Raw genomic sequence first — 53,944 nt, forward strand, 5'->3', positions numbered from 1 at the left:
TTGGAAAGAGCTTCGCGGAGAATCTCGTTCTCCAACGTCTTGCGCCCGAGGATGCGCTCAAGCTCGCGCACTCGATCTTCCAGCTTCTTCACCTCGGAATTGCCGATCACTGGCTCGTCAGAATCCACGGCCACCGCACCTCCCTCGCTCAGGAGCCTGCGCCAGCGATACAGAAGATTTGGCGCAACTCCATGTCGCCGAGCCGCAGAGGAAACGGTCTCCCCTTGGGCATAGCTTTCCTCGATGATCTGCAGTTTGCGTTCCGTTGTCCAGCGTCGCCGCCGGACGTCGCCAATCATCAGATCAACCTGTCGAAACTCGTTAGACATAAGCTTATCCTCAAGCCTGTGCTTGAGCCTTCCTGCTTATGCTGAGTGTCCGGTCGAAAGTGGGGGCAGTTCACCTTCCGATAATGGATACTGTATCAAACAGCTTCCGCCGACTGCCGCACAAGTCTTGCCAGCGGACCCGCGGCGTGGCATCGAAACCCATTGCGATCGAACGTGATCGTCGGCGCTGCCCCCAAGAGCGAGGCGAGAGCCGAGCGGACATATTTTGTGCCGTAGCCCTGCCGCGTCGGTTGAACGACTTTGGGGCCGCCCGATTCGATCCAGTTCATTGAAAATACTGGCGGATCTTCCTTCGAAACGGACCAGGCAATGTTGATCCTGCCGTCGCCCTGAGACAGTGCGCCGTACTTGATGGCATTCGTCGTCAGTTCGTGGAGGCAAAGGGCGATGGTTGTCGCAGCGATCCGTCCGACAAGGAGGTCCGGGCCGGCAATATTGATCCGAGTCAAGCTCTCACCGTTATAGGGTGCGACGGTTACCGCGATCACGGATAACAGTGAGATTTCGTCTCCGCCTGCTTCGAACACTGCGGTGTGAACGTCGGACAGAGCACGAAGCCGGCCTGTGAAATCTGCCGCAAGCTCATCAACCGTAGACGCGCCGCGTCGCGTCATTTGAAAGATTGAGGTGACGCTGGCAAGAATGTTCTTGATGCGATGATTGAGCTCCAGCCGCAACTCGACTTCGCGCTCAATGGCATCGCGCACCTGCTTCTGGCGCAATCGGACGAGCAGATTGGTCTGAATGCTATTGGCCAGCTCCAGTCGCGCGATTGGGCGTGTATAGAACAAGAGGCGGGCGCTCGGCCAGGCGCTTTGAAGCCGAGTGCGGATCTGTGCAACGGGAGCCGCGCGCTCAAGCAGGACCACGATTGGCACTTCGGACCAATCAGGCTGGCCGGCGAGATGATAGCCGATCGTTGCGACGACGGGCGGGCTTAGCGCCTCATGGGTGATGAGGATGACGCCCGGCAAAAGCGCTAAATTTTCAGCTAGGTCCTCGCCAGCCTGGCCGTGCCGGACCTCGACGTTTTGCTCCTGCAAGGACGCCGCGATGTAGTCGGCGTCTTTGCGAAACGGGGCAAGTATGAGCACCCAATCCAGTTCACTCAGTGTTTCATTCATTTCGGGTCAGGAAGGGGGTTGTAGGAAACGACGCTGACGCTGCCGCTTTCTATCAGCAGTTCCTGGATGTTGAGGTCATGTGGACCGTGGCGCTTTTTGACAACGGTGATGTTGCGGCGCAGCCGACCCTCATGCTCCATGATCCGCAGCAGGAGCACGGTGTCGCCGAGGAAGCTGACATCTACGTCGATGCCGACATTCTGACCGATCAGGCCGTGCTGAGCGACAATCAGCATCGTCAGCACGCCCGAACGAGCCAGGAATTTGAGAAGGGATTGGATGTCGCGGACCGCCTTTTCCCGATGCGGTAGCGAGTTCAGATAGCCGGTCAGGCTATCGATGACGACGACGCGGACTTTGTTCTGCGTCACCGCGTCCTGGACGATTTGACCAAATTCACCCGGTGAGATTTCGTTCGGATTGAAATCCCGCAGAATGAGCGTTCCATCCTTATGGAACTGCCGAAGCTGCATTCCCAGGCCTTCCGACCGGCGGAAGAACGTTTCCAGCCTCTCTTCGAACAAGAATAGCGCGACGCTCTCGCCGCGGTCGAGTGCTGCGGTCGCATAGAGTGACGACATGGTCGACTTGCCAGTGCCCGACTGTCCTATGACCAGCGTCGTGGTTCCAGCCTCCTGGCCGCCGCCAAACATGTCGTCGAGCGCTGCGACACCTGACTTGATCAGTTGCGGCTTGGTGGTCTCCGACGCAGTATTGGGCATAATGCGAGGAAAAACGATGACCCCTTCACCTTCCCGTATCGCCATGTCGTGATAGCCATCGGCAACGGGGACACCGCGCATCTTGGATACTTCCACGCGACGTCGCACAGCGCCGTACTCCTCCAGTGACTTGTCGAAACGGATGACCCCATGAGCAAGACCCTCTACTTCCTCGCCACTGCGGTCATAGCCGGTTGTCTGTGTGTCAAGGAGAAGTGCGACGACGTTGCGCTTGGCCAGAAAGGACTTGAAACCGATCAGTTCGCGACGAAACCTCGGGGAGTCACCGGTGATCAGGCGGATTTCGAGGAGGGAGTCGTAAACAAGGCGCCGCGGCTTGTGTTCGTCGATAGCTGCCTCGATCGCCTTTCGCGTCTCGTCGAGCCTGAGGTCTGCAGTCAGAAATATGCTCTGGTCATCGGCTTCGCTAACCGAGCCGGATGTCGACAGTTCCTCGACCCGGATGCCATCGAGTGTCCAGCCGTGTGAAACAGCAATGGCTTCAAGCTCTGCCGCTGTCTGCGACAGTGTCACGTAGATGCAACTCTCTCCCGCTTCCACCCCGGCGCGAAGGAACTGTAGCGCTGCTGTCGTCTTGCCGGAGCCCGGAGCGCCTTGCAGCATATAGAGATTGGATGCTGGTAGACCACCACGCAGGATTTCGTTCAATCCGTTGATGCCCGTGCTTACAACCGCTGGCGCTTTTCGTTTCGGCATAACTCATCTTTCAAAACTGTTAGCGTGATCCGGGCCGGAGCGCGCGCATCATCGTCGTTGAAAGATGCCTGCTCGTTATATTTAGGTTTCTCGAAACATCAATGACAGGCTGGTTGTGGTGAAGCCGCAGACCTGCCTAAAGGTAGTGTTACGCCTTTACAGCAGGCTCGCTCTCATCGCGGCGGACGAACCTCGTCCTCGCGCTCATCGTTCTCGTCCAACGTCTCCAGCGCCTCAATGGTGTCGTCATAGGAACATCCGCCACAAGATTGCTTTCTTACCTGCCGCGAATCCTCTCACATTCGCCAAATGGTGTGGAGCTTGTCCAGAGCTGCTACCAAACGTTGTTGGACTGCAACATCCTCTCCGCTGACGACCGTTACGATGTCGCGCATCGCGCCGCGCATGCCGTGAAGCTGGTCGACAAGATCCATGACAATATCAACTCCGGCTTCGTTGACGCCCATGCCGTGCGTCAGATCTAGGATCAGCCGGGCGCAAGCTAGATCGGCATCCCGGAAGCGCCGTTGGTGCTCGGCGATCTGCGGCGCCAGCCAACCTTCCCGGATCCACAGTTCGAGCTCGGTTACTTCGATTTTGAGGCGAAGACAGAATTCATGATCGTCCATGGTCAGCCCTCCATGCCCTTTCTCGGATTTTGTGTCGTTCCAGAAGCCCAGCGTTTGATGAAGCTGGTCAGCTCTTCGTCCGGACGGTCGGGCAACACGACCTTCACAGTCACATAGACGTCACCGGCGCTGCCATTTCCGCGCGGCACACCCTTGCCCTTGATACGCAAGACCTTGCCGCTGCTGGAATTGGGGGGGAGGGCTAGGTCGATTGGGCCGGAGGGAGTGGGCACGCGCACCTTGCCGCCAAGCACGGCCTCGCTGAGCGTGACCGGAAGTTCGAGGCGGATGTCGTCACCGTCGCGCGTGAAAAAGCGGTGAGGCCGCACCCTGATAACGATCAGCGCGTCGCCGGCGGCACCGCCCCCGAACCCGGGTTCGCCTTTGCCCCGCAGCCGCAGCGTTTGGCCATCACGTGTCCCGGGGGGAACCTGCACTTCGATAGCCGGACCCTCGGGTAGCTTAACCTGGGTTTTGGTACCCTTCATCGCATCGAGAAAATCGATCTCCATCGAAAAATGGCGGTCACGTCCGGGAGCGCGGAACGGGGACCCGCCGCCAGGGCCGGCGCGGCGCGAGAAGAAGCTCGCGAAAATATCGTCCGAATCGCCAAAATCGGCAAACCCGCCGCTATTGTGGTAGGGCTCACCGGGACCGCTGGCCGAGGCATAGTCGCGATAGAAGTTGCGGGGCGCCTGTTCGGCCCCCGTCATATCGATCTCGCCACGGTCGAAGCGGGCGCGCTTCTGCTCATCGCTCAAAAGCTCGTAGGCCGCGGAAATCTCCTTGAACCTGGCCTCGGCATTTTTATCGCCGGGGTTCAAGTCGGGATGCAGCTTCTTGGCCAGCTTGCGGAATGCACTCTGGATTTCCTTTTGCGGCGCATCCCGTTTCACGCCCAGAAGCTCATATGGATCTCGGCTCATGCATATCTCCTGTCACAGGTAACATACACTGCGATCAATTCTCCTCTCATATAGGCGGCGGCCCGGTTTCCGGTTGGAGGGCAAGACGAAAGGTCGATTGGGTCCCACTTCGCAAGTGAGCGGGACCGTTTAATCATCGCTCCGCTATCGGACGACGAGAAGGAGAGGATCGCCATCTCGGATCAGTTCAAGCGCGAGGATTGCCGGTTTGTCGGCAAGCGCCTTACGCAAATCCGCGACGGAAGAGACCGGCGAGCGATTGGCCGCCACGATTATGTCACCGGCCTGCAGTCCGCTGCGGGCCGCCATGCTACCCGAGCCGAGACCCTCGATCACAACGCCGGGGGCACCGGCCTGGCGAGCCTCTTCGGCAGATGCTTCCCGCATTTTGGCGCCATCGAGGGGCGTGCCGGAGAGGTCGGCGGACGGCCGGTCTTCCGATGTGATCGCGACGGCGATCACCCGCTCGCCATCGCCGCGCTTTACCGTCACATTGATCCTGGTTCCGATCGGGGTGAGGCCGATCCGGTTCCTGAGATCCGTTGCACTGTGGACGGGGCGATTGTCGATCGCGGTAACCACGTCGCCGGTCCTCAATCCGGCCCGCGCGGCCGCTGAGCCAGGTTCGACGCTGCCAATCAGTGCGCCGCGCAGCTCACCCAGCTTGAGTGCCTCGGCCACGTCGGGCGTCAGGTCCTGGATGCCGATGCCGAGTCTGCCGCGGCGCACCTCGCCTTGGGTCGCCAGTTGGTTCATCACCGATAGCAGCATGTCGCTCGGGACTGCGAAGCCGATGCCGACATTGGCGCCGGCCGGGCTGAGGATCGCAGTGTTGATCCCGATCAGCATGCCGTCGAGCGTCACGAGCGCCCCACCGGAATTGCCGGGGTTTATCGAGGCATCGGTCTGGATGAAGTCCTCATAGCCTTCGATATTGAGCCCGCTGCGACCGAGTGCGCTGACGATGCCAGAGGTAACCGTCTGACCAAGTCCGAAGGGATTGCCGATGGCGACGACATAGTCCCCGACCTTAAGGGCATCGGAATCCCCGATCTGAATGGCTGTGAGGTTTTTGGCATTGATCTGGAGCAGGGCAATGTCGGTCTCCTTGTCGCTGCCAATCAGTTTTGCCGGGAGCTGTCGGCCATCCTTCAGCGTGACCGAGATTTTTGATCCGCCGTCGACGACGTGATGGTTGGTCAGCACATATCCTTTGTTGGCGTCGACGATGACACCGGAGCCGGCGCTCATCCGAGCCTGCTGCTGTTGCTCCGGCAGATTGAAGAACCTTCGGAAGTTGGGATCGCTATAGAGCGGGTTGTCTTGCGCCGGCGCTCGGGAGACGACCGCGATATTGACGACGGCGGGTGTGACCTGTTCCAGCATCGGCGCCAGCGTCGGCAGGCCGGTGGACGCAGAAGCCTGTCCTGTCATTTGTGCAGGCAATGGGCTTGTGGTGAAGAAAATGGCTCCGGCGGCGACGGCTGCGGAAATGGCAATCGTGCGAAGCCTCGGGGTGAGATCGAACATCGGTTGCTCCTTGAATCTGATGATGGGTGTGCCTCCTGGCGTGACCGACGGAGGATTGAAAAAAGAGGCGGGTCCGGATGTCCAGATCCGCCTCTCTTGATCGGCTCACGCAGTCGAGAGCGGGCGGCTATGGCTGAACCAGATGTTGCCGGCGGCGAGCACCGCGACGACAAGACCGGCAACAACATGGACCCACGTTGCGGCCGTCACGGCCGAGAAGCCGAGAACCCATGGAGCAGCTACCGCCCAAATGCCGAGCACTAGGTTGACCCATTCCTCCGCCTCATAGAAGGCATAGAGAGCCACAGCGGCGATCACGGCGATGGCCGCGCCGACGAGCCAGGCATTCCAGGCGGCATAGGTTTCAGCGGCGAAGCCAATTAGCCACGGTGAGACAAGAAGACCAAGACCGGCAACGATATTGACGATATCGAAAGCGGTCCGGTTGTTGGAAGACAGGGACTTCAGCATCGTTCATTTCTCCTCATCGGTTGGTTGCATCATCATTGAACCGTCTCCTGCGGACAGAAGGCGGGTGCGGCGGCGGCGCTTGCCGCGCCGTCGCCGCGAAGCTCGGTTGTGGTTGGATTAGGAGCCGGAGGAAGCGTTGTTGCTGCCAATTCGGGCAAGAACGGCGCGAGCTCGTCGTGGCTGAACGCGCCACGGGCGATCTCATGCAGCGCAAGATCGCTTACACTGGCATGCGGCAGATCAAGCCTCGGCCCCGCACCGCGGTTGAGGGCACGGGCACGGGCAGCTGCGGCCATCGTCAGCGTAAACCTGTTCGGCACAATCTCCTGGCAACCGAAAACGACATGCGGGTCCATGGGTGCACCTCATGCAGCTTTCCGATCGGCAGTGGTACGGTCCTGCCTGCGCTCAACGTCTCGTTCGAGCGCAAGCAGCGCCTGCTCGACCTCATTAAGGCGGGACGGACGATTGTTCACCGGCATGCCTTCGTTGGTCGCGTGGTCGATCAGATATTCGGTCCATGCCCAGTTCATCAGGATCGAGCGCTTTGCTTCGAGAGACAGCGTCGGATCACGGATGACGTCTATGGGCGATGACCATGTGGCGGGACCGGAAGCATCGTGCCGTTCCGCCGCCTCGACCATTGCCTGACCGTAGCTCTCCTGAAGCGCGGCGAGGCCGAGCCGCTCCAATGTCGCATCGGAGAAGGCGTGAGATGGCCGGTTCAATCGGCGACGAATTCCTTTCTTTGTCAGGGCCGCAGCTTTGCTTGCCGGACCCTGCACGACATAGGTCAGGCCTTGCCGCTCGGCATAGCGGATGGCGGATCGCAGCGTTGGAAACTCCAGCTCCACCTGCGTCAGCGTATCCGTGGTGCCCGTATAGCCCATCAAAGGCTCAATGAACGGCGCGCTGCGGCGCTCGAAGACAAGCCGCCAGCCGTTCATTTTGCCCGATGTCATCACCGAGTGTGATGGTCTGAAGATGCGGGCGACGACGTCTTCGGGAAACACGGAGCGGCCGAAAGCGAGACGCTTCCGCCGGTTATCATTGGAGGCCTGGCTAACGGAAGCGAGGCTTTTGCTTGGTTTGGTGTGTGTCTCTCTAATAATCTCCATCATTTTATCCCTCCCTATTGGCGAAGGATGCCGGCGGCCCCCAACAAGGCCGGCCGCCGGGCAGGCTGGTTCGGTTAGCTCTTGATGGCGATCCGCTTGACCTGCGTCTGCGCCTTCTCGGTCTTCGGCAGGGTCACGGTCAAAACGCCGTTCCTGAAGCTGGCAGCGACCTTGTCTTCATCGACCTCGACGCCGAGCGGGATGCGGCGCTCGAAACGGCCGTAGTAGCGCTCGGAGAACTGACGATCCTTGTCTTCGTTCTCGGAGCGCTTCTCACCTCTCAGCGTCAGCACACCGTCGTTGAGCAGGACTTCGATGTCCTTTTCTTCAAGGCCGGGCACCTCGGCGGTCACCTTGATCTCCTTGTCGGTATCGGCGATCTCGACGTTCGGCCAGCCGGCGCCGAAGGCAGAAGCGCTGCCGAAGGCCGGCAGGCCGGAGCCGAAGCCGCGGAAGACGTCGTCGAACAGGCGGTTCACCTCACGATGCAGCGACAGGAAGGGATCCCGGTCGTCGTCGCGCAGGACAGTCGGGGCCTGGTTGCCATTGTTTCGGCCCCAGGGAATCAGATCACGAACGCTCATGGTTTTCTCCTTTCCGTTGGTTCGATTGGCAAAGCTTCTCTGGTGGCGCCGGACGATATACCCGGCGCCGTCTTTGCCAACTGTGCTGTTGTTGGAGCTTAAGCCGCCTGCTTCTCGGCGTCGATTTGCTTGATCTCGGCCTTCGGCAGAGCCGTCTCGGTCGCGATCTCGATTCGTCGCGGCTTCATCGCTTCCGGGATTTCGCGCTTGAGATCGATGGTCAGCAGACCGTTGACGAGACCGGCGCCGACGACCTTGACGTGGTCGGCAAGTTCGAACCGGCGCTGGAACGAGCGGCCGGCGATGCCGCGATGCAGATACTGCACATCGTCGGCATTCGCCTTCTGACCCGATACGAAGAGCATGTTCTGCTCCTGGGTGATCGTCAGTTCGTCCTGCGTGAAGCCCGCCACTGCCATGGCAATGCGGTACTCATCCTCACCGGTCTTGACGATGTCGTAAGGCGGCCAGTTGTCGATCGTCTCGATGCGGCTTGCAGCCTCGAGCGCGTTCAGCATTCGGTCGAAGCCGATGCTCGACCGGAACAGGGGAGAAAAATCGAGGTTTGTCCTCATAACCATATCCTCCTTGTAAGCAACATGGATACAAGGAGGCGCCAAGAGCACAATGGCGCCTCCTGGACCTGTCGATCCCCATTGGGCGATCGAACAATATCAATATAATTCAGTGGCTTGCGGTTTCAAGAGCTGTGGAATTGCCTGGTGTAAAAAATTTGATTTTTTTGTTTGGGCCACCAGATTCGTGTGGTGATACAAAAGGAGAAATCGGCATGACAATGACCTCCGAAGACGTCATCGACATCCTCGGACCTGTCGACGAAACTTTGATAGCTGATGTCGTGGCCACTGGTGCCAGTCAGGCTGAACTGGCGGAAGCTTTCGCATGGGTCAACAATGACGAAGCGTTGATGAATGAACGACGGCCGCCACCCACGGGCAAAATCGCCTTGTTGATTGACCTGCTGGTCTCAGACAACGACGAACTGGACTAGGCAAGACGCCTGTCTGGAAGCGGCTTGCCTAAGCGGTGGTCAGTACGCGAACCTCGCCCCGTCGACCGAGGGTGTCTACCACGACACTGCGTCCTGAGCGGCGAACTGCGACGTCGGCCGAGCCGTTTCCGACCCGTAGGTGTTGCAGCATTACCTCATCCATGAACGAGGGCAGTTGCGGCTCGTTGAAGCTGATGATCCGGGCATTCGGCTCGAAGTCAAGGCCGAGACAGGATTGCAGCAGAAGGAGGGGTGCTGCAGCCGCCCACGCCTGTGGAGAGCAGGCGACAGGGTAGAAGGTTGGCCCCTGAGCCCGCTGGCGTGGCAAGCCACAGAAGAGTTCGGGAAGACGGCGCAGGTCGATATATGTCGAAGACGCAAAGAGCCCTTCGAAAATTCTCGCCGTTTCAGCTCGGTAGCCATAGCGGGCGAGGCCGCTAGCGATCATTGCATTGTCATGCGGCCAGACAGAGCCATTGTGATAGCTCATCGGATTGTAGCGTGCCTCGGTGGAGGCGATGGTTCGGATGCCCCAACCGCAGAAGGACGAGGCGCTCATCAGTGTCCTGGCAACCTGGACGGCTCGCTCGGGATAGGCGATACCGGTGAACAGGGCATGACCGGCATTTGAAGAGCGGACCCTGCAAGGCTGCTTGTTCCCATCGAGCGCTAGCACGAAAGTGCCGAGTTCCTCGTCGAAGAAACTCGTATCGAAGGCACGACGCAGGCCTTCGGCCCGTGCCAGGAACTTTGCCGCGCGTTCAGGTCTGCCGAGCCGGCGGAAGATCTCGGCTGCGGACTGCCAGGCACCGTAGACGTAGGCCTGAACCTCGGCAATGGCGATCGGGCCTTTGGCGAGCGTACCATCGGCGTGGAATACCGAGTCGTGGCTGTCTTTCCAGGCCTGATTGATTAAGCCTTCCTGCGTCAGCCGCCCGTATTCCACAAAACCATCGCCGTCGCGATCGCCGTGCGCGTCGATCCAGGTGAGCGCTGCCTCGATATTTGGCAGAAGATGGTTGATCGTGGCAAGGTCGCCTGTTCGCTTCAGGTACTCCCCCGCCAGCAGGACGAACAATGGCGTGGAATCGATGCTGCCGTAATAGCGGCGGAAGGGCACTTCACCCAGTTCAGCCATTTCGCCATAGCGCACTTCGTGGAGGATCTTTCCAGGTTCGGCATCTGCAGCCGGATCGACTTCCGTCGCCTGGTTTGCGGCCAAATGGCCAAGGACACCGCGCGCGATCTGTGGATCGAGCCACAGCGTTTCGAGCGCGGTGATCAGCGCGTCGCGACCGAACACGGTACTAAACCAGGGGATGCCAGCATAAGGGTAAGGACCTTCGGGCTTGTCGGTCATCAGCATGTAGAGGTCAGAGACGCTGCGCCGTGCCGCTTCGTTGAAGATCTCGTTGGACGTGACGATCGATGCGGCGCGCGAGGAAGAGGAGCGCAATGCACGGCGCGCATCCCGCAGGCCCAGAAAAAAAGACTGGTAGCCGAGAGGCCGGTCTTTGGCCTGGTCGCAGCAAATCTGGATGAATAGCGACCGCGTTTCATGTGGCGCCAGATCAAGATCATAAAAGACATGGCCGCTCCCAAGTTCGTCCGGGCGCGGATCGAAGGACAACTGCGTGACGCGCGTCTGATCGTCGAGGCCGATATAGGAGAGGGAAACGCGGTCCTGTTCCACCAAGGACGGAAGATGGCGGCCCTTCCTCGCCCTGATGGTTCCGCGAACCTCGAACAGATCGGCGAAGTCCGCCGCGAACGAAGTTTCGATGCGCACTTGTCGTGGTCGCGCGTCGTAGTTCTTAACGGCCAAGCGCTCGTAACAACCGGCACTCCACAGAAAGCGTGTCCTGCGGATATGAATGAGATCATGCTCAAGTGTGAGCTTCCCCTTTTCATCAAAGAGGTCGGGATTGGTCAGATCGCAGGTCAGCGTCGCGTTGTCGTCTCGCAGCGTCGACGAGAGAAGCATCGGGCGCTTGCCATTGATCGTCAGATGGAGGTGGGAGAGGTACCGCGTGTCCCGATGGAAAATGCCTTCCGGGCTGCCAGGCCCGGAAAATGCGTCACCGTTGTGATCGAAGACGGCGAACGTATCGCCGTGCTTCAGGGTGCGTGGCCGCCGCTCCTGCAGCGACGCGGTCGCGGGGATGAAAAACTGCGCGATTGGCGCCTTGCCACCTGCAGGCGCCGAACCGTCGTGTACAGAAGCGATCGACATGCTGATGGCCTCCGGATTATGCCACGACCTGCAGATCGAGGTCCTGCCCGTTGGCACGGCGCAGCGGCGCGGCCTTGGTACGAACGCCAGGAAGATTCCGGTAGATGTCTAGATAATCCCGTGCCATCCGCGCGGCGCTAAAGCGCTTCTCGAAGGCCGCGCGAACTTTCTTTCGATCCATCTTTAGCGCCCATTCAACGTTCTCGGCCGCGTCGGCCACGCTATCGACGAGGATTCCAGAGACACCGTTGTCGATGACCTCCGGCACGGAGCCGCATCCGAACGCGATGACGGGCGTGCCACAGGCCATCGCTTCGATCATCACCAGTCCGAACGGCTCGGGCCAGTCGATCGGGAAGAGCAGGGCGCCGGCATTGCCGAGGAAGTCGGCCTTCTGACGCTCGTTGATCTCGCCGATGAATTCGACGTTCGGATGGCGCCTCACCATCGGCTCGATCACCGTCTCCCAGTAGGCCCTGTCGGCATTGTCGACCTTGGCGGCCATCTTCAGCGGCATCCCGACCTTGGTTGCGATTTCGATTGCCCGGTCAGGCCGTTTCTCCGGCGATATTCGCCCGAGGAACGCGAGGTAGTTGCTCTTGGGCTTTTCCGTGAATGGCAGCAACTCGCGAGGCAGGCCATGATAGACCGTCCCTGACCAGTTGACCGGCGGCATTGGGCGGCGCTGATCATTGGAGATCGACACCAGCGGGATATCGGGAAAAGCCGCGTAGAAGGGCTTGAGGTCCGGCAGGTCAAGGCGGCCGTGCAGCGTCGTCACCGTCCGGTCGGCGAACTCGCGGATCAGCGGGAAATGTAGTAGATCGATGTGGAAGTGCAGCACATCGAATTCGTGCGCCCGCCGGCGAATTTCCTCCAGCATCACAACCTGATGCGGCAGGTGATCTTTGACGGCAGGATTAAGACGGAGCGCCACATCTGAGCACGATACGAGCTTCGCGGCGGTGATCGAATCTCCGCTGGCAAAAAGTGTGACGTCGTGACCTTGGGCGACGAGTGCGTCGGTGAGATAGGATACAATGCGCTCGGTTCCACCATAGAGCTTGGGCGGAACACTTTCGGCAAGCGGTGCGATCTGAGCGATCTTCATCGGCAAAACCTCCTCTATTGAGCAAAGAGTCGACGGTAAAAATCATGTTCGCGTCCTCAAAGAGGCACGCGGCAGGTGCAAAGTCGTCTATATCTCGAACGGTTGTCGGCGACGGCCTCCTTTCCGATAGCTGCACAGACCAAGGCCGCCAAACCGATGCGATTGAACTCGGCGACGACGGCACCTGTGATTGTCTTGATTACGGGATGCGTCCTGCTTTCCGGGCAGCATATCAGACCGGTCCAACGTCTTCAGCGCTTCGATGATCTCGTCATAGGAGACGGCGTTGTCCGTGCCGGGATAAAGGCGAAGAGCCGGAATGGATTCGATGGCGAAGATGTCGGATGCTCACGACGCAAGAATGGCGCGTTTCTCGTCCCTGCCGATTTCGTCGGCCGCAAGGACGTCGCGCGGATGACCAAAATGTTTGCCTGGATGCAGCAGATGGGCGACGCTGATTGCTGCTGCCGGGTTCACTGGTGTTGAATTTTCGAAGCGTTCCTTTCTCATAGCTTGACCCCATATGATGCCAAGTTGACGTTCATTGTTGTTTGGCTGAGCTCGGTGAAATTTCCTGACGCCCGAAGAGACCTCGCGCGGCTTCGACCATTGTTCTGAGATGGCTAGGCTCGCGAACACCTTGCCTGTATAATTCCACTGTTATCGCCGCCATCCGCTCCGCTTCCTCGGACTCCCTGGGAATTCCAGCGCCCGACCGGATATCATCGAAGACCCTCTGACAGACGGCAAGATCACGGCTGTCGAAGGGAGTTGACGAAGGCTTTGTTATTGCATGAACCATCCTTTCACCTCCTTGTCGAAGGCTCGCCCGAAAACGATGATGACGTTGATCCCTGGCCGGACCGGCTGACCAGTCCGGGCGGGTGCAAAACCTCAATCGAGCCTTTTGCGCGAAATGATCTGGTTTTGCGGATTTTCGATTTCAAGAGATGAAGCAGAAAAAAATTAGCACGCATACCGAGTGGCCTAACATACTGGAAAGGAATAATAAACAGGATCATCGCGTTAGAAATCCGTTGATGACCGTAAAATTTTGCGGCAATTTTCGACTGCCATGAAACGGAGATGAGCACGCAATTTTCATCGGATCTGGAGCGCCAACTCAACGGCTTTACCACGGCGCACATCCTCTACCGCATTCCTGATTTCGAATCCGTGCTGCAGACCTATGTCTGGCAGGACTACGAATCTGGCTCCCGATTTTCCCGAGATGCAGAAGTTCCTTGAATTCTGGGAGGCCAATCTCGACGGGCCGCTGCATTCCGTCCGCTACAGCCATCAGCGTCTGATAGGGCCAAACGAGTGGCGTCGTGTCGAAGGCGAGTTCAGGCTTAACTAAGCTCTTGAAACGGAAATTTTCGCTTCCTAGCGCTTTGCGCGGTCGAGGCTCCGATGAGCTCGGTCACTATCACACGTCTAACCGGAGTGAGATCGAGAATGGAAGAGAAGATCAAAATCATCGAAGACCTCAGCATCGAGGAGCGCGAAGAGGTCTTTGCCGATATCGCGCATGTCCTGGAGGTAGCTGCACGCGAGGCATATGTCGAAGGCAACCGCCATTTTGACGCGCTTTCCGCCAATATGGCACAGGCGATCTTCATCAATGCTGACGAACTGGCGCGTGACGACGTGCGTAAAGCCGAGCGCGTGTTGCAGCAAGCAACCGCCATGATCTCGCAGTTCGAGGCCGTGCATCCCTTATCGTATGGTGAGCCACGCACGCCACTAGAGGTGTGAAACCGCTAGGCTTCTGATGCCGTCTCAATCCTGAATGAAGACCAATGTTGTGACGGCGATATCGGTTTCGGCGCTCAGGGGTGAGGATGGCCGGATCCGACAAGGTTGGGTTCATTGCCATCGACATCTCGGCAAGTAAGAATGCGCAGGAGGCTGAACGCCACCTGCCTGCCATCATCGAGTCCTCGAATGACGCGATCCTTGGCATCGAACTCGACTTGACGATCACCAGCTGGAATGCCGCCGCCGAGAAGCTTTACGGGTATTCGCGTGACGAGGCGGTTGGAAAGTCCGTTTTGATGCTCGTGCCGGAAGAGCGCCGCGACGAAGAGCCGGAGATCCTCCGAAAGGTTAGCGGCGGGAAAGGCGTGGGGCCTTACGAGACGCAACGTCACAGAAGGCAGTCGTCTCGTTTTCTTTGGCTATCCACGAGCTCGCGACGAATGCTGCAAAGTACCGCGCACTGTCGGTTGCCCAGCGCAAGCTCTCGATCTCCTGGCGGCTTGGCGACGGTGATGAGAGGACGAAAGCAAGGCTACATTTGAGGTGGGCTGAACATGGTGGTCCCGCAGTGAAGCCCCCAACGAAGAAGGGTTTCGGATCGCGTCTGGTTGAGAGGCTTCTTGCCGCCGAGCTGAACGGCCGGTCGACAATCAGTTACAATCCCGCCGGGGTCGTCTGCGAAATCGACGTGGTGCTGGATGTAGATGTATGATCAGCAGACGATCCGGCTGAGTGGCGACGACCGGTGCCTCGCGCATCGGCCGCCGCCCCAAGGTCCACCGCGAGCTCAAGGAGCGCTCCTTGGTACGCTTTGGCTTCAGATTTGTGAATCCCTAAAGTCGAGAATTTTTTGGTGAGTTGCCACTCCTGGAAGTCTTATGTTGGTAGTCTACCGGCTGAGCCCCTGCAGGAAACAGTCAAAACGCGCTGCGCCGCGGGACGATGGAACTTTCATTTCCTGCCTCAGTTAGCTTCGATCATAGGAGGAAACGACCATGGCTATGAATTCACCAAAGGACGGGGCTCCGGGCACGACGGATCAGTCACCACGCTGGGAAGGTCCCCAGGAAAATACGCCGAGGGGCTACCTTCGCGCGAAGGACGATCCCGACCGGGACCGGGATGCAAATGGCGAAAGCAACAGCGACCCTGAGTTCAAAAAGGTTTCTGACGCTTTCAAGACGAAAGACGACTGATCTTGGCACACTCGGGAGCTACGCGACCCCGGACTGTGAATGTTGCCAGGGCCACGCTCGGGAAAATGGCTTTCGTCGCCATTCTGTGCGGCGGCACCGCGGTTGCGGTCGGCTGGAATATAAGCGCAGCTCGCCCGCCGTTCTCGCAAGGCGATCCGCAGTTCGAGGGTGCCGCTGACGCGGTGCACGGGCAACTGATCTTCGCGGCCGGCGGTTGTGCGTCCTGCCATGCGACCCCTGGCCAACCCGATCGACTGCGGCTTGGAGGCGGCATGGCGCTCGGCTCACCGTTCGGCACCTTTCGGCCGCCTAACATTTCTCCGGATCCGGTGGACGGAATTGGCAGATGGACCCCCGTCGATCTGGCGAACGCGCTCGTCGGCGGTGTGTCGCCTGAGCGTGAGCATTATTATCCCGCCTTTCCCTATACGAGCTTCACTGGAATGACGGCCGGCGACATCCGGGATCTCTACGCGTATCTCATGACGCTTCCGAAAGTCTCGGGACGGGCACCACCGCATCACCCTTCGATTCTGTTTCGCATTCGCCGGTTCGTCGGATTCTGGAAGCTGCTGTTTTTTCGGGAGGGTCAATCGGAGGCCCGGCTGAGTGGCGAGCCGATCCATGATCGCGGCGCTTATTTTGTCGAGAGCATATCCCACTGCGCCGAATGCCACTCCAGTCGGAACGTCTTCGGTGCCATCAAACCCGACACCCGGTTTGCCGGAGGAGTCGATCCGCAAGGGACGGGGTTCGTGCCCAATATCACGCAGCAAGACCTGGGCAAGTCGAGCGAGCAAGACATTTCAACGATGCTAAAAACAGGCGACACGCCTGACCATGGCCGTGTCGGATCGTCGATGGCCGACGTTGTGACCAACACGGCCATGCTGCCCGACAGCGATCGTGATGCGATTGCGCGCTACATCAAGGCCCTCCCGGCCTTGCCGACGCCCGAACCCTAACCTCAATGTGCGTAGAGGTAGGCGGCAAGGTCCTTGGCTTCCTGTTCTGAGATGCCGGTGTTCGGCATCGCGGTCTGTGGTGAAAAGCTCTGCGGCGAAACGATCCATGCAACAAGGTTGTCGGAGCGGTTTTCCAGCACACCGGCAATATAGACGTGTTTGGATAACCCGGTGAGTGGCGCGCCGGTTTGGCCGTCCGCCCCCGGTATGCCCGGAATGGTATGGCAACCCGAACAACCATAGCGACGAAAGAGTGCGGGAGCGCGCGCCGGATCGCCACCGGTCAGCGCCACAGCTGCGGCCGTCCTTGTCTGACTGTCGCGTATTGTATTGGTAACCACAAAGGCGCTCAGCCCGGCAGCAACAGCGGCGGCAACCCAGACTATGGGGCGAGGGGCCAAGCCGGCAACATCAGGCATTTCGCGCTCCTCTCTCGCTGGAACCGCGGATCCAGAGCGCCAGCATCGTCATCGCCGCAGCTGCATAGATGGTACCGGCCGGCACCCACATGATCATGCCGGCCAGTTGCTGATCCTCCAGGGGTGTCAGCCCCCAGGCAGAAGCGGTTTGCGTCTGGGCGATATAGAGAACGCGCGGTGCCAGCGCCATCAAGGCGCCGAGGATGCTCGTGTGTAACATCGTCAGGAACATGTGCCAGGCAGCGGCGCCGTAGTCGCTTTTCCAAACGACCGCCCACCAGAACAGGACCGCCGTTGCAAAAAAACTGAGGTGCTGGAGGCGATGCATAGCGGTATTGGTCACGGCTGCGTCGAACAGGAAGGGCAGGTGCCAGCCCCAGATGGCGACACCATGGATGGCGGTGGCGCTGGTCGCTCCCGTGCTCCAGTCCCATGACCGCCGGATGAGAGGAGTTCGCATGGCAGCGCCTAAGCCAAGACGCGCTCGTTTTGGCAGACCCCATAGAAGGAGGCCGACCGGGCGCGCAAGCACGATCAACGGTGCCGAGACGGCCATGACGATCTCGTGTTCGATCATATGAAAGGTAAAAAGGTGTTCTCCGAGCCAGTGGAGCGGCGAGATCAGCGCGCCCGCGAGAGTCAGCATACCGCTGTAGAAAAACAAGCTTTGGCGGTGCCTCGCTCCAAGCCGGCGCGCCCGACCTGAAAGCCTCACGATGCCGAACGTGTAGAGTGCGCTGATCACGGTGACTGGTAGCACGATCCACGGATCGAATGTCCAAACCGACGCAGCCGTATGAGGATCGTCTCCATGGGCCAGCGCCGGAGCGGCCATGATCAGTAAGATCAAGGTGCAGATCAGCGCTGACATGGGTCCAGCAGCATCGACGCCGCCCCCTGCAATAGCAGCGCAAAGACAAAGGCGGAGGCGATCACAAATCCCGCATCGATGACAAACCGCTCGGTCCGGCCGACGGGTCTTGGCGCGAGACGAGAGGCAGCAGCCCCTGCAATCGACATCAACAAGAGGGCCGAGCAAAGGGCGGGTGTCCAAACCATCTGTCGCCGGCAATCGAGGTAGGGGGTGATCTGCCCAAGCTGCGTCCCCACGGCCCAGGCCAGCGGCGGCACGACAAGTCCGCCATATCGCATCCAGGTTCTGGTCATAGGCGCGGTACCCAGTAGAGACAGACATACATTGGCAACCAGGTTGCCACCACGAAGTTCCAGTACATGGCGTTGTCGCTGACATCGCCGTAGCGCCGCGGATTGTCGCCATGCCTGGAAAACATCAGGCAGGTCAGCACCAGCGTGTCGATCAGGTCGGTTATGATATGGGTCGTGTGCAGTCCAATCATCACCCAAACGATCGAGCCGTAGGCATTCTGGTCCCACGAGACGTGTATCGCCGGAAATTCGAAGATACGAACGATGAGCGGCGCCACCCCCAGCAGCGACATGATGATCAGGCCGACACGGACCTTCGCCAAATTCTGCTGCCGTGCCCAGCGGGCAATCAGGACGTTGGGAAGCAGGCTGGCAATCAGCAACGCCGTCAAGGCCGTTCCGGGCAGCAGATCGGGGGGCGGTGCATTCGACGGCCAGTGCGGTGCCAGGCTCATGAGGTAGAGGTAGACAACGATCGAAAGCGCAAAGCCTGTTCCCTCGATCAGCATGAAGGCAAGCGTTCCCCACCAGGTCAGGCTTGCGGTGCCAAGCCCATGCGCGGGCAGTTTCGTGAGATCGAGTACGACGGATTGTTTCATGAGTCGTCCTCCGGAGTGCCTTTCGGCCAGAACCATCCGATCAGGGCAATCGACACAGGGATCGATCCCCAGACGACTGCCCAGGGCGTGAAGATCGACCAGATCAACAGCACCGTGGTTGCGAGTGCCGACCAGAGCGGCCAGATCGAGTTGTCAGGTGACGACTCGCGCGCCTCTGGAAGCGCTTCGACGACGCTGCTGACGATCAATTCGCGGCGGTCGACCGACAGGCCGGAGGCAACGGGAAGCGTTTCTGATTTCTCTGACAAGGGCGCGAGACTACTGACCACCGGCAAGCGCGAGAAATTATAGGATGGCGGCGGCGACGAGGTCGACCATTCGAGCGTCGATGCGTCCCAGGGATTGTCAGGCGCGGCCGCACCGGAGACGGCGCTACGGATGGCATCGATAAAGAACAGCAGGAAACCGGCCGCAAGGATGACGGCACTCAGGCTAACGAACATGTTCAAGCCAGACCACGGCATTTCCGGCTGATAGGTATAGATGCGGCGCGGCATGCCCTGCAGCCCGAGGATATGCATGGGAAAGAAGGTCAGGTTGAAGCCGGTAAAGATCAGGCCGAACGCCCAGCGACCGAGCCTCTCGCTCATCATTCGGCCGGTGATCTTTGGGAACCAGTAATAAATCGCCCCGAGCAGTGGAAAGACCGCGCCACCCACAAGAACGTAATGGAAGTGAGCAACCACGAAATAGGTGTCGTGAACCTGCGTGTCGAAGGGCACGGAGGCCACCATGACGCCTGTCATCCCGCCGATGACGAAAATCACCATGAAGCCGATGACGAACAGGAACGGCGTCTTAAACACCGGTCTGCCGGCCCACATCGTCGCCAGCCAGCAGAATATTTGCAGACCAGCAGGAATGGCGATCGCCATGCTCGACGCCGTAAAGAAGCTTTCGCCCAGGCGCGGCAGTCCGGCGACGAACATATGATGCACCCAGAGTCCGAAGGCCAGAACCCCTGTCGCGACCAAAGCCATTACCATGGCAAGATAACCAACCACGGGGCGCCGCGTAAAGGTCGCGACGATCGTCGAGACCATGCCGACGGCCGGCAGGAAGATGATGTAGACCTCCGGGTGGCCGAAGAACCAGAACAGGTGCTGCCACAGCAGTACGTCGCCGCCCTCGGCCGGATTGAAGAAGTGCGTGCCGACAAGCCGGTCGAGGATCAGCGCCGAGCTGGCGATCATGATTGCCGGCATCGCCATGATGATGAGAAACGATGTGACCAGCATCGACCAGACGAACAATGGGATCCGGTCGAGCGACATGCCGGGTGCGCGTTGCTTGAACACGGTGACAACGATCTCGACCGCGACGGCCAGCGCCGAGACTTCGGTAAACGTGATCATCTGCGCCCAAATGTCGGCGCGTTTTCCAGCAGCATATTGCGGTCCAGATAGCGGCACGTAGGCAAACCAGCCGACGTCAGGGCCAGTATCGACCGCAAAGGCGATCCACAGTAGCAGCCCGCCGGCCAGATACATCCAGTAGGAAAACGCGTTGAGGCGCGGGAAGGCGATGTTGCGGGTGCCGACCATCAGGGGCACGAGATAGACCGCCATCGCCTCCATGACTGGCACGGCAAACAGAAACATCATGTTCGTGCCGTGCATGGTAAAAATCTGATTGTAGCGATCGGGACCGATAAACCGCGCTTCGGGCTCGGATAGTTGCAGCCGCATCGCCATCGCCAGGAGCCCACCGAGCGCCAGAAACACGAAGGCCGTCACGATGTATCGGCGGCCGATGATTTTATGGTCGACGGTCGAAAGCGCGCCCCACACCCCCGCAGGTGTCGACCAGGTCTGTGAGAGACGGCGGTCGAGCTCGATCTCGCCCAATCCGGTATCGCGCAGATCCTGGCCGTCCTCCTTGATGGTCATTTAAGGCTCTCCATATAGGCGGAGATATTCCGGAGCTCCACGCTTGTTAGGGGAACCATCGGCATGTTGTTGCCCGGCTTGAGGGTCTGCGGATCGGCAATCCAGGCCGCGAGCGACCCGCGTGTGGTTTCGAGAAGCCCGGCCGCAATCGTCTGACGGCTGCCGACATGGGTCAGGTCGGGGCCGGTGGTGCCGATGGCCGGAGTACCGCGAACCGTATGGCATGCAGCACAAGGTTTTGACAGAAAAGCGAGCTTTCCGGCGGCAGCGTCGTGGTCCGTCGGCATCACGCCGTTTTCGCGTTGGACCGCAATCCACCGCTGATAATCCGCAGGCTCATCGGCAATGACCATCATCGCCATGTGAGTGTGCTGCAGGCCGCAAAATTCGGCGCACTGGCCGCGATAGATGCCGGGCCGTTCCGCTCGCAGAAGAAGACTGTTGCTGCGGCCCGGCACGAGATCCTGTTTGCCCGCAAGGCTCGGCACCCAGAACGAGTGCACAACATCCGCACTTTCGAGCTGGATCCGAACATCCTGACCGACCGGGATATGGATTTCGTTGGCAGTCTGGAAGCTGAGCGCCGGATTGGCGTCGGCATAGATGACCTGCCACCACCACTGCTGCCCCCTGACGGTGATCGTCAGCGCTGCGTTTTCCGGCAAACCGATGCCGCGTGTGGTGTAAAAGCTTGCGATCGTCAGACCTGCGATAATCATGACCGTCGCGGCAACGGCACTGCCAACGCTCATCGTCAAGGGCCGTTCACGGGCCTCGCCGCCGTCGCCGGACCGTTTCCGCAGCAGTGCCCAGCCGAGCACGATCATGACCAGGAGCCAGACGACCGAGCAGATGACGGTTATGCCAATGATCAGGTGCTCGACATGGATCGCCGGAGCGCCCTGAGGATCCAGAGCCGACTGGTTGCCGCTACAGCCAGCGACAGCAGCAATGATCGACAGCGCAAGGATCCGAGCGGTTCTCAAGGGGAGGGCCCCTGGTCTGGGTGGGCGCCGACCGGTCCTTCGTTGAACAGGATCTTCGCCGGCGCCCGGTTTTCGGCCGGCCGCGTGTGGCGGTCGTCCCTGCGACCCGTCGCCGCCATTTTGGCCGAATAGGCGCCGATGGTCTGGACATAACCGGCCAGTTGCCAGATTTGCTCGATCGTCATCCGGTCACGAAAGGCCGGCATGCCGTGCGGGCGACCGTCGCGGATCGACGCGACAATCGACACCATCTCCGGACCATACAGCCACCAACCGTCGAGGAAGGAAGGACCTACGTTTCCGCGCCCATCGCCGTGACACTCTTGGCAGCCGAACCAGCTATAGAGTCGCTGGCCCTGGCTGAGATTATAAGCGTCGCTTTCGTAAGGTTTCCCCTCAGCGAAATAACTCTCGGGCGGCGCACCGCTGATGCCATTGGACATTAGCCGGAACCGGTCGAGGTCGGCGACGACGAGTGGATCGGTCCGGAGTTCCCGCGGCTGCCGAGCCCAGCCGAGAAGCGCGGCCCCGGCGACCAGCAGAAAGGTTGCCAGAAACCACCACTTTGCGTCGTTGATGCTCCCGAACATCATGTGCTCACCCGGTCACTCCCTCAATCATCTGGAACTTCTGAGGATCGACCGAGACGCACCGGAAGGAGCTTGTAGGAGGGCGTTTTCGATTTCGGATCATGGTGAGCCAGCGGAAAGAGCGGGTTCGTCTCAGGATAATACGCGCCGCAACATCCCCTGGGAATATCATAGGCAACGATCCTCAACGCCGTCACCGTCCGAACGTAGTCTGTATCGATAGCAGTGGTCAGATCGACACTGTCGCCGTCCTTGAAACCCAAGCGAAGAATATCCTCCGGGTTCATGAAGACCACCTTGCGAGTGCCTTCGACACCGCGAAATCTGTCGCTGTACCCATAAATCGTGGTGTTGAACTGGTCGTTAGATCGCAGCGTCGCCAGGTGGAGGACGTCGGTGCTCCGCGCCGTCGAAAATTCCGGAAAGAGTTTCTCCGGCGTAAGGAAGTTCGCCTTGCCGCTCTTCGTCACCCACTTGCGTTCGCGCGCCGGCAGCGGCCTGACAAACCCGCCCGGTGTAAACAGGCGTCTGTTGAAATCCTTGAACGTTTCCGGGTAGGTTTGCTCGATCGCATCACGGATCTCCGCGTAATTCCCGACCCAGCTGTCCCAGGGAACCTTGGTTTCGCCGAGGGTCGCCTTGGCCATGCCGGCGACGATTGCCGGCTCCGAAAGGAGCTCCGGGCTTGCTGGTCTCGTCTTGCCGCGCGAGCCGTGGAAATGCGCGATCGAACTCTCCATCGATACGGCCTGCGGACCGGTCGCTTGCTCGTCCAGTTCGATGCGACCGAGACACGGCAGCAGATAGGCAATCTCGCCATGGACGACATGGCTGCGATTGAGCTTGGTGGCGATCTGCACGCTAAGCCGCAGCCTACGCCAACCTTCTTCCATAACAGTCGTGTCGGGGACTGCTCTCAGGAAGTTGCCGCCGAGACTGATGAAGGCTCGGGATTGTCCGCCCATAATCGCCTCGCAGGTCTCAACCGTCGAGCGGCCTGTCCACCGGGGCGGGTTGAAACCATAGAGTTCGGAAAGCTTGTCGAGCGGTGCCAGGCCCGGCTTCTCGGTAATGCCGACGGTTCGTTGTCCCTGGACGTTGGAATGGCCGCGGACGGCGCAGATGTTGGCGCCCGGTTTGCCGATATTCCCACGCAGAAGGGCAAGGTTGCAAACCATGTGGACGTTCTGCACGCCCATAAGCTGTTGCGTCAGGCCCATACCGTAGACCATCATTACCGCATCGGATTTGGCGTATATGGCTGCGGCCTGCGTCATCTGATCCCGGCTGAGGCCCGAAACCTGCTCCAACTCCTCCCACCGATGGCCGCGTGCGGCGTTGGCGAATTCCTCGAAGCCGGTGGTGTGCTCCTTGATGAAGTCATGGTCGAGGACATGCTTCTTGTCGGCCGCCGCAATCGAGGCCGCAAAGGCAACCATTGCAGCGTTATCTGGATCCTTTGGTTTGCCGTCGTCACCGGCGACACGGCTTTGATGGGAGGCTTTCAAGGCATCGTCGGCTTCGATCAGCGCCTTGCAGACGCCAAATAGTGCGGCGATATCGCCACCGTTGTTCACCTGATAATATTCGGAGGAAATCTTCGTTTCGTTGCCGGTGAGCATCTGCGTCGGTGACTGCGGGTTGACGAACCGCTCAAGGCCGCGTTCACGCAACAGATTGAAGGTGACGATCTTGACGCCGCGATCGACGGCATCCTGGAGATCGTGCAGCAAGCGCGGCGACGACGTACCAACGTTCTGCGCGATGTAGAAGATGCAGTCGGTGTTCTGGAAGTCCGAAAGGACGGCTGTTCCAACAGCGGCCCCGATGCTTTCCGGAAGAGCGACCGATGAGCTCTCGTGACACATGTTGGAGCTGTCGGGCATGTTGTTGCTGCCGTACATGCGCGCAAACAGCTGGTACATGTAACTCGTTTCGAGCGATGCCCGACCCGACGTGTAGAAATCGACCTGATGCGGGTCGAGAGCGCGTAGCTCCCGACCGATCTCTTCGAACGCCTCGGCCCAGGCGACCGGAACATATCGATCGGTGGCTGCGTCCCAGCGCATCGGATGCGTCAAACGACCTTGTTCTTCGAGGTCGTGATCGTTCCAAAGCTCCAGTTCTCGAAGAGGATGTTTACGGAAGAATGCCCGGTCAGCACGCCGAGATGTCACCTCCCAGGCTGTGGCTTTGGCCCCATTCTCGCAAAATTCAAGAGGGTGAGTCTTGGCAGGTTTTGCCCAGGCGCAACTCACGCACATATAACCTTCCGGCTTGTTCTGCGTCGACAGCAGCTTCGGCCCACGCAGAGCGACATGCTCTTTCAGGGTGATCTCGGCGACGGATTTTGCAGAACCCCATCCGCCCGCAGGTCCGGAATAGGGCTTGATTTTGGGAAAGGGTGTTTTCGGCGTCATGGATGCCTCAAGAGATACCACGAGGCGAGCCATCTCGGTTGAGGCTCCTCGGTTCTAGTAAACCTTCGATGTCGCACCAAGTTCCGCTGCGCCGGGAAGGCGCAGCTTGCTTCATAGCTCTATCCTCGAAACTCGCCCTCGTTCATGTCGCGCTCGTCATAATTGATGCGCCAGTCCGCGGAGTCTTTGCCCTTGCCCGGCGTTTTCTTGTTAACCGTCGCGTCGTCGGAATGGGTGATCACGCGCGGCTTGGCGCTGCTGACACCGTTGTTGGAGCCACCTGCATGGTTGCTTTCGGACTGCCCTTTGGCGTCCTGTTCAATCTGAGCTTTGGACGATCTGCCATTTTTTGTCATGATTAGGCTCCTGGGCGGTCGGACCGGGGGTTTCTCATATCTTCCTCAGCCTGCGTCTCGCCCACTGCGCGGCGCAGTCCCTTTTCAGCCTCTCGCGCCAGACGCGTGCGACGCCGAGAGGCGGTCGGATTATCCGCAGCGCGAGAAGCATCCGTTTCAGCTGGAACCGTCTCGAGATCTTTATTTCCGAGTGCCCCCCATGACGGATCCCATTCGACGCCTTCTGTCAGCTCCACGAAGATCGGCTTGGCGCAACCTCCATTGTGGGATTGGGCCAGTTTGAAAGCAGCCTCCGGCTCCATCTCCTCACCAGGAAATATCGAATCGTCTTGCCCGGTCTCGGCGATCTTGCGGACATATCCGCGAACTTGATCGCCGGAATGATAGAACTTGATCACCAGTGACCCGGCAGACGCCGCGCCAGCAGAGTAAGGCATGTAGTGAGCGCCTTGACCTGTAGCGCTGGCCTCGCCGTCTGCCGCCTGATACCAGTGCGCAAGATCCCGTCCTTCCGGCCGCCCCTCGCTTTCCCAGATCTGATAGGCGCGCAGTCTTTTTTCCTCTTCGTCGATCATGACTTGCCTCCTGGCTTTTCAAAGCACTACTTATTGAGGTCCTTTGCCATCATCAGATGGTGTTCCAGAGCCGGACGCGTACTGGCGGCCCACGCTTTCAAATCGGCATTGTCGCCTTCATCGCCATACCGCTTGAACAGATCGACCGCATCTTCATGCACGGACTCCTGATCAGAGTGGTATTGCTTGTTGAAGTCGGCGCCCTGAAGGCCGTTCAGCTTGTCGAGCATGCTTTGCTGACTGGATGTCATCGCTGCCGGAAGCGGTGCTTTGACCTTGCCGCTGGTCACCAAGCCCTTGAGTTCATCCGTGGTCTTCTGGTGATCGGTGACCATCTTCTGGGCAAAGGCTTTCGTTGCTTCGTCACCACGCTCCAGGGCAAGCTTGCTCGAGGCGATCTCGAACATATCGCTGGTGGCGGCTTCCTTGACGAAGTCTTCCGTCTTCGGAGCAACGCCCATCAGCGAATTGACGCCGGTTTTCTCGGCGGCAGATTGCGCGAAGGCCGGACCGGCAAGCACGAGGGCAAGCGAAGCGATAACAAAGTGTTTCATAGGGATCTCCTGATTTGTCTTCGCCTAAAAACGAATTTGCCAGCCTGACTGTTCCAAGGAAAATCGACCGAGCGGAGCGCGGTGCCTGCTGCCAAGATATCGACAAGAGACGCGCCCGTTGAAAGGTTTCCAGGTGCGCCTCCAGATCGTTGGATTAATCCACGACTTTCAGAACGACCTCGCCGCGGATATGGTTCTCCTTGAGGGCTGCCTCGCGAAGCTCAAAGGTGCTCGCGATCACCACCTTGACCTTGCCTTGGTCGATCAAGTCCGCGATCTCTTGCAATTGAGCGCCGTTCGGCTACGCGGTGTAGCGGCCGACGCGAATGTCCCGTTCAGCGGCGCGCGCCTTGTCCGGCGCCTCCTGGCTTGACGACATTGAAGCTTCGCTCCTGCGTCTCACCACCCAGATCGAACACCAAGTCTACGGGCTCGATCAGGTTCTCGAACTTTTCGGACTTGTAGTCGATCACCTGATCGGCCCCGAGGTCGCTGACGAACTCCTTGTCGCCCGCAGATACCGTGGTTGCGACCCAGGCGCCCTTTGCCTTGGCAAACTGAATGGCGATATGTCCGACCCCGCCGGGGCCACCGTGGATAAGAACGCGCTGGCCCTGCAGCAGACCGCCCTGGTCGAAGAGACCCTGCCAGGCGGTGATGCCGGCAAGCGGCACGACGGCCGCGCCGACCGCATCCAGTGATTTTGGCTTCGCGGCGACTTCGTCAACTCGTGCTAGGACGAATTCCTCGTAGCCGCCATGTTCTGGCCAGAGAAACGCAAAGACCTCGTCGCCGATGAGGAAGCTTGAGACATCGTCGCCGGCGGCCGCGATTTGTCCGCTGACATCGCGCCCGAGCACATAGGGCAAGTCCTTCTCGGTGACCATATTTTCCTTCGCGCATCTTGGCATCGACCGGATTGGACGCATGCGGCAAAGACTTTGATGAGGACTTCGTTGGCAGACGGGATCGGACGGTCAATTTCCTCGATTGCCATGACCTCCGGTCCGCCGAAGCGATGAATGCGCACAGCCTGCATGATGAAACTCCTTTGATGTTCGGGATTTTTTGTTGTTCAAAACGGAAACCGCATCGCAATGCGATCGTTCCCTTGCAGTCGGCGCGCAGGGAACAACTCGGCTGATGATCGGTTTCGCTTTGCGAGTTGGAGGTACCAACGCTTCCCGAACATCAGGCTGTTGGAACAGCCGGCCCTTTTTCACAACAGGAGCAGCCATGACTTTGAAAGCAGTCGCCTTGAACGGCACCCTGAAGTCCTCGGATTCTTCCGAACCATCCTCCACCGGCAAATTGCTCGAACTCATTGCCGAAGAGTTTAAGAAGCACGGCGTCGAAACCGAGATCATTCGACTTGCCGATTACAACATCAAGCCGGGCGTGACGTCGGACGAAGGCGAAGGCGACGCTTGGCCCGACATCCGCAAAAAAGTTCTGGAAGCCGACATTCTGCTGGTCGGCACGCCGATCTGGCTCGGGCAGCCGGGAAGCGTTTGCAAGCGCGCGCTGGAGCGGATGGACGCATTTCTCGAAGAGACCGACGATCAAGGCCGCATGGTGTCCTACGGCAAGGTCGCAGCAGTTGCGGTGGTTGGCAACGAGGATGGCGCTCACCATGTTTCTGCCGAGGTCTTTCAGGCCCTCAACGATGTCGGCTTCACGATTCCGGCCAATGCGGTTGCCTACTGGGTCGGCGAGGCCATGGGATCGACGAACTTCGTCGATCTGAAAAAAACCCCGGAGGCGGTTCAGACGATGATATCGATGCTGGCGCGCAATACGGTTCATCTCGCCAAGCTTCTGAAGAAATCCCAATATCCTGGCGAGGAGGGGTAGCGCGCAATGCCAACGACCACCCGCAAAGCACAGGTCCCGCCTGCTTTTGCAGAACCCCATCCACCGGCCACAAGTTTGAGCGCATTGCGGGATCAAGCTGAAGCCTGTGAACGCTGCGACCTCTACCGGGATGCCACCCAAACCGTGTTCGGAGAGGGCCCGTCCGAGGCAAAAGTTGTGCTGGTGGGCGAGCAACCGGGAGATCAGGAGGACATAGCTGGCAAGCCCTTCGTCGGCCCCGCGGGCAGGCTGCTCGACGAATGTCTGCAGGAAGCCGGCGTTGATCGATCACTCTGCTACGTGACCAATGCGGTCAAGCACTTCAAATTCGAACGACGCGGCAGACGGCGCCTTCATGCCAAGCCAAACGCCGGTGAGATACAACGTTGCGCCTGGTGGCTGGGCGGCGAACTTGAGCTCCTCCGGCCTGACCTCATCGTGGCGCTCGGGGCGACAGCCCTCTACACTCTGATGGGCCGATCGGTCGGACTGACCAAGGAACGAGGACACGTTCTACCTGCAGCAAGCGGGACGCCTATCCTGGTCACGATCCATCCGTCCTATCTGCTCCGGATCCGCGATCACGATGATCGTGAGAGCGAGCGCCAGCGCTTTATCAGCGACCTCAAGAGCATTGGCGACCATCTGAATGCGTCACTGATGACGGCACGGCAAAATGCTTAAGGATCGAAACTCCCGACGGCCGGGAGTTCCGGCTGCGGTCCGAGCTGTTCCTCATCGGTCCAAAGGTTATCGGCGAGATCGCCGAGCGATTGCAGCACGAGGCGGCGGGGCCAGCCGGCAGCAACGGCTTGCTCGATGATCGACAGAAACGACGGTTCCAAAGCCTGCTGGCATTCGAGATCGTCGTCGCGCGGATTGTCATTCGGCGCTTTTATGACCGGCATAGCCACTCTCCCTTCAGCATCAAACGAGAGGCTCTTTAACGCTTCGGCTGCTTGCCAAAGTCCTTGCGCAGTTCATCCTTGGCGCGTTTGAGGGTCGCCAGACGCGATCGTGACAGCTGCTTGCCGGCACGATTGATATAGAAGGTAAGCATCGACATCGCGGACTGGAAAGGGCTGGCCTTTCGCCGCGGGCTTTCCTCCGCGGAATGCTTGAGCGAATCCGCGATCTTCTTGGCGCTGCGCTGCTTGAACACCCCGCCTTCGAGGTCCATCGCATCGCTGTTGTCGGTCACGTCCTGCGACCATTTCTGCTTGGGTTTCTTTTTCGGCATCGGATCCTCCGCATGTGAAGCGGCGCCCTGGGTCGGGCGCCATATCAGGGGTCAATGATGGGCGTGGTGCTCATTGCGTTTGCGAGTGGCAGCGGCCTTTTTGGCCGAAGCGGAACGCTCTTCCTTGGTCCGCGATGCAGCAGCGGCACCACCCCTGCGCCCGCCTTTTTCGGAGGAGGAATGGTTTTCGGCATGTCCGCGACCAGATCCGGACTTCTTGCCGCCACCGCTTTCTTTATTGACGGTGGCCCAGGCACGGCGCTCGGCTTCCTTTTCGGAGACGCCGCGATCTTCGTAGCCTTCCTCGATGTGCTCGGCCTTGCGCTTCTGTTTGTCGGTATAGGCGGACTTGTCACCTTGGGGCATGGAACATCTCCTTAACTGACATGGGATTTCACGCAGGGAGAACTGTGGTTTTCGACCAAAGTTCCGCTGACTGTGAATTGTGATCGCGTCTCTGCGACCGACGCTCAGGAGGTCCGGATCGAACCGCTCCAGATCGGTTCTTCAGAGCATAAGAGAACTGCCGCAATTGCGGAACCAACACCCGGAAACAGGGGTTTGTTGCAGACCTATTTTGATGTGACCCAAGAGCCTTCGATATGACACAGACCGTCGGCGATTTCGTCGTTTCCCGTCTTTACGCCTGGGGCGTCCGCCGCATGTTCGGCTATCCCGGCGACGGCATCAACGGCGTGTTCGGCGCGCTCAACCATGCCGGCGACAAGATCGAGTTCATCCAGGCACGTCATGAGGAGATGGCCGCGTTCATGGCATCTGCCTACGCGAAATTTTCCGGCGAGCTCGGCGTCTGCATCGCGACCTCTGGCCCAGGGGCGGCACATCTCGTAACCGGCATGTACGATGCGAGAGCGGATCATCAGCCACTTCTGGCGATCGTCGGGCAGCAAGCCCGTGGCGCGCTTGGCGGACATTATCAGCAGGAGGTCGATCTCGCTGCCCTGTTCAAGGATGTCGCCAGAGATTTCGTCCATCAGGCCTCCACGCCGGCGCAAGTCCGACATCTTGTCGATCGTGCGGTGCGGATCGCGCTGGCGAACAGGACGGTGACGGCATTGATATTGCCCAACGACTTGCAGGAAATGGTCTACGAAGAACCGTCGCGGGCTCACGGAACCCTCCATTCCGGCTTTGGCTATCGGGCGCCAAAGATTGTACCTTATCAGGAGGACCTGCAAGCCGCGGCCGACATCCTCAACGCCGGCAAAAAGGTTGCCATCCTGGTCGGTGCCGGCGCTCTTGGCGCGACCGACGAGGTGATCGCCATCGCCGATCGGCTTGGTGCCGGGGCTGCGAAGGCATTACTTGGCAAGGCCGCTCTTCCGGATGCTTTGCCTTGGGTTACCGGGTCGATCGGTCTTCTTGGAACTGAGCCCTCCTGGGAGCTGATGCGCGACTGCGACACGTTGTTGATGATCGGTTCCGGCTTTCCCTATGCGGAGTTTTTGCCGGAGGAAGGACAAGCGAAGGCGGTCCAGATCGATATCCAGCCGGGCATGCTGTCGCTGCGTTACCCTATGGACGTCAATCTTGTCGGCGACGCCAAGGAAACATTGGACGCATTGCTGCCCTTGCTTGAGCAGAAAGATGGAGAATGGCGCAAGCACATAGAAAAGAACGTTGCCGCCTGGTGGAAGCTCCTTGAGAAACGGGCCCACGCCGAAGCCAATCCCGTCAATCCGCAGCTGGTCGCTTGGGAGCTGTCGTCACGCCTGCCGGACAATGTCATCCTGACCAGCGATTCCGGCTCCTGCGCGAACTGGTATGCGCGCGATATCAAGATTAGGCCCGGAATGATGGCGTCGCTTTCGGGCGGACTGGCATCGATGGGTGCTGCAGTTCCCTATGCTATCGCTGCCAAATACGCCCATCCGGACCGACCTGTCATCGGTTTGGTCGGCGATGGCGCCATGCAGATGAACAACATGGCGGAGCTGATCACCGTTTCAAAATACTGGCGAGACTGGGCCGACCACCGCTTCATTATCTGCGTCTTCAATAACGAGGATCTCAATCAGGTGACCTGGGAGCAGCGGGTGATGGAGGGCGATCCGAAGTTCGAGGCCTCACAAGGCATTCCCAACGTGCCGTACCACCGGTTCGCCGAACTCATCGGCCTCAAAGGCCTGTTTGTCGATCGCCCGGAAAATCTGGGGCCGGCCTGGGACGAGGCGCTTGCGTCGGATCGCCCTGTTCTCCTTGAGGTCAAAACCGACCCCGAAGTCCCCCCAATGCCACCGCATATCACGTTTGATCAGGTCAAGAAACTCACAACCACGCTGATAAAGGGTGATCCAAACCAGGAAGGCGTCATCCGCGGCACGGTGCGGCAGGTCTTAAGTTCAGTCCTGCCAGGCAAGTACGAATAGCCGCGCATTACGGCTAGAGGGTTCAGAGCTGTAGCGGCCGACGTCGGAGTCGGGCGCGGGTTGTGTCGGGCGGTTAGCTGCCGAGTTCGTACGATATCTGGTAGCCGAGGCTATTCGGCGGCCTGGCGGAGAGCAGACCGCTTCGCAGGTTCCACCTGCCCAATGATCTCGAATTCGGAGGGCATCGCATGCTGGTCGGTTCCGAGCAGAGCAAGCGACCAGTAATCGGGGTCCCTTCCAAAGACGGTCGAAACCTGGACGACGGTCGTTCGACCCTCGAAGTACCGAGACGACTTCGCCCAGTAGAAACCACCCGGGACCAAACGCGCTGCAACCATCGTACCTACTCCCTTGTAACTCGCGAACGATAGGAGAAAACTCCAAAGTGAGAACGGCCTCCCCTGTGGACGGCGCCGGGCTTCAGAAGGTTTCTTGCGTTTTCTCTTCAGGCAAGCCCCGTCCGCCATCGGCCCAGCCCAATCTGCTTTCGACGTCGTAATATCCCTCTGGCCGGACCCAACCGACTGTCACACGTATCAACTCGTCAACGTCGTACTGGAGGTAAGAGGTGTTCCACACAGATCGCAAAAGCCGCGCGTCGCAATCGGGGAAGAGCGATATGACCGGGGCGACCTTTTGTCCATCCGAACGCCTCTAGGCTTGCCTGCACAAGGACGGCGAATGGCCCGCCGGTCCCCTTCTTGCACATGTCACAATGACAATAGCCGGTGTGGAGTGGGTCGCCGCGGAACTCATACCGACATGTTCCGCATAGGCACCCGCCGATCCATGTTGTCTTTTCGCTCATGCCTCGCGAATTGCTCGCGCTCGTTTTTTTGTTCCCTGAACGTCCGACGTGTTGCTGAATACGCCAGTCGCGATGGAACATCTTTTTCACAGGGCGGTTTTCGACGAAAGGCGACGTCCGCACCGTGATAAGTTCGATGAGGAGAACGACATGAAGGCGCTAACATGGCATGGCAAGCATGACATCCGCTGCGAAAGCGTCCCGGATCCCAAGGTGGAAGACGGTCGCGACGCAATCATCAAAGTCACCGCCTGCGCCATTTGCGGATCGGACCTCCATCTTTACAACGGCATTATGCCGGACATGCATAGTGGCGACATCATGGGCCATGAGACCATGGGCGAGGTCGTAGAAGTCGGCAAAGACAATAAGAAACTTAAAGTCGGCGACCGCGTTGTCGTTCCCTTCACCATCTCGTGCGGCGACTGCTTCTTCTGCAAACGCGGGTTCTTTTCTGGTTGCGAAAGGAGCAATCCCGATCCGTCGAAAGCGAAGAAGCTTTGGGGCAGCTCACCTGCAGGCCTGTTTGGCTACACGCATCTCCTCGGTGGCTACAGCGGCGGCCAAGCGGAATATTTGCGCGTTCCCTATGCCGACGTCGGACCGATTAAGGTACCAGACGGACTCACCGACGAGCAGGTTCTGTTCCTCTCCGACATCTTTCCGACCGGCTACATGGCGGCAGACTTCTGCAACATCCAGCCGGGCGACACTATTGCGGTATGGGGCTGCGGCCCGGTCGGGCAGATGGCGATCAAGTCCGCGTTCATTCTCGGCGCCGAGCGGGTCATCGCCATCGATACCGTGCCCGAGAGGCTCGCGCTCGCTGAAAAATCCGGTGCGATCACCCTCGATTTCATGGACAAGGATATTTACGACAGGATCATGGAGCTGACCAACGGCCGCGGCGCGGACGCGTGCATCGACGCCGTTGGAACCGAGGCCGAGCCAGCGGCAAGCTGGGACTCGCGGATAGACCGCATAAAGGTCGCGACCTTCATGGGGACCGACCGACCACATGTGCTACGCCAGGCAATCCATTGCTGTCGCAACTTCGGCACGGTCTCGATCGTTGGCGTTTACGGCGGCTTCCTTGACAAAATCCCGATGGGCTCGGCCATCAACCGCGGTCTAACCTTCCGCATGGCCCAGACGCCGGTCCAGCAATATCTGCCGCTTTTGATGGAGCGTATTCAGAACGGCGAGATCGATCCGTCCTTCATCATCACCCATCGGGCCACGTTGGAAGACGGCCCCGACCTGTACAAGACTTTCCGCGACAAGCAGGACGGCTGCATCAAGGTCGTTCTGAAACCGTAGCAAGGAAGAAGTGATCATGGGTACTTCACAGTTGAAGACAGGGCTCGCCGTCGTCACTGGCGCCTCGAGCGGAATTGGCTTGGAACTCGCCAAGATCGCCGCGTCGAAGGGCTACGACTTAATCATCGTGGCAGACGAGGAGGCGATCAACGATGCCGCAGCCAAACTTCGAAGAGACGGAGCAAGCGTCGACGCCTTGATCGCCGACCTTTCGACGATCGAAGGCGTCGACCGGTTGCTGGAAAGCATTGAAGCCGATGGCCGCTCAGTCGATCTGCTACTTGCGAATGCGGGACGAGGGCTGGGTAAGGGTTTTCTCGACCAGGACTTCGCCGAGGCCCGCCGTGTCATCGACACGAACGTTGTCGGCACGGTCTACCTCATTCAGCAGGTCGGCATTCAGATGCGCACCCGTGGCACCGGCAAGATTTTGATCACGGGGTCGATTGCTGGATTTATCCCCGGCAGCTACCAGGCCGTTTATAACGGCAGCAAGGCGTTCCTGAACAGTTTCTCGTTCGCTCTCCGGAACGAGCTCCAGGATTCGGGTGTAACTGTGACATGCCTCATGCCCGGTCCGACAGAAACGCGGTTCTTCGAACGCGCTGACATGCTCGATACGGACGTCGGCCAGGCTGAGAAGGACGATCCGGCCGACGTCGCGAAAGTCGGCTTTGACGCCATGTTGAACGGAGAGGGCGACGTCGTCGCCGGCTGGAAAAACAAGTTCCAGGCGGCAATGGCCAACGTCACGCCGGCATCAGTGCTCGCCGCGAAGCACGCCAAGATGGCGGCGCCGGGCACCGCGAAGAACTGATCCCGAGACACCGTGCGTTGCGTCAACAAGTCTGAACTATCGCCCGCTAATGCCGGTACCACCGGGACCTTCGGACGGCATAGCCAGATTTGATTAAAGCTCATTGTGGGTTTCTGTTTCCTAAAGCGGAGCGAGTTACCCGAAGATAGGAGGTCGTTCATGCAGGAGATCGGCAACTGGCGGCATATTTGTGTCGATGCCCAACGAATGTTTGCCGAGCACACGCCATGGTATGTGCCATGGATGGCGCGCGTGCTTCCGCAACTAACGGAAGTTTCGCAGCGCCACGCCGAACGAACCATGTTCACTCGGTTCGTTCCTCCGCTTCGCGTGGAGGACGCTCGTGGTACCTGGAAGGATTACTACGAAAAATGGTGGATGATGACAGGCGAACACTTATCAGAGGAGCTACTGGAGTTGGCGGCGCCGCTTCAAAGGCTTGTGCCACCGGCTCGGGTCCATGACAAAACGACTTACTCACCTTGGGTAGATGGCCGGCTCGTTTCTCATTTGCGACAGGAGGGGGTGCAGACGCTCGTCATCACCGGGGGAGAAACGGATGTGTGTGTGCTGGCAACTGTGCTCGGGGCAATCGATTTCGGGTTTCATGTCATTGTCCTAAGTGATGCAGTATGTAGCGGAACCGATGAGACCCACGATGCGGCAGTTGATCTGCTGAGCGACCGGTTCTCGGTCCAGCTAAAGCTCCTTAAAACGGACGCCTTTCTTTGCTCGATTTCACAACAGAAATAATAGGTTGGCGGTTAATAACCGTCAGGATCGCGCGATTGTGTGGCCTGAGCCGCGACAGAGCGTTACTCGGCTCCGATCGTAACCACTTCACATCAGCTGACGCTCGCAGATCTTTGCAGACATACTTTTCCTGTTTGCCCCGTTAGCAACACTGAATCACGTTAACCTTCGCGATCCTGCGGGCGGCCATAATGCACACGCTCGCCGTTAAAACGTTTACAGGAATAGTTGCCAGCCCTGAAATACAGGAACAAACACCACGCAAGCAACGTTCGCGAATTGCCAAGATCCAATCAGCCACAAACAAAACCCGGTGTGACAATGAACGACAAAGCCTCTTTGAACGACCCACGCGGCCTCTATCCTGCGCCGCCGTTTCCAGACCAGCCGCAAGCCGCTCCGGGGCTTGCCCGCAAGATGGACCCTGTACCGGACCATGGTGAACAAAGCTATCGCGGGTCCGGCAGGCTTACTGGCCGCAAAGCCCTGATAACCGGCGGCGATTCCGGGATCGGCCGCGCCGCCGCGATCGCATTTGCTCGCGAGGGAGCCGACGTGGCCATCGGCTATCTCCCCGATGAGGAAGCGGACGCCAGGGAGATGATCCGGTTGATCGAGGCGGAGGGCCGAAAGGCAGTGGCGCTGCCCGGCGATATCAAAGAAGAGGCATGGTGCCGCGAGATGGTCGAAAAGGCCGTCTCCGGTCTAGGCGGCCTCGACATTCTGGTGATCAATGCCGGACGCCAACAGTACCGCGAAAACATCGAGGAGCTGTCGACGGACGATTTCGACAAGACCATGAAGACCAACCTTTACGCGCTGCATTGGATTGCTAAGGCTGCCGTGCCGCATATGCCGGCTGGATCTGCAGTGATCACGACCGCCTCGATCCAGGCTTATCAGCCATCGCCGATTCTGCTCGACTATGCGACGACGAAGGCGGGCATCGTCGCCTATACCAAGGCACTCGCCAAGCAATTGATCGAGCGCGGCATCCGCGCCAATGTCGTGGCACCTGGCCCGGTCTGGACGGTGCTTCAGCCAAGCGGCGGTCAGCCCGACGAGAAGGTCAAGAACTTCGGCAAGGACAGCGATTTCGGTCGACCCGGCCAACCGGTCGAACTTGCTCCCGTCTTCGTGCTCCTCGCCTCGCAGGAGGCCAGCTTCATCAACGGCGAGGTCTATGGCGTGACCGGCGGCAAAGGCGTCGCATGACCTCGCCTGGAAGATGACTATGATTCAGGAAGAGAATTTGAAGCATATTCACGCCGGTGTGCTCGATGTTGCATACTTCGAGCTTGGCCGGGCAGAAGGTGTGCCAACAATCCTTCTTCATGGGTTCCCCTATAATGCCCATGCCTATGACGGCGTGGCAAGTCGTCTTGCCGCCTCAGGGCACCGCTGCATCGTACCCTTCCTGCGCGGCTACGGCGCGACCCGCTTCGTGTCGCCGAAGACCCCACGTTCCGGTGAGCAGGCGGCCCTCGGCGCGGATCTCCTGTCATTGATGAATGCTTTCGGAATCGAAAAAGCGATCCTCGGCGGCTACGACTGGGGTGGCCGGGCCGCCTGCGTCGTCGCCGCCTTGTGGCCTGAAAGGGTGATTGGACTGGTGAGCGCCGGAACTGGTTACAACATCCAGGATATAGCAGGCGCGGCTAACCCCGGTGCTCCGGACCAGGAGGCGCGGGACTGGTATCAGTATTATTTCCACACCGAGCGAGGTCGGAAGGGCCTTAACCAGCATCGGGATCAGATCTGCAGGTTTCTCTGGCAGACATGGTCGCCGTCTTGGTCGTTCAACGAAGAAACGTTCGAGCGCAGCGCCGCAGCGTTCGACAATCCAGACTTCCTGGACGTCGTCATCCATTCCTATCGGCATCGGTACGGGGTCGTTCCCGGCGATCCAGCCTATGCCGAGGTCGAAGCGCGGCTAGCAGAGCAGCCTGACATTACGATTCCCGCCATAGTCCTGCTCGGCGCCGACGATGGTGTCGATCCTCCATCAACCGAGGACAAAGATGCTATCCACTTCAAAGGAGCCTATAGCCGCCAGATCCTTGCCGGCGTTGGCCACAACGTTCCGCAGGAAGCACCCGCGATTTTTGCGGACGCAGTCCGAGACTTGGTCCCGGTGTGAGCGCTCCGGGATTCGTGAAACGACTATTGCAGTTTTGCCTCGATAGCGCGCCCGACGATGGTCAACTGAAGTATCGGCTGCCCACCCATGAAGCTCTCTTCCACCAGCTCCATCGTTTCCAGGCGCTCGACTAGCTTTTCGGACAGCCGCTTGTTGCCAACCAGCCATCCTTTACCCGCCTTGCGCTGGCGTCGGAAAAACGCGATCGCTCGTAGCGCGTCCCGTTGGCTCCGGGTGAGGCCCTTCGCCGTCTCGGCGGGGTCGGGGTGCTCGAGGGAGGGCAGCATAAGCGTTACTCCTTCACCTCTGGTGACGGGGCCTCCGCGGCGGGCCAATCGTTCGCTGGCTCCTCAACGTCTTCAGCCGGATCGGGGTCACGGTCGTAAGCCAGGCGATGTTTTGCAATGACGTCTTGAAGCGTTTCGATCACCGTGACGGTTCCATGGCCCTCATTCGCAAACCGGTCGATAATCTCGGCGACGAGATCGTCGAGACGCTGGAACAGTCGTTCGGCATGATCGGGTGCTTCTGTCACGATCGTCGCCCCTCAGATATCGATCCGCCGCTGCCGCCAGTCCTTGTATGGCGCCAACAGCTGTCCAGGAAATCGCTCTTCGATCGCGGTCTCAACCATGGCGATCCTGACAAAGACCTCGCTGCCGTCGCGGTCTTCGGACGGGATATCTTCGCTTTCGTCTTCGAGCTTCTTCATCAGCGCAAACAGTTCTTCGTCGGTCATTGCGGAAAGTTGGTCTGCGAACTCCGCGGCATCAAAATCTTGTCCCTCTGCCATTGTCTGTCGGCTCCTCTGTCCTCGATGGGTTTAGCGATAACGGTCTAGTCGTCATCGAGTTCGATCCAGACCGGAGCGTGATCACTGGTGTGCTCCCATGCACGCGCAAACTTGTCGACGCCGCAGGTCTGCAGTCGCTCCCGAAGTGACGGACTGAGCAGGAAATGATCGATGCGAAGGCCGGCGTCGCGTGAGAAGGCGTTGCGGAAATACTTCCAGAACGTGTAGATTCGCTCTTCGGGATGCAGCAGCCTGACGGCGTCCGTCCAGCCCATGGCTATGAGTTCGGCATAAGCTGCGCGAACCTCAGGCCGAAACAGGGCATCGTCTCGCCAGCGCTCCGGCTTGTAGACGTCGAGATCGGTCGGCATGACGTTGAAATCGCCGACCAACGCTACAGGCACATCGAGCTCAAACAGGTCAGCGGCATAGGAATGCAGCCGCTCGAACCACCGGAGTTTGTAGTCGAACTTCGGCCCTGGTGCTGGATTGCCGTTCGGAAGATAAAGGCATCCGACGACGATCCCATCAATGGCAGCCTCGATGTAACGGCTGTGACTGTCGTCAGGATCCCCCGGAAGTCCACGACGGGTATCGCGCGGCTCCTGGTCCCGGGCAAGGATCGCCACGCCATTCCAGGATTTCTGTCCATGCCAGATCGCCCCATACCCTGCACGCTCGATCTCACGGCGCGGAAACTTTTCGTCCGGCGCCTTCAACTCCTGCAGGCACACGACATCAGGCTTCGCCTCGGCGAGCCAGCGGAGGAGGACCTCGAGCCGGCCGTTGATGCCGTTGACGTTATAGGAGGCGAGCTTCACCGGCGTTGCCGTCAGTGCTTGCGGTCACCCTTGTCGCCCTGACCGGGCTTCGCATCATGCTTTGCGTCGTGGCGCGCATCGGCGGAAAGCGAGCGGGAGACATCGACGCTGTCCTTGAACTTGCCTTCCTCGTCACGGCGGACGTAGCGCTTGTCGGTTCCGGTATCGATCACCCGGTGCCATTTCCGCCCCTGCGCGAAGCCGATTTCCAGTGTCGCGGCAAGAAGGCATATCTTGATCGGCATGATCAGCAGGCCGTCGCCGGGCGCGCTCGGTATCCCGAACAGAAGCGAAATTCCTTGGGCGATGATCTGCCAAAGGGCCAGGTCGTGCGGCCCGATCCAGCGCGAAATTCCAAACCAGACCCAGGCAGCGCCCCAGTCGAGCAGGCGGTAAAGCACGATCGCCGCGGCGGCAAGAAGCAGGCCGGAATTGATCACAAGGCCGACGCCTTCCGCGAGCGCGCGATAGCGTTTGGCCGTTCCGGAGATAAAATGGCCGAAAAAGTCGCGCAGGGGCTTCGGCAGCTTTTCCCAGCGCGAGAAGGCCTTCGCGACCCGTCCCTGCACCACCGGCCGCTCGCCATTGATGTCGTAGCCATAAACAAGGGCGGCAAGCGTCAGCCATACAGCGGGATAGAGAATATAGGCGAGAAGGTTGTAGACCTGCTGGTAGGTGGAAACCGCCACATCCTCTACCGCCGGTGGCAGTGTCGTGGCGGCATTGGCGTTGCTGACGGGATTGAGAAGACCCAGGAACTGGCCGATCGTTTCCGGCAGATGAGCGACCCAGGCGCGCACATCGTCCTGCCAATTGGAGATGACGAATAGACCGATGAAGGCCCAGTTCGCCTCGCAGATGACGATAACGATCGGCCACACCGCAGCCTTGGATCGCTTGTGCATGCGCCTGGCCAGCAGCCTTACGAGCCAGGCGATGGCAACCGAGATTACCAGCCAGGCGCCGCCGCTCACCTCAAGCGGTGCGATCTTTTCACCAAACATCATCAGGTCGAGCGAGAGCTTGGAATAGTCGCGTATGGTATCGCCTAGGAAGCCCCAGGCGGCGTAATAGGCAAAGAAAGGGACGAGCGTCAGCGCCAGCGCTGAAGAAAAGCTCGCGCTTCGCCTTTTCCGCGGGCTTTGCCGCGACCACCTGCGAGGCGTCGTTCAGCGCCGGCAGGCCGGGCCTGATCGTTTGAAAGAAGGCGACGATGATGACGAGCTTCATCAACACGACCAGAGCCAGCGTCGAAAGCCCGGCCAGCGCATTGATCAGGCCGATTTGCACGGCCATCTCCAGAAGGACGGAATCGACAATCCGGCCGATCAGCCACAGCACCATGAGCTGCGGCCAGAAACGCCACAGCAGCTGCAACGTCAATAACGGCAGCCGCCAGAGTGGTTGGAAAGACGTTGCGCTAGCTGAAGAAACGATCGTCACGAAGCCAACTTAAATGCGCTGCGCAGGCCAGGCGTTTAGGTTCAAATCCGGTTCTCGTCAAAACCTAGCAGGAAAAGGGGGCGGCCATCAATTCTAACTTCGGATGAATGCTTCCTTGGCACCGATGAATTTGCCTTGAATCGGTCGCCGGCGCCGTTGGCCTATCACTCAGACCTAAGTCGCTGATCCGGAACTGCTCTTGCCGCTGCCGCGTTTAGAATTCGCCGGGTGTCAACGGAGTTCAACATGTCGAAGTTCTTTTCGAAATTCGCCAGTTCTATTGCGAGCCTTTCCGGCAAGCCTGGGACGTTTGTATTCGCCGTTGCCCTCGTTCTTGTGTGGGCGGTGTCGGGGCCGTTCTTCGGGTATTCGGAAACCTGGCAACTCGTCATCAATACATCGACGACGATCATCACCTTTCTGATGGTCTTTGTTTTGCAGAACTCGCAGAATCGCGACGGCAAGGCATTGCAAGCAAAGCTTGACGAACTCATCCTGACGTCACAGGCTCAGAACAAGTTCGTCGGGATCGAGAAGCTGGATGAGGAATCCTTGCGTGAAATGAGTAAGACCCTCGCCGAAAAGGCTGCGTGCGTGGAGAACGTCGCTGACGAGAAAGCAGAGCGTAGTCGAGCGTCGCTGTGACGCAGGCCGGATCTGCTGAAATCGAATCCCCTGCGTATTGGAGCCCAAGCCACCGGCCTTCGACACCGAACCGGCTCCGAGCTTGGTCACTCAGCGTAGCCGCAGATATTTCCGGAAGTTTTAAGCGCCCGAAACTGTCGTACTTTCTAACGAACGGGCGAGGTTCGCGCACCCGGCGAAGCGTGTGGGAAGCGAGATTCGCGATTGATTGTTGCGTCCAATCTGCAAACATGCTGCCGGCCGGCAAGGAAAGAGCCAAGTGAGCACATTTTTTGACGTGACTTCTGGCTCGTCAGGCCCAACTATAATGCTGAAGACAAAAGAAGCTCATACCCATACGAGATTATTTTGAACGTCGACAGCGCCGTCGGGCTCCTGGACGCGATGGCGAATCCGCTCCGCTTGATCATCTTGCGCATGCTTTGCGAGCGGGAACTATGCGTGGGAGAAATTTGTCGTCTTACCGGTTGCAGACAGTCCTTGGTTTCGCGCCATTTGGCTGCGCTGCGGAGAGCGGCGATCGTGGTTACCCGCAAAGACCGCCAGCTCGTCTTCTATCGATGCGATAGTTCTGCGGTCAGGCGGATGCTCAGTGTCATCGACGATGATATTACCCGATATTCTCGCTTCCGATGGTTTCTTTCACTACCGTCTGAGCGAGAGTTGCATTTAGGTGGATGGAACAGCGTTGTCATAGGACTGGCGATCGGCTCATACTCGCAGAGACGGGACGCGCAGGTCATCGCCCCTTATGCTGTTCGTCACACGGAGCGAAGCACGGCAAGGTTCCGGCCGAGCTTATGCTGCCATCCGATCGACTGGGCACGGCTCATAGAAACTTCCTCGCTTTTTTTGTATTCTTGCGCCTGGCGTCTTGGCCTACCGCAGGACATGTGAGCCGGGACAGTCCTCCCGGCTCTCTCATCTGAAAAGCGCTCGCGATCAGTACCAGCCCGGCGGTGGGCGGTGCCATCGATGCGGCCGGTATTCGCTGTGCCAGCCATAAGGTGGGGGCGGGGGGCGGTGACCCCAGTATCGAGGTGGTGGGCGGCGCCAGCCGTTCGGCCGGCAAGCGCCCCACGGCGTCAGGTGAAACCCACGACCGCAGCTGTAGTCCACCGGGATCGCAATCGGTGCATTTTGCACCACAGCGGGCGCCATCAAAGGCATCGCTTCTACTGAAGGGGCGATCACGCTGCCCATGAGAAGCGCCCCTGCAATCAAAGACAACTTCATACAGAAATCTCCTTTGTTTTCCTGCAGCCCGATTAAAGGGCCCGGGCGATGAACGAGTCCTGAACCAAATTTGTTCTTTTGGCGGCAAGCATGGCGGTTCGTGCGCTCGGGCTGAATAGAAATGGGTTAAGGGCAAAGGTGCTCAAACGCTACTGTAAAGCGCCTATTAAGCCTGTTTGCCGTTTAAGTCCTAAAATGAGCACTTGAAACGGATTCATTGCTACAACTGCTTGAGGTTTAACTAGGCGTTCGTACTCGCGCCCACAGAATAACGTGTGGTTGAACCGCGGGTCCATTCAATGATTTCTTCTTCAAGCAAGCGATCACCAACGCGGATGAAGCGGGTGGCCTTACTCACCGCCATTTTCGTAGCGGTCATCTGCGCTCTGGCGACGCTGGCGTTCATGATCGTCGCGCAAATGCGGGACGAGGCAAATGAAATCGATGACGCCCGCGCCATTCACGCGGCGCAGGCCGCAGTCCGCTCTTTTCATGCGCGCCTTGGTTCTACTATTCGCGATAACGCAGTGTGGGATGATGCATTCGAGCATGTCGGATCTGCTGACGCAAAAGGCTGGATCTACGAAAACTGGGGGAAGACAAGCGAAGATTATCCGCTGTATGACGTTGCAGTCGTGGTGACGCCAGAACAAGGGATTTTGAGCGCCTATCGCAAGGGGATTGAATTTTCCCCGCTGCCATACTTCGGAACGCCGCTGCTCAAACTGGCGGAGGCCGCGGCGACCTCTGGACAGTCACCCGTCACAGCCTTTGTTTCGACGTCCGGCGGTACCTATCTCGTTGCTGCTGGCGCCATCCAACCATTCGCCGAAAAGCCCGCTGGTGCCAAGCTGAGCACGTTGATATTCGCCAAGTTGCTAAGCCAGGAGGTCGTAGCGCAGCTGGATGACACTTTCGATATCGACGGTTTGAAGCTAGTCACCTTGCCCGACCGCGCCGCACTCAGCACGCCTCTTCCAGGCGAGGATGGCCGCGCTGTAGCCTATCTCGAATGGCCGAGCCGGACGCCAGGAACGCGGATCTTTCAAGGAGTTCACAACTACTTGTTATCGGCTGCCGCTTTGCTCGGTCTTTTTTTGCTTTCGATAATCACGACGGGCGTCGCTGTTGTTCGCGGTCTTTTGCGCGACGCCGCGACCGTCCGTCACAAGGCGGCTCACGATGCTTTGACCGGCCTTCTCAACCGGACTGGTCTTCTCGAAGTCATGGCCTCCAGGCCTTTTCGGGACAATGTGGCGCTTGGAATGATCGATCTTGATGGCTTCAAGGGTGTGAATGATGCATGGGGTCACGCAATCGGCGATCAATTGATCAGGCTTGTCGCGGATCGGCTGAGGGCGACCACATCGCAACTAACGCTGGCGCGTCTTGGCGGTGATGAATTTGCGTTTCTTGCGGCACCCGATGAGGTGGCGCAGGTCGCAGCCTCGCTTGTTCACGCTCTTCAGCAGCCTTTCAGAATTGGCGGCCGTACAATCGAGGTTGGAGCGAGTATCGGTACCGCCGTATTAAGCCAGGATATCGAGGAGGGATATGAACTTCTGCGCCGGGCGGACATGGCCCTCTATCAAGCGAAGGAAAGCGGCCGTGGACGGGTGGCGAGCTACACACCGGCGCTGGATCTTGACCGTCACGAGAGGTCCGAGCTTGAAGAGAAACTCCGTCTTGCGATTACCCGCAAAGAGATCCTTCCGGCGTTCCAGCCACTCGTGGATGCCAAGTCCGGCAAGCTTAGGGGCGTGGAGGCCCTGGCCCGTTGGACGACAGAAACCGGACCGGTAAGCCCGGAGGTGTTTATCAGAGTTGCGGAACGGGCCGGACTTATCGACGAGCTAGGCCGAGATATCCTCGACATGTCTATCGAGGCGGCTTCTGATTGGCACGGTATCGGGCTGTCGGTCAATGTGTCGCCGGTGCAACTGCGGAACCCTGATTTCTCGGAACTCGTGGAGCGAATCCTGGCAGTGCGAAAATTCGATCCACAGCGGCTCACCCTTGAGATCACCGAGGGCGTGCTAATGTCTAACCCGGAGCAAGCGAAACGCACGATCTCCAAGCTGAAGGCCATTGGCGTTAAATTCGCACTCGATGACTTCGGTTGTGGATATGCGAGTATCGGCGCTCTGCGGGAGTTCGGGTTCGATCGCATGAAAATCGATCGGTCGCTGGTGGTGGCTCTGGACGACGAGCGAGGCGCCGGGGTTCTCAATGCCACCCTTCTGCTCGCAAAGGCGTTGCACATTCCCGTCACGGCGGAAGGTGTCGAAACCCAGGAGCAAGCTGACGCCCTCATCCAATCTGGTTGTGATCAGCTCCAGGGATATTTGGTTGGCAAGCCGATGCAGCCGAGCCTACTTGAGCAGCTTTATCTGCGCTCTGCCGCTTAGTGTCTAACGATGTATTTTTGTTAATAGAGATGTCACGGTGGTGGTGACGAGGCAGATATTTCGCCGGGCGAAAAGATACCTTCTCCCCGTGACAGATGCTGTATAGCCACGACCTCAAAAGACCGCTAAGAGGGTCCCGTTCCGGGAGATGCGGCAATATCCTCCGAATGGGCCGGTTGACCTGACCTAAAAGTCGGATCAACCGGCATTGCGCCCTCGGCGACATCCATCAAGGCAATGCGGTACGCCGGTCGACCTTTTCAGGGATCGTGGAAATCCTCGACTTCCGGCAGGCACTTGTTGGACGGTCGGCGAGGTACGAGATAACGCTGAAGATGCGGAGCATATGCCGTTCCCTGGAATGCGACGGCGGCCAGTTGGACTCACCAAAGCAAGTTGGCCGGACTCGCAACGAGTGCAATGTTCACGAACGCAGAGCGATCCTGTCCTTTGCAGCAGGCCCGATCGTTCAGATGAACTGATGCGCGTGCGGACATTCTCGTGGCGATGCCGCGCTCCCGTTCGTGTGCCTAGACCCAGCCGCAGCTTTTCGAAGCAGTCGATAAAACTTTAGAGACTTCGATAACACGAGGGTCAGACGGGCATGAAAGGATGCCCGGCGGAGGTCCAGATGTTCCAACTCGTTTCCTGCATCGCTGAGCAGCATAATTGGCTGCTTTTGCTCGTCGCGGTCGGTGTCTGCGCCGCCGGCAATCTGACCGGGGTCTTCATGTTGTCGCGCGCTCGACAATGCGTCAAGGCGCATCGGAACCTATGGCTCGCAATAGCCGGGATCGTGTTTGGCGGGACAATCTGGGCAACCCATTTCATTGCCATGCTGGCATACAGCATTCCCGTTTCTTACCAGTTGGTGGAAACAGGCTTGTCGATCGTCGCGGCGATCACGGTCTCCTGTCTTGCCACATTCGCCACGCTTTACCCCGGACGGCAAGGCGCAATTCTGGCAGGTGTTCTTCTGGGACTTGCTATAGCGACGATGCACGCCATCGGGCTGAGCGCTATCAGCGGTTCAATCATCATGGAGGCCAGTGTGCCGGCGACACTAGCCGCCTGGGGGCTGGGCGTCGGATTTGCGGTAGGAGCGGCGCTACTTCTTGCTCGCCCGACGACCGGCGGCAGGCTGCTTATCGCTGCTGTGCTGATCGTCGCAGCCGTCTGCAGCCACCATATGGTTTCGATGAGCGGGCTCACTATCGTACCCCTGTATGCCGACGCGGCTGGAGCTCTGACTTTTGTCGACCGCGTCGGCATCGCCGTCGGCGTTTGTATCGTCTCCAGCCTGTTGATTGCTACAGGTGTTGCGGCCCTATTCTTCGATCGGCACCTGACGGATGTTAAAGGGCTCGCCAATGCGACGTTCGAAGCCGTTGTATTAACGCGCGCCGGGCAAATTGTTCATGCAAATGAAAGATTTGCAATGCTCACGGGGAAGGGCGTGGCCGAACTCAAGTCGCTGGTCCTGGCTAATTTTCTGACTGACCGGCAGGGGTCGCAAGGTGCCTTGAAATCACCAGGCGGGCTTGTTCCTGTCGAAATCGTCGAGGGCGTCATAGAGTACCGCGGCCGCGAGACATCGGTGTTCGGCTTTCGCGACATCAGTGAGCGGCTGGAGGCCAGCCGGCAGCTGGTCCATCTTGCGTCGCACGACCCCCTGACGGGGCTTTTGAACCGGCGTTCGTTCGGCATCCGTTCGGAGGACGCGATCGCCGAGGCTGCGGCAAAGCGAACTGAAGTATCGCTCCTGACATTTGATCTTGATCGCTTCAAGTCGATTAATGATACCCACGGCCACGCAGAAGGCGATGTGGTTTTGCAGCAGGTCGCTGATGTTCTCAACGCTTCGTTCAGGGACGGCGCGATCCTGGGCAGGATGGGGGGAGACGAATTTTCGGTCCTGCTGCCCGAACGGCAGATGTTTGAAGCTCAGAAAGCAGCAGCAGTATTCATCGCAAACTTCAAGTCGCAGTTCGCTGCTCACGACAAGGCAGGCGGTTTGGGCGTAAGCGTTGGTATCGCGACATTCCCCGCTCACGGCGATGAACTCAACCAACTGCAGAATAATGCCGACGCCGCCTTGTATCGCGCAAAATCCCGGGGAAGGGGGCAGATATGCGCGTTCGACCTTTTCTTTGACCAACAGCTGCGGACGCGGCGGCGGCTTGAAGACGAACTGCGGGGCGCCGCAGAGGCCGGCGAACTGTTCCTCGTCTACCAGCCGATCGTCGAAACGGCGTCGGGGGAACCGCAAGGCTACGAAGCACTGTTGCGCTGGCGCCATCCCACCTACGGCGTCTTGTCTCCAGCTGTGTTCATCGAAGCTGCGGAGGAGAGCGGCAGCATCGTCGAGATCGGAAAGTGGGTTTTGGAAGAAGCCTGCAGGCAGGCCGCATCGTGGAAGGACAGCCTGTTCATCGCAGTCAACGTCTCCGCACGACAGTTGCTTTCCTCGGACTTGATCGAACACGTGACGAGCGCTCTCAATGCAAGCGGGCTTGCGGCCGACAGGCTGGAATTGGAGATCACCGAAACATCGCTTCTCGAAGATCGTGCAGATGTTTCCGATTGCCTCGAAGCGTTGACAGCGTGCGGTGTCAAATTAGTAATGGACGACTATGGTAGCGGCTACTCTTCGATGACCAACCTGCGGCGCTATCCGTTTCACAAGCTGAAGATAGACCGCAGCTATGTGGCCGCGATCGAAGAGGACCCGGTCGCCGAGGTTATAATCGATTGCGCGCTAGCACTCGGGAAAAGCCTCGGCCTGACAATCGTACTGGAGGGCATTGAAACAGAAACACAGCGGGCTCGCGTGACTGACAAGGCTCCCGATCAACTTCAGGGGTTTCTCTTTGGACGACCGGAGATGCTGGGCGGGCAAAAGCCTATCTTAGAAGATGAACCGCCCAGCGCACACCCGCGACCAGCATTAACCGTTGGTTAACCACGATCCGCTACGTTGGGGTTCTCGGCGCGATCTCCTCCCTACGCGTCGATCAGAAAAACTGGGCCGTGAGACTCCGTCTCCGGCCCTTTTTTGTCAAGAAGGGTCTCCCACCAACATGTGATCGGGAGTTTTCGAATCGCCCTTGCAGAAAGCGGAAAAAATCTTGAATTTGCCGCAACGCGTCGGCGGTCTTGAGAAGAAGACGCCCCGCGAGGCGAAATGTAATGGCAAGGACGCAAGTCTAGGATGAGAAGAGTCGAACGGATAAAACGATCGGAGCTCGTTGACTATGCATTGCTGGCGATTGTGACAATCGCCGCTGTGCTTATTACGCGGTGGTTGTCGCAGTAAGAATTAGGAGCGGCCGTTCATAGCCACAATCCCGAAGACCGAACTTCCCGGTCTGGTCGAGCTATCGCCAAATCCGCCTGGGACGGCTGGGTTTTTGCCATTGAAATGCTTTTCCCTCAAGGGAACCACCCATACTTGAACCTCAGGATGTGTCGCGCTCGCGGCGTCGAAGATTTCGAAGCAAGTGTCTTCGACGTCGGCCTTTCGTTCTCTCTCGTATCCTGCTTCGGGCAACGTCCAGTCAGTAAAAAACCCCCGTGTTGCAGCACTTGTTCGCCGCACATTTCTGTTGGAGGGACTATCCATGAGCATAAAGAAATATTCCGCCGAGGCGATCGGGACCTTCTGGTTGACCTTTGGCGGTTGCGGCAGCGCGGTGATCGCAGCCGGTTTGCCCAATGTCGGCATCGGTTACCTCGGAGTATCTCTGGCGTTCGGCCTGACCGTTGTCACCAATGGCCTACGCGATTGGCCATATCTCGGGGTGCCATCTCAATCCCGCCGTAACGGTCGGACTGGCTGCCGGCGGTCGCTTTCCGACCAACCAGATCCTTCCCTATATCGTCGCTCAGGTGATCGGCGGCATCATCGGCGGCGGGGTGCTGTACTTGATTGCCAGCGGCAAGGCGGGTTTCGACCTGGGCGGCGGTTTTGCGTCGAATGGCTACGGTGAGCACTCTCCGGGCCAGTATTCGCTGTTCGCATGCCTGCTCGCGGAGTTTGTTCTGACGGGCATGTTCCTGTTCATCATCATGGGAGCGACCCATGGCAAGGCTCCGGCTGGCTTTGCACCGCTCGCGATCGGGCTTGGTCTGACGCTCATTCATCTGATCAGCATCAACGTCACGAATACATCCGTCAATCCAGCTCGCAGCACCGGTGTTGCCGTGTTTGCCGGCGGATGGGCGCTGCAACAGCTCTGGCTGTTTTGGGTCGCCCCGATTGCCGGTGGAGTTGTCGGCGGCGCTCTCTATCGCTGGCTCAGCACTGAACCCAGCGGCCAGATCGTTGGCTCTGTTCCGGCTGAATAAGAATGCAGGGAAACGGGCGGTCTGCACCGCCTGTTTCCTTCTGTCGGACGGTAAACACCAACCACGGTGACTATCGGGACGCGCGGGCGCCTCCAGTGATTGCTTGGTGGGAGCATCCAGCCTATGCACCTCAAATATCACGGCCGAGAAGTGATTTTCTCAAGGGACCGGTCTAGCCGCCCCGGCGAAAGGAGCGCCATGACTTCCGCTTGCAGAAAGATCAATATTTTCAGGGATGCTTGTCAGGAGATAGCATGTCGGTAGTTCTGATCTGTTCAAGGCGCCGCATGCATTGGACGTCAAATAATTTCATCTGCGCTTGCCGATTCTATGAAGAACCGGAGTAGATTGAGCTTTTCGCGCAGCCGAGTTCTGCCAGCGACGGCAAGGCCGGTCGCGCGATTGATCTTGAGACTTACCGCTCTTGCCTCCGTCTTCATCGCCTGACCTTCACTCGTCAATGCGATGATTACTTGGCGTTTGTCGTCCGGATCACGCCTGCGAATGACACGACCAGCAGCTTCAAGACGTTAAGCAATAGCGCAAGCGTACCGGAGTCCAGGAGCAGACGGCTACCCAGTTCCTTGACGGTGACGTTGTCACGCAAAGTGCCAACATGACCAGATACTGTGGATATGTGAGCTGTAGCGGTTCGAGCGCAGCTCTGTAGTGACGATTGAATGCATGGACTGCCGCACAAAGCGAGTAGCACAGCTGGTCTTCCAGCTTCAAATGCCCCGCGTGTTGAACATCCAAGGCATGAGCGAACACGAACTTTCCTTGGGTCAAACTGCTCCCGCGATCGAACGCCACCGAACCACGTTTGAATAGCATTGGGCTGGGCTAAAGTTCGTGGGGTTAAGCGCGTCGTCCAAATCAAGGCCCTACCTGCTGAAAGCTGTTGCCGTTTTGGAGAGGCTTCTATTTCTCGAAAGTATTCGACCCAGTCATGATTGTCGCTAACTAGGTGTCCATGCGTGGAGCAGGCTTAAGAGATGTCATCAACGTGCATACACGACGGAGAGAATAGTGCTACAGATGAATTCAACGCGGTTACTGAGTGCCGCATCCGACAATAGGTCTCGCTTGTGGATCACTTGCATGGTGAAACGGCTGCTAAAGTAATGGTAGCAGAGTGCATCAATCGTCAGGAAGAGCTGTTCCGGATCAACATCGCGGAACACCCCTAACTCTTTGCCGCGCGCAAGGGTCTCGCTAATAAGCGCCACCGATCTCGGACCGGGGCGTTTCAGCATGAAGCAGTGTTCAAGATGGCTCGCCCGATGGACGTTCTCATCGTTTATCAGCACGATGAATTCCGGCTTATCCCGGTAGAAGGCCCACGTGGCTTCCACGATCTTCTTCAGGGACGTCACGGGATCCGAGGCATCCGCCGCCGCGGCGTGCTGGTTCTCCTGGAATGCCGCGTACGCCTCTTCGAGAACAGCCCGGAACAGACCGTCCTTGCTTCCGAAGTAGTGGTAGATCATTCGCTTGTTCGTTTCAGCTCGGGCGGCGATCTCGTCCACCCGAGCACCACTCAGTCCATGGGACGCAAACTCGACCGTCGCCGCGTTCAGAATTTGCATCCTCGTCTGGGCAGGATTTCGCTTGCTGGAGGCTGTCTCTTTCACCTTCGCCAGATTGATCAGCATGACTTGGTCATGCGCTCGGCGCATGTCCTCAACACGTCCTCCTCCGGGACGCCCGACCAGTACGTCGAGAAGATCTCGGCTTCGATGAAGCCATTAAATCCGGCGGCCTCCGCGGCATATCGCAGTCTCCGGATATCAGCGACGCCGTCGCCCATCATTCCACGATCGAGCAGGAGATCCTTCGTCGGTACGAGCCAGTCGCAAACGTGAAACGCATCGATACGCTTCTCTGCGCCTGCGCGGCGGATCTGCTCAAGTACTGCGATATCCCACCAGACGTGATACACGTCGATTGCCACTCCGATGCCGCCGGCTTGGTCTGGATCCAGCTTGGCGCAGATGTCGAGAGCTTCATCGAGACGGGTCACACAAGAACGATCGCCCGCATACATCGGGTGCAGGGGTTCTACGGCGAGCGACACGCCGATCTTGCGGGCATGTTCGAGAAGCTGTCCGAGACCGTCTTCCACCTGGCGGCGCGCACAACCAAGGTCCTTGCTTCCATCTGCAAGTGATCCAACGACAAGAACGAAACACGGCGCACCCAGTGTTGCCGCATCATAGAGAGCCCGCCTGTTGTCCTCGACGTTATGGCGCAGTCCCTCCGCAGTTGCCGCTGGAAAGTACGTACTTCGGCAATAGCCGCTGACGCCCAGTCCGGCATCGCGGATCTGGCGGGCGACCACGGTAACATCGTTGCCTTCGACGTCGCGGCGCCAAGGAGCAATGGCGCCGAAGCCTGCTCCTGCGACCTTGTCGATCACATCGGAGATATGGGACCTGTGCCCGAGAGTGGCTGTATTGATCGAGCAACGATCGAGTGAAAGACTGTCTATCATCGGAACCTCAATTGAAGACCGGGCGCCGCTTCTCGACGAATGCCGCTTTCCCTTCGATGGCGTCATCGCTGAGACCGAGGGGCACAGTGTTGGCCTCTTCGAACTTGAGGCCGGACAGATATCCCTCCCGCATGGCGGTCGAGACCGCACGCTTGCATGCAGTGACGGCTTCCGGAGAAACGCTTGCGATCTGGATCGCGAGCTCCAGTGCGCGCGACTGGAGCTGTTCGTCGTCGACCACTTCCTCGAACACGCCCATCGCATGGGCCTGCTCGGCGTTTACGGGTTCTCCGGTCAGCATCAGCTTCAGCGCGTTGCCGCGTCCGACGAGCAACGGCAGGCGCATCGTTCCGGTCGCCGTAGGCATCGCCCCCAGCTTGACCTCGGGGACCCCGAACTTCGCACTGCGTCCGGCGACCCTGATGTCGCATGCAAGCGCCAGCACTGCACCGCCGCCAAGAGCGAACCCATTGATGGCCGCGATGACTGGGACGCGACCGAGTTCAATTGCTTCGTTCAGGCCAGTCTCCGCAAGCCGCGCCGCCTCGATCCATTCTGCTGTGGCCTCGAACTCCTTGATGTTCGATCCAACCGAGAATGCATTGTCCGAGCCTGTCAAAATGATGCACCTGACGCTCTTGTCGCCGTTTGCTTTCCGAACGAAATCGGTGAACTCCGCGCGGGCAGCCTTCGTGAAGGCGCCCATCGGCTTCGATATGATGGTGACGTGGAGGATATGCTCAGCGGGGGATGTGACCTTGAAACCCGTAGTCTCTATCAACAGTTCCGAATTCATCGTCATCCTCCTAGCTCGCCTTTTTCAGCGCAGCTTTAGGCTGGCCTAGTTCCAGGCCCATCGGTTCCTGACGAAACAGACGCGCGTCCATGACACGGAGGTCGGAGGCAATGCGAAGCGGGATCTTGGCCTGTTCCAAGACATCCTTTTGCAAATCCACGCCGGGCGCGATCTCGACCACAGTTAATCCTTCGACACCAAGCTTCAGAACACAACGCTCGGTGACGTAGGTCACGTCCTGATTATGGAGCGCTGCACGATGGCCCGCGAAGGTGACATGTCCGACCTTGGGAACGAACTTGGCGATCTTGCCTTCCTGTTCGATCTTCAGACGGCCATCCTCTGCGGCGACCTTCAGGCCGCCGGCGGTGAAATAACCGCTGTAGACGATCTTCTTGGCACGAGCGGTAATGTCGATGAACCCACCACACCCAGCGGTTAGATAAGGGCGTGAGGGAAGGCTGGAGACGTTGACGCTGCCATCCTCGCCAACTTCAAGGAAGGAGAGGAGGCTGCAGTCGAAACCGCCACCCTGGAAATACGTGAATTGCTGAGGCGTCGGGAAGATCGCCTGCGCATTGGCGGCGCATCCGAAGGCAAAACCTGTGAGCGGGATGCCGCCGACCGGGCCCTGCTCGATGACCCACGTCACCGCCTCCGCCTGACCTTCTTCAAGCAGGATCTGCGGCACCAGGGCCGAGATGCCGAAGCCGAGGTTCACCGCCGAGTCGTCCGAGAGCTCCATGGCCGCGCGGCGCGCGATGACCTTGTCGACACTGAATGGTGCTTCCGGGAAGCTGGAATAGTCGCGGCGTACTTCGCCGCTGATCGCCGGATCATAGCGGATTTCCGTTGCCTGGCGCTGTTCGGCGTCAATGACGACGTAGTCCACGAGCGTTGATGGGATGTGGACCTGATGGGCCGGAATGGAACCCGATGCCGTGGTTCGCTCGACCTGGCAGATCACGATGCCGCCGGCGTTGCGGGCGGCGAGCGCGATGTCCACCATGCCGAGGACAGCACCCTCGCGCTCCATCGAGATGTTGCCGCGATCGTCGGCGGTAGTGCCACGGATGACCGCGACCTGCGGGAAGTGGTTCGGGAAGTGAAGCCAGTGTTCGCCGTTGAACTCCACGAGTTTGACGACGTCGCCGGAAGTGGCGGCTGCTTCGTTCATCTTGCCGCCGTTCAATCGGGGGTCGACGAAAGTTTCGAGACCCACTTTGGTCAGGACGCCGGCACGCTTGGCCGCGGCGTCGCGGACCATGTCGTACATCACGCCGGACGGCAGATTGTAGGCTGCTATCTCGTTCCGCTGGATCATCTCCCATATCGCCGGCGAGGGGAGGCTCGACGGACCGCTAGGGTAGGATCCGGCCAGTATCTTCTTGATAAGCCCCTTCTGTGCGATGTGGTCGACGCCCTTGATGCCGTACATATCGCCGGCTGCGATCGGCGAGAAGATGGTGATATTGCTGGGATGGCTCTCTTTGGCGAAACGCTCGCCGATTGCCTTGAGGACGGCGTCCGGGCAGTTCAGGCCTGCCGAGGACCCTATGGCGAGGACCGCGTTGTCGGGAACCAAGGATGCAGCATCAGCCGCGGTGACGATTT

At 59.0% G+C, this 53,944-nt stretch carries 60 protein-coding genes and 5 pseudogenes (1 of these 65 cut by a window edge); 19 read left to right on the plus strand and 46 right to left on the minus strand.

Features of this window, described 5'->3' with window-relative positions:
• From AC1DIJ_RS27105 to AC1DIJ_RS27155, 11 genes are all read right to left on the minus strand, one after another.
• A partial coding sequence (locus AC1DIJ_RS27105) for a transposase (RefSeq protein WP_477831680.1) occupies positions 1 to 329 on the minus strand: 329 nt, incomplete at its 3' end.
• A 95-nt stretch (positions 330 to 424) separates the two neighbouring features.
• A complete protein-coding gene (locus AC1DIJ_RS27110; RefSeq protein WP_112389066.1) occupies positions 425 to 1,474 on the minus strand; it encodes a sensor histidine kinase in 1,050 nt (349 codons plus the stop codon).
• The gene (locus AC1DIJ_RS27115) at positions 1,471 to 2,913 is read right to left on the minus strand and encodes a DUF7125 family protein (protein ID WP_112389067.1); all 1,443 of its coding nucleotides are present in this window, start codon (positions 2,911 to 2,913) and stop codon (positions 1,471 to 1,473) included. Before AC1DIJ_RS27115 ends, AC1DIJ_RS27110 begins: the two co-directional genes overlap by 4 nt.
• Before the next feature lie 296 nt (positions 2,914 to 3,209).
• Complete coding sequence (locus tag AC1DIJ_RS27120; RefSeq protein WP_112389068.1) at positions 3,210 to 3,542, minus strand: chaperone modulator CbpM; 333 nt, start codon at positions 3,540 to 3,542, stop codon at positions 3,210 to 3,212.
• Positions 3,543 to 3,544: 2 nt separating this feature from the next.
• Positions 3,545 to 4,468 (minus strand): DnaJ C-terminal domain-containing protein, encoded by a 924-nt coding sequence (locus AC1DIJ_RS27125; protein ID WP_112389069.1) that lies wholly within the window; start codon positions 4,466 to 4,468, stop codon positions 3,545 to 3,547.
• 144 nt (positions 4,469 to 4,612) lie between these two features.
• Positions 4,613 to 5,998, minus strand: coding sequence for a DegQ family serine endoprotease (locus AC1DIJ_RS27130; protein WP_112389070.1), 1,386 nt, complete (start codon positions 5,996 to 5,998; stop codon positions 4,613 to 4,615).
• Between the two features lie 105 nt (positions 5,999 to 6,103).
• On the minus strand, positions 6,104 to 6,469 hold the full coding sequence (locus AC1DIJ_RS27135; RefSeq protein WP_112389071.1) for an SPW repeat protein: 366 nt from the start codon (positions 6,467 to 6,469) through the stop codon (positions 6,104 to 6,106).
• A 32-nt stretch (positions 6,470 to 6,501) separates the two neighbouring features.
• Positions 6,502 to 6,789: a DNA-directed RNA polymerase subunit omega gene (locus AC1DIJ_RS27140; protein ID WP_477831681.1), complete on the minus strand. Its 288-nt coding sequence runs from the start codon at positions 6,787 to 6,789 to the stop codon at positions 6,502 to 6,504.
• Positions 6,790 to 6,834: 45 nt separating this feature from the next.
• Positions 6,835 to 7,587 (minus strand): NADH dehydrogenase ubiquinone Fe-S protein 4, encoded by a 753-nt coding sequence (locus tag AC1DIJ_RS27145; protein ID WP_477831682.1) that lies wholly within the window; start codon positions 7,585 to 7,587, stop codon positions 6,835 to 6,837.
• 74 nt (positions 7,588 to 7,661) lie between these two features.
• On the minus strand, positions 7,662 to 8,171 hold the full coding sequence (locus AC1DIJ_RS27150; protein ID WP_112389074.1) for an Hsp20/alpha crystallin family protein: 510 nt from the start codon (positions 8,169 to 8,171) through the stop codon (positions 7,662 to 7,664).
• A 98-nt stretch (positions 8,172 to 8,269) separates the two neighbouring features.
• Complete coding sequence (locus tag AC1DIJ_RS27155; protein WP_112389075.1) at positions 8,270 to 8,746, minus strand: Hsp20 family protein; 477 nt, start codon at positions 8,744 to 8,746, stop codon at positions 8,270 to 8,272.
• A gap of 215 nt (positions 8,747 to 8,961) precedes the next feature.
• On the opposite strand from AC1DIJ_RS27155, the gene AC1DIJ_RS27160 reads away from it, so the two are divergent.
• On the plus strand, positions 8,962 to 9,183 hold the full coding sequence (locus AC1DIJ_RS27160) for a hypothetical protein (protein ID WP_112389076.1): 222 nt from the start codon (positions 8,962 to 8,964) through the stop codon (positions 9,181 to 9,183).
• A gap of 28 nt (positions 9,184 to 9,211) precedes the next feature.
• Here AC1DIJ_RS27160 and AC1DIJ_RS27165 read toward each other — a convergent pair whose 3' ends face one another.
• From AC1DIJ_RS27165 to AC1DIJ_RS27180, 4 genes and pseudogenes are all read right to left on the minus strand, one after another.
• The gene (locus AC1DIJ_RS27165; RefSeq protein WP_112389077.1) at positions 9,212 to 11,416 is read right to left on the minus strand and encodes an amylo-alpha-1,6-glucosidase; all 2,205 of its coding nucleotides are present in this window, start codon (positions 11,414 to 11,416) and stop codon (positions 9,212 to 9,214) included.
• A 16-nt stretch (positions 11,417 to 11,432) separates the two neighbouring features.
• A complete protein-coding gene (locus AC1DIJ_RS27170) occupies positions 11,433 to 12,527 on the minus strand; it encodes a glycosyltransferase family 4 protein (protein ID WP_112389078.1) in 1,095 nt (364 codons plus the stop codon).
• An 87-nt stretch (positions 12,528 to 12,614) separates the two neighbouring features.
• Positions 12,615 to 13,037 (minus strand): annotated as a pseudogene (locus AC1DIJ_RS27175) (hypothetical protein).
• A gap of 31 nt (positions 13,038 to 13,068) precedes the next feature.
• Positions 13,069 to 13,329 carry a hypothetical protein gene (locus tag AC1DIJ_RS27180; RefSeq protein ID WP_112389079.1) on the minus strand — a complete coding sequence of 87 codons (261 nt, stop codon included), beginning with the start codon at positions 13,327 to 13,329 and terminating at the stop codon, positions 13,069 to 13,071.
• 284 nt (positions 13,330 to 13,613) lie between these two features.
• Between AC1DIJ_RS27180 and AC1DIJ_RS27185 the strand changes: the two are divergent.
• The 5 genes and pseudogenes from AC1DIJ_RS27185 to AC1DIJ_RS27205 all read left to right on the plus strand — a co-directional run bounded on the left by AC1DIJ_RS27185 (position 13,614) and on the right by AC1DIJ_RS27205 (position 16,449).
• Positions 13,614 to 13,887, plus strand: a pseudogene (locus tag AC1DIJ_RS27185) (usg protein).
• Positions 13,888 to 13,985: 98 nt separating this feature from the next.
• Positions 13,986 to 14,277, plus strand: a pseudogene (locus tag AC1DIJ_RS27190) (hypothetical protein).
• A 94-nt stretch (positions 14,278 to 14,371) separates the two neighbouring features.
• Positions 14,372 to 14,830, plus strand: a complete 459-nt coding sequence (locus AC1DIJ_RS27195) for a PAS domain-containing protein (RefSeq protein WP_477831683.1) — start codon at positions 14,372 to 14,374, stop codon at positions 14,828 to 14,830.
• 453 nt (positions 14,831 to 15,283) lie between these two features.
• Entirely contained in the window at positions 15,284 to 15,484 is a 201-nt protein-coding gene (locus tag AC1DIJ_RS27200) for a hypothetical protein (RefSeq protein WP_112389080.1), read from the plus strand.
• 65 nt (positions 15,485 to 15,549) lie between these two features.
• Entirely contained in the window at positions 15,550 to 16,449 is a 900-nt protein-coding gene (locus AC1DIJ_RS27205; protein ID WP_112389081.1) for a cytochrome c, read from the plus strand.
• Between the two features lie 2 nt (positions 16,450 to 16,451).
• On the opposite strand, the gene AC1DIJ_RS27210 is transcribed toward AC1DIJ_RS27205, so the two are convergent.
• The 13 genes from AC1DIJ_RS27210 to AC1DIJ_RS27270 form a co-directional block, all read right to left on the minus strand.
• Positions 16,452 to 16,868 (minus strand): c-type cytochrome, encoded by a 417-nt coding sequence (locus tag AC1DIJ_RS27210; protein ID WP_112389082.1) that lies wholly within the window; start codon positions 16,866 to 16,868, stop codon positions 16,452 to 16,454.
• Positions 16,861 to 17,739: a cytochrome c oxidase assembly protein gene (locus tag AC1DIJ_RS27215; protein WP_112389083.1), complete on the minus strand. Its 879-nt coding sequence runs from the start codon at positions 17,737 to 17,739 to the stop codon at positions 16,861 to 16,863. Before AC1DIJ_RS27215 ends, AC1DIJ_RS27210 begins: the two co-directional genes overlap by 8 nt.
• The gene (locus AC1DIJ_RS27220) at positions 17,727 to 18,035 is read right to left on the minus strand and encodes a hypothetical protein (RefSeq protein ID WP_132526517.1); all 309 of its coding nucleotides are present in this window, start codon (positions 18,033 to 18,035) and stop codon (positions 17,727 to 17,729) included. Before AC1DIJ_RS27220 ends, AC1DIJ_RS27215 begins: the two co-directional genes overlap by 13 nt.
• Positions 18,032 to 18,634: a cytochrome c oxidase subunit 3 gene (locus tag AC1DIJ_RS27225; protein WP_112389085.1), complete on the minus strand. Its 603-nt coding sequence runs from the start codon at positions 18,632 to 18,634 to the stop codon at positions 18,032 to 18,034. Before AC1DIJ_RS27225 ends, AC1DIJ_RS27220 begins: the two co-directional genes overlap by 4 nt.
• Positions 18,631 to 20,544, minus strand: a complete 1,914-nt coding sequence (gene ctaD, locus AC1DIJ_RS27230; protein WP_112389086.1) for a cytochrome c oxidase subunit I — start codon at positions 20,542 to 20,544, stop codon at positions 18,631 to 18,633. Before ctaD ends, AC1DIJ_RS27225 begins: the two co-directional genes overlap by 4 nt.
• Positions 20,541 to 21,530, minus strand: a complete 990-nt coding sequence (gene coxB, locus AC1DIJ_RS27235; RefSeq protein WP_112389087.1) for a cytochrome c oxidase subunit II — start codon at positions 21,528 to 21,530, stop codon at positions 20,541 to 20,543. Before coxB ends, ctaD begins: the two co-directional genes overlap by 4 nt.
• Positions 21,527 to 22,120 (minus strand): c-type cytochrome, encoded by a 594-nt coding sequence (locus AC1DIJ_RS27240; RefSeq protein WP_112389088.1) that lies wholly within the window; start codon positions 22,118 to 22,120, stop codon positions 21,527 to 21,529. The genes coxB and AC1DIJ_RS27240 overlap by 4 nt, the downstream gene beginning before the upstream one ends.
• A gap of 23 nt (positions 22,121 to 22,143) precedes the next feature.
• Positions 22,144 to 24,540: an FdhF/YdeP family oxidoreductase gene (locus AC1DIJ_RS27245; protein WP_112389089.1), complete on the minus strand. Its 2,397-nt coding sequence runs from the start codon at positions 24,538 to 24,540 to the stop codon at positions 22,144 to 22,146.
• Between the two features lie 119 nt (positions 24,541 to 24,659).
• Positions 24,660 to 24,896, minus strand: coding sequence for a hypothetical protein (locus AC1DIJ_RS27250; RefSeq protein ID WP_162706012.1), 237 nt, complete (start codon positions 24,894 to 24,896; stop codon positions 24,660 to 24,662).
• 2 nt (positions 24,897 to 24,898) lie between these two features.
• Positions 24,899 to 25,471: a DUF2934 domain-containing protein gene (locus AC1DIJ_RS27255; RefSeq protein ID WP_112389090.1), complete on the minus strand. Its 573-nt coding sequence runs from the start codon at positions 25,469 to 25,471 to the stop codon at positions 24,899 to 24,901.
• 26 nt (positions 25,472 to 25,497) lie between these two features.
• Complete coding sequence (locus AC1DIJ_RS27260; protein WP_112389091.1) at positions 25,498 to 26,025, minus strand: DUF4142 domain-containing protein; 528 nt, start codon at positions 26,023 to 26,025, stop codon at positions 25,498 to 25,500.
• A 154-nt stretch (positions 26,026 to 26,179) separates the two neighbouring features.
• Positions 26,180 to 26,311, minus strand: a complete 132-nt coding sequence (locus AC1DIJ_RS27265) for a zinc-binding dehydrogenase (protein ID WP_477831684.1) — start codon at positions 26,309 to 26,311, stop codon at positions 26,180 to 26,182.
• 49 nt (positions 26,312 to 26,360) lie between these two features.
• Positions 26,361 to 26,912: an NADP-dependent oxidoreductase gene (locus AC1DIJ_RS27270; RefSeq protein WP_477831685.1), complete on the minus strand. Its 552-nt coding sequence runs from the start codon at positions 26,910 to 26,912 to the stop codon at positions 26,361 to 26,363.
• A 349-nt stretch (positions 26,913 to 27,261) separates the two neighbouring features.
• On the opposite strand from AC1DIJ_RS27270, the gene AC1DIJ_RS27275 reads away from it, so the two are divergent.
• Together AC1DIJ_RS27275 and AC1DIJ_RS27280 are read left to right on the plus strand one after the other, a co-directional pair.
• Positions 27,262 to 27,879 (plus strand): flavodoxin family protein, encoded by a 618-nt coding sequence (locus tag AC1DIJ_RS27275; RefSeq protein WP_112389092.1) that lies wholly within the window; start codon positions 27,262 to 27,264, stop codon positions 27,877 to 27,879.
• A 6-nt stretch (positions 27,880 to 27,885) separates the two neighbouring features.
• The gene (locus AC1DIJ_RS27280; RefSeq protein WP_112389093.1) at positions 27,886 to 28,563 is read left to right on the plus strand and encodes a UdgX family uracil-DNA binding protein; all 678 of its coding nucleotides are present in this window, start codon (positions 27,886 to 27,888) and stop codon (positions 28,561 to 28,563) included.
• Here the strand turns inward: AC1DIJ_RS27280 and AC1DIJ_RS27285 are convergent.
• The 3 genes from AC1DIJ_RS27285 to AC1DIJ_RS27295 are packed head-to-tail and all read right to left on the minus strand — an operon-like array spanning position 28,560 to position 29,485.
• On the minus strand, positions 28,560 to 28,787 hold the full coding sequence (locus tag AC1DIJ_RS27285) for a hypothetical protein (RefSeq protein ID WP_112389094.1): 228 nt from the start codon (positions 28,785 to 28,787) through the stop codon (positions 28,560 to 28,562). The genes AC1DIJ_RS27280 and AC1DIJ_RS27285 overlap by 4 nt on opposite strands.
• A gap of 35 nt (positions 28,788 to 28,822) precedes the next feature.
• Complete coding sequence (locus tag AC1DIJ_RS27290) at positions 28,823 to 29,119, minus strand: DUF3175 domain-containing protein (protein WP_112389095.1); 297 nt, start codon at positions 29,117 to 29,119, stop codon at positions 28,823 to 28,825.
• A gap of 51 nt (positions 29,120 to 29,170) precedes the next feature.
• Positions 29,171 to 29,485: a plasmid stabilization protein gene (locus AC1DIJ_RS27295; RefSeq protein WP_112389096.1), complete on the minus strand. Its 315-nt coding sequence runs from the start codon at positions 29,483 to 29,485 to the stop codon at positions 29,171 to 29,173.
• Between the two features lie 236 nt (positions 29,486 to 29,721).
• Between AC1DIJ_RS27295 and AC1DIJ_RS27300 the strand changes: the two genes are divergently transcribed.
• Complete coding sequence (locus tag AC1DIJ_RS27300) at positions 29,722 to 31,509, plus strand: thiamine pyrophosphate-requiring protein (RefSeq protein ID WP_112389097.1); 1,788 nt, start codon at positions 29,722 to 29,724, stop codon at positions 31,507 to 31,509.
• A gap of 110 nt (positions 31,510 to 31,619) precedes the next feature.
• Here AC1DIJ_RS27300 and AC1DIJ_RS27305 read toward each other — a convergent pair whose 3' ends face one another.
• On the minus strand, positions 31,620 to 31,847 hold the full coding sequence (locus AC1DIJ_RS27305; RefSeq protein ID WP_112389098.1) for a hypothetical protein: 228 nt from the start codon (positions 31,845 to 31,847) through the stop codon (positions 31,620 to 31,622).
• Positions 31,848 to 32,053: 206 nt separating this feature from the next.
• On the minus strand, positions 32,054 to 32,398 hold the full coding sequence (locus AC1DIJ_RS27310) for a GFA family protein (protein WP_477831699.1): 345 nt from the start codon (positions 32,396 to 32,398) through the stop codon (positions 32,054 to 32,056).
• Between the two features lie 69 nt (positions 32,399 to 32,467).
• On the opposite strand from AC1DIJ_RS27310, the gene AC1DIJ_RS27315 reads away from it, so the two are divergent.
• The 5 genes from AC1DIJ_RS27315 to AC1DIJ_RS27335 all read left to right on the plus strand — a co-directional run bounded on the left by AC1DIJ_RS27315 (position 32,468) and on the right by AC1DIJ_RS27335 (position 37,347).
• Positions 32,468 to 33,637 (plus strand): zinc-dependent alcohol dehydrogenase, encoded by a 1,170-nt coding sequence (locus AC1DIJ_RS27315; RefSeq protein ID WP_112389149.1) that lies wholly within the window; start codon positions 32,468 to 32,470, stop codon positions 33,635 to 33,637.
• A gap of 16 nt (positions 33,638 to 33,653) precedes the next feature.
• On the plus strand, positions 33,654 to 34,454 hold the full coding sequence (locus AC1DIJ_RS27320; RefSeq protein ID WP_112389099.1) for an SDR family NAD(P)-dependent oxidoreductase: 801 nt from the start codon (positions 33,654 to 33,656) through the stop codon (positions 34,452 to 34,454).
• Between the two features lie 159 nt (positions 34,455 to 34,613).
• The gene (locus AC1DIJ_RS27325; protein ID WP_112389100.1) at positions 34,614 to 35,207 is read left to right on the plus strand and encodes a cysteine hydrolase family protein; all 594 of its coding nucleotides are present in this window, start codon (positions 34,614 to 34,616) and stop codon (positions 35,205 to 35,207) included.
• A gap of 321 nt (positions 35,208 to 35,528) precedes the next feature.
• Positions 35,529 to 36,422: an SDR family oxidoreductase gene (locus tag AC1DIJ_RS27330; protein WP_112389101.1), complete on the plus strand. Its 894-nt coding sequence runs from the start codon at positions 35,529 to 35,531 to the stop codon at positions 36,420 to 36,422.
• Positions 36,423 to 36,441: 19 nt separating this feature from the next.
• On the plus strand, positions 36,442 to 37,347 hold the full coding sequence (locus tag AC1DIJ_RS27335) for an alpha/beta fold hydrolase (protein WP_477831686.1): 906 nt from the start codon (positions 36,442 to 36,444) through the stop codon (positions 37,345 to 37,347).
• Positions 37,348 to 37,370: 23 nt separating this feature from the next.
• Here AC1DIJ_RS27335 and AC1DIJ_RS27340 read toward each other — a convergent pair whose 3' ends face one another.
• The 6 genes from AC1DIJ_RS27340 to AC1DIJ_RS27365 are packed head-to-tail and all read right to left on the minus strand — an operon-like array spanning position 37,371 to position 40,404.
• Positions 37,371 to 37,634, minus strand: coding sequence for a hypothetical protein (locus tag AC1DIJ_RS27340; protein WP_112389102.1), 264 nt, complete (start codon positions 37,632 to 37,634; stop codon positions 37,371 to 37,373).
• 5 nt (positions 37,635 to 37,639) lie between these two features.
• On the minus strand, positions 37,640 to 37,882 hold the full coding sequence (locus tag AC1DIJ_RS27345; RefSeq protein WP_477831687.1) for a hypothetical protein: 243 nt from the start codon (positions 37,880 to 37,882) through the stop codon (positions 37,640 to 37,642).
• A gap of 12 nt (positions 37,883 to 37,894) precedes the next feature.
• Positions 37,895 to 38,140 carry a hypothetical protein gene (locus AC1DIJ_RS27350; RefSeq protein ID WP_112389103.1) on the minus strand — a complete coding sequence of 82 codons (246 nt, stop codon included), beginning with the start codon at positions 38,138 to 38,140 and terminating at the stop codon, positions 37,895 to 37,897.
• A gap of 44 nt (positions 38,141 to 38,184) precedes the next feature.
• Positions 38,185 to 38,961 carry an exodeoxyribonuclease III gene (gene xth, locus AC1DIJ_RS27355; RefSeq protein ID WP_112389104.1) on the minus strand — a complete coding sequence of 259 codons (777 nt, stop codon included), beginning with the start codon at positions 38,959 to 38,961 and terminating at the stop codon, positions 38,185 to 38,187.
• 11 nt (positions 38,962 to 38,972) lie between these two features.
• Positions 38,973 to 39,965 (minus strand): hypothetical protein, encoded by a 993-nt coding sequence (locus AC1DIJ_RS27360; RefSeq protein WP_477831702.1) that lies wholly within the window; start codon positions 39,963 to 39,965, stop codon positions 38,973 to 38,975.
• Positions 39,955 to 40,404 carry a hypothetical protein gene (locus tag AC1DIJ_RS27365; protein ID WP_162706013.1) on the minus strand — a complete coding sequence of 150 codons (450 nt, stop codon included), beginning with the start codon at positions 40,402 to 40,404 and terminating at the stop codon, positions 39,955 to 39,957. Before AC1DIJ_RS27365 ends, AC1DIJ_RS27360 begins: the two co-directional genes overlap by 11 nt.
• Before the next feature lie 246 nt (positions 40,405 to 40,650).
• On the opposite strand from AC1DIJ_RS27365, the gene AC1DIJ_RS27370 reads away from it, so the two are divergent.
• A complete protein-coding gene (locus AC1DIJ_RS27370) occupies positions 40,651 to 41,049 on the plus strand; it encodes a low affinity iron permease family protein (RefSeq protein ID WP_112389106.1) in 399 nt (132 codons plus the stop codon).
• A gap of 348 nt (positions 41,050 to 41,397) precedes the next feature.
• Entirely contained in the window at positions 41,398 to 41,946 is a 549-nt protein-coding gene (locus tag AC1DIJ_RS27375; protein ID WP_477831688.1) for an ArsR/SmtB family transcription factor, read from the plus strand.
• Between the two features lie 45 nt (positions 41,947 to 41,991).
• Here the strand turns inward: AC1DIJ_RS27375 and AC1DIJ_RS27380 are convergent, their stop codons facing one another.
• Positions 41,992 to 42,285: a GCG_CRPN prefix-to-repeats domain-containing protein gene (locus AC1DIJ_RS27380; protein WP_112389107.1), complete on the minus strand. Its 294-nt coding sequence runs from the start codon at positions 42,283 to 42,285 to the stop codon at positions 41,992 to 41,994.
• Positions 42,286 to 42,620: 335 nt separating this feature from the next.
• Here AC1DIJ_RS27380 and AC1DIJ_RS27385 point away from each other — a divergent pair, with 335 nt between their 5' ends.
• Together AC1DIJ_RS27385 and AC1DIJ_RS27390 are read left to right on the plus strand one after the other, a co-directional pair.
• Entirely contained in the window at positions 42,621 to 44,693 is a 2,073-nt protein-coding gene (locus AC1DIJ_RS27385) for a bifunctional diguanylate cyclase/phosphodiesterase (RefSeq protein ID WP_477831700.1), read from the plus strand.
• 631 nt (positions 44,694 to 45,324) lie between these two features.
• The gene (locus AC1DIJ_RS27390; RefSeq protein ID WP_162706014.1) at positions 45,325 to 47,655 is read left to right on the plus strand and encodes an EAL domain-containing protein; all 2,331 of its coding nucleotides are present in this window, start codon (positions 45,325 to 45,327) and stop codon (positions 47,653 to 47,655) included.
• 357 nt (positions 47,656 to 48,012) lie between these two features.
• Here AC1DIJ_RS27390 and AC1DIJ_RS27395 read toward each other — a convergent pair whose 3' ends face one another.
• Positions 48,013 to 48,417, minus strand: a complete 405-nt coding sequence (locus AC1DIJ_RS27395; RefSeq protein ID WP_162706011.1) for a hypothetical protein — start codon at positions 48,415 to 48,417, stop codon at positions 48,013 to 48,015.
• Here AC1DIJ_RS27395 and aqpZ point away from each other — a divergent pair.
• Positions 48,314 to 49,040 (plus strand): annotated as a pseudogene (aqpZ, locus tag AC1DIJ_RS27400) (aquaporin Z). The gene AC1DIJ_RS27395 and the pseudogene aqpZ overlap by 104 nt on opposite strands.
• A gap of 299 nt (positions 49,041 to 49,339) precedes the next feature.
• Here aqpZ and AC1DIJ_RS27405 read toward each other — a convergent pair.
• The 5 genes and pseudogenes from AC1DIJ_RS27405 to AC1DIJ_RS27425 all read right to left on the minus strand — a co-directional run.
• A pseudogene (locus AC1DIJ_RS27405) lies at positions 49,340 to 49,796 on the minus strand (MarR family winged helix-turn-helix transcriptional regulator).
• A 245-nt stretch (positions 49,797 to 50,041) separates the two neighbouring features.
• On the minus strand, positions 50,042 to 50,695 hold the full coding sequence (locus tag AC1DIJ_RS27410) for a TetR/AcrR family transcriptional regulator (RefSeq protein ID WP_162706015.1): 654 nt from the start codon (positions 50,693 to 50,695) through the stop codon (positions 50,042 to 50,044).
• On the minus strand, positions 50,689 to 51,534 hold the full coding sequence (locus AC1DIJ_RS27415; protein ID WP_112389111.1) for a sugar phosphate isomerase/epimerase family protein: 846 nt from the start codon (positions 51,532 to 51,534) through the stop codon (positions 50,689 to 50,691). Before AC1DIJ_RS27415 ends, AC1DIJ_RS27410 begins: the two co-directional genes overlap by 7 nt.
• Before the next feature lie 7 nt (positions 51,535 to 51,541).
• A complete protein-coding gene (locus AC1DIJ_RS27420) occupies positions 51,542 to 52,330 on the minus strand; it encodes an enoyl-CoA hydratase-related protein (protein ID WP_162706016.1) in 789 nt (262 codons plus the stop codon).
• Positions 52,331 to 52,340: 10 nt separating this feature from the next.
• Positions 52,341 to 53,944, minus strand: the 3' portion of a protein-coding gene (locus AC1DIJ_RS27425; RefSeq protein WP_112389113.1) for a CoA-transferase. It continues 10 nt past the right edge of the window; only the last 1,604 of its 1,614 coding nucleotides appear in the window; its start codon lies beyond the right edge, outside the window — the gene reads right to left on this strand; the stop codon is at positions 52,341 to 52,343.

It is taken from the genome of Rhizobium sp. 10N427 (assembly GCF_056394605.1).

What these genes read in the sequence shown, in the direction of transcription:
- AC1DIJ_RS27110 (WP_112389066.1), bottom strand. Translation starts at nt 1,474, where the DNA reads ATGAATGAAACACTGAGTGAACTGGATTGGGTGCTCATACTTGCCCCG.
- AC1DIJ_RS27115 (WP_112389067.1), bottom strand. Translation starts at nt 2,913, where the DNA reads ATGCCGAAACGAAAAGCGCCAGCGGTTGTAAGCACGGGCATCAACGGA.
- AC1DIJ_RS27120 (WP_112389068.1), bottom strand. Translation starts at nt 3,542, where the DNA reads ATGGACGATCATGAATTCTGTCTTCGCCTCAAAATCGAAGTAACCGAG.
- AC1DIJ_RS27125 (WP_112389069.1), bottom strand. Translation starts at nt 4,468, where the DNA reads ATGAGCCGAGATCCATATGAGCTTCTGGGCGTGAAACGGGATGCGCCG.
- AC1DIJ_RS27130 (WP_112389070.1), bottom strand. Translation starts at nt 5,998, where the DNA reads ATGTTCGATCTCACCCCGAGGCTTCGCACGATTGCCATTTCCGCAGCC.
- AC1DIJ_RS27135 (WP_112389071.1), bottom strand. Translation starts at nt 6,469, where the DNA reads ATGCTGAAGTCCCTGTCTTCCAACAACCGGACCGCTTTCGATATCGTC.
- AC1DIJ_RS27145 (WP_477831682.1), bottom strand. Translation starts at nt 7,587, where the DNA reads ATGGAGATTATTAGAGAGACACACACCAAACCAAGCAAAAGCCTCGCT.
- AC1DIJ_RS27150 (WP_112389074.1), bottom strand. Translation starts at nt 8,171, where the DNA reads ATGAGCGTTCGTGATCTGATTCCCTGGGGCCGAAACAATGGCAACCAG.
- AC1DIJ_RS27155 (WP_112389075.1), bottom strand. Translation starts at nt 8,746, where the DNA reads ATGAGGACAAACCTCGATTTTTCTCCCCTGTTCCGGTCGAGCATCGGC.
- AC1DIJ_RS27160 (WP_112389076.1), top strand. Translation starts at nt 8,962, where the DNA reads ATGACAATGACCTCCGAAGACGTCATCGACATCCTCGGACCTGTCGAC.
- AC1DIJ_RS27165 (WP_112389077.1), bottom strand. Translation starts at nt 11,416, where the DNA reads ATGTCGATCGCTTCTGTACACGACGGTTCGGCGCCTGCAGGTGGCAAG.
- AC1DIJ_RS27170 (WP_112389078.1), bottom strand. Translation starts at nt 12,527, where the DNA reads ATGAAGATCGCTCAGATCGCACCGCTTGCCGAAAGTGTTCCGCCCAAG.
- AC1DIJ_RS27180 (WP_112389079.1), bottom strand. Translation starts at nt 13,329, where the DNA reads ATGGTTCATGCAATAACAAAGCCTTCGTCAACTCCCTTCGACAGCCGT.
- AC1DIJ_RS27195 (WP_477831683.1), top strand. Translation starts at nt 14,372, where the DNA reads ATGGCCGGATCCGACAAGGTTGGGTTCATTGCCATCGACATCTCGGCA.
- AC1DIJ_RS27200 (WP_112389080.1), top strand. Translation starts at nt 15,284, where the DNA reads ATGGCTATGAATTCACCAAAGGACGGGGCTCCGGGCACGACGGATCAG.
- AC1DIJ_RS27205 (WP_112389081.1), top strand. Translation starts at nt 15,550, where the DNA reads ATGGCTTTCGTCGCCATTCTGTGCGGCGGCACCGCGGTTGCGGTCGGC.
- AC1DIJ_RS27210 (WP_112389082.1), bottom strand. Translation starts at nt 16,868, where the DNA reads ATGCCTGATGTTGCCGGCTTGGCCCCTCGCCCCATAGTCTGGGTTGCC.
- AC1DIJ_RS27215 (WP_112389083.1), bottom strand. Translation starts at nt 17,739, where the DNA reads ATGTCAGCGCTGATCTGCACCTTGATCTTACTGATCATGGCCGCTCCG.
- AC1DIJ_RS27220 (WP_132526517.1), bottom strand. Translation starts at nt 18,035, where the DNA reads ATGACCAGAACCTGGATGCGATATGGCGGACTTGTCGTGCCGCCGCTG.
- AC1DIJ_RS27225 (WP_112389085.1), bottom strand. Translation starts at nt 18,634, where the DNA reads ATGAAACAATCCGTCGTACTCGATCTCACGAAACTGCCCGCGCATGGG.
- ctaD (WP_112389086.1), bottom strand. Translation starts at nt 20,544, where the DNA reads ATGACCATCAAGGAGGACGGCCAGGATCTGCGCGATACCGGATTGGGC.
- AC1DIJ_RS27240 (WP_112389088.1), bottom strand. Translation starts at nt 22,120, where the DNA reads ATGTTCGGGAGCATCAACGACGCAAAGTGGTGGTTTCTGGCAACCTTT.
- AC1DIJ_RS27245 (WP_112389089.1), bottom strand. Translation starts at nt 24,540, where the DNA reads ATGACGCCGAAAACACCCTTTCCCAAAATCAAGCCCTATTCCGGACCT.
- AC1DIJ_RS27250 (WP_162706012.1), bottom strand. Translation starts at nt 24,896, where the DNA reads ATGACAAAAAATGGCAGATCGTCCAAAGCTCAGATTGAACAGGACGCC.
- AC1DIJ_RS27255 (WP_112389090.1), bottom strand. Translation starts at nt 25,471, where the DNA reads ATGATCGACGAAGAGGAAAAAAGACTGCGCGCCTATCAGATCTGGGAA.
- AC1DIJ_RS27260 (WP_112389091.1), bottom strand. Translation starts at nt 26,025, where the DNA reads ATGAAACACTTTGTTATCGCTTCGCTTGCCCTCGTGCTTGCCGGTCCG.
- AC1DIJ_RS27270 (WP_477831685.1), bottom strand. Translation starts at nt 26,912, where the DNA reads ATGGTCACCGAGAAGGACTTGCCCTATGTGCTCGGGCGCGATGTCAGC.
- AC1DIJ_RS27275 (WP_112389092.1), top strand. Translation starts at nt 27,262, where the DNA reads ATGACTTTGAAAGCAGTCGCCTTGAACGGCACCCTGAAGTCCTCGGAT.
- AC1DIJ_RS27280 (WP_112389093.1), top strand. Translation starts at nt 27,886, where the DNA reads ATGCCAACGACCACCCGCAAAGCACAGGTCCCGCCTGCTTTTGCAGAA.
- AC1DIJ_RS27285 (WP_112389094.1), bottom strand. Translation starts at nt 28,787, where the DNA reads ATGCCGGTCATAAAAGCGCCGAATGACAATCCGCGCGACGACGATCTC.
- AC1DIJ_RS27290 (WP_112389095.1), bottom strand. Translation starts at nt 29,119, where the DNA reads ATGCCGAAAAAGAAACCCAAGCAGAAATGGTCGCAGGACGTGACCGAC.
- AC1DIJ_RS27295 (WP_112389096.1), bottom strand. Translation starts at nt 29,485, where the DNA reads ATGCCCCAAGGTGACAAGTCCGCCTATACCGACAAACAGAAGCGCAAG.
- AC1DIJ_RS27300 (WP_112389097.1), top strand. Translation starts at nt 29,722, where the DNA reads ATGACACAGACCGTCGGCGATTTCGTCGTTTCCCGTCTTTACGCCTGG.
- AC1DIJ_RS27305 (WP_112389098.1), bottom strand. Translation starts at nt 31,847, where the DNA reads ATGGTTGCAGCGCGTTTGGTCCCGGGTGGTTTCTACTGGGCGAAGTCG.
- AC1DIJ_RS27310 (WP_477831699.1), bottom strand. Translation starts at nt 32,398, where the DNA reads ATGTTCCATCGCGACTGGCGTATTCAGCAACACGTCGGACGTTCAGGG.
- AC1DIJ_RS27315 (WP_112389149.1), top strand. Translation starts at nt 32,468, where the DNA reads ATGAAGGCGCTAACATGGCATGGCAAGCATGACATCCGCTGCGAAAGC.
- AC1DIJ_RS27320 (WP_112389099.1), top strand. Translation starts at nt 33,654, where the DNA reads ATGGGTACTTCACAGTTGAAGACAGGGCTCGCCGTCGTCACTGGCGCC.
- AC1DIJ_RS27325 (WP_112389100.1), top strand. Translation starts at nt 34,614, where the DNA reads ATGCAGGAGATCGGCAACTGGCGGCATATTTGTGTCGATGCCCAACGA.
- AC1DIJ_RS27330 (WP_112389101.1), top strand. Translation starts at nt 35,529, where the DNA reads ATGAACGACAAAGCCTCTTTGAACGACCCACGCGGCCTCTATCCTGCG.
- AC1DIJ_RS27335 (WP_477831686.1), top strand. Translation starts at nt 36,442, where the DNA reads ATGATTCAGGAAGAGAATTTGAAGCATATTCACGCCGGTGTGCTCGAT.
- AC1DIJ_RS27340 (WP_112389102.1), bottom strand. Translation starts at nt 37,634, where the DNA reads ATGCTGCCCTCCCTCGAGCACCCCGACCCCGCCGAGACGGCGAAGGGC.
- AC1DIJ_RS27350 (WP_112389103.1), bottom strand. Translation starts at nt 38,140, where the DNA reads ATGGCAGAGGGACAAGATTTTGATGCCGCGGAGTTCGCAGACCAACTT.
- AC1DIJ_RS27360 (WP_477831702.1), bottom strand. Translation starts at nt 39,965, where the DNA reads ATGTTTGGTGAAAAGATCGCACCGCTTGAGGTGAGCGGCGGCGCCTGG.
- AC1DIJ_RS27370 (WP_112389106.1), top strand. Translation starts at nt 40,651, where the DNA reads ATGTCGAAGTTCTTTTCGAAATTCGCCAGTTCTATTGCGAGCCTTTCC.
- AC1DIJ_RS27380 (WP_112389107.1), bottom strand. Translation starts at nt 42,285, where the DNA reads ATGAAGTTGTCTTTGATTGCAGGGGCGCTTCTCATGGGCAGCGTGATC.
- AC1DIJ_RS27385 (WP_477831700.1), top strand. Translation starts at nt 42,621, where the DNA reads ATGAAGCGGGTGGCCTTACTCACCGCCATTTTCGTAGCGGTCATCTGC.
- AC1DIJ_RS27390 (WP_162706014.1), top strand. Translation starts at nt 45,325, where the DNA reads ATGTTCCAACTCGTTTCCTGCATCGCTGAGCAGCATAATTGGCTGCTT.
- AC1DIJ_RS27395 (WP_162706011.1), bottom strand. Translation starts at nt 48,417, where the DNA reads ATGCCGACATTGGGCAAACCGGCTGCGATCACCGCGCTGCCGCAACCG.
- AC1DIJ_RS27410 (WP_162706015.1), bottom strand. Translation starts at nt 50,695, where the DNA reads ATGCTGATCAATCTGGCGAAGGTGAAAGAGACAGCCTCCAGCAAGCGA.
- AC1DIJ_RS27415 (WP_112389111.1), bottom strand. Translation starts at nt 51,534, where the DNA reads ATGATAGACAGTCTTTCACTCGATCGTTGCTCGATCAATACAGCCACT.
- AC1DIJ_RS27420 (WP_162706016.1), bottom strand. Translation starts at nt 52,330, where the DNA reads ATGAATTCGGAACTGTTGATAGAGACTACGGGTTTCAAGGTCACATCC.